A 57671-nucleotide genomic window follows, 5' to 3' on the forward strand; every position below is an offset into this window, starting at 1 on the left:
AAGCCAAAGTCTTGCCATCTGGACTAGATGCGACGCTATTGACCGAATTGCTATGGCCTTCTAAACGGTGTTCGTTCACTCCATAAACTGCTTGTCGCAAAGCAGTCAAAACTTGCATTGAAGGTTGAGCTTTTGTGCGCTTAATTGGTATGGCTGCTCCTAAACTTGCTATAAGTGCATCGAACTTGTGATTTTTATTAAAAAGTTCGTTTGAATACTGACTGAGAGCATCACTTTGACCTAACTGAACTCTTTGTACTTGCCACCGCTGCCAATTAGCAAAAATAGCCAAACTAGAAACAACGATAAAAGCACCAGACACTCCAAAAGTAGTAAATTGCCGCCTACGTTTTTGCTTCCGAACGCTAACCTGAATAAAATCTCGTTCCTCCTGCGTCATTTCACCGGCGCGTTTACGCAACCACTCTGCTGCCACATTTAACGGTACACCTCGCAACAACGCCCCAGAGTCATGGTTGTTATTTTTCCACTCCCGCAGGGCCACTTTCAGCCGTTCTTGCCAAGTCCGAAAATCACGGTTAGCATTTATCCACTCGCGCAAAGTTCCCCATTCCCGAATCAGTGCTTCATGCACCACTTCTACTGTATCTTCCGGTTCTTGCCGTCCCGTCACTACCAAACGCGCTTGATATCCTGCTAAATAACTGACTAAATTCCAATTATCTTCCCCCACTTCTGCACGAGTCGCAATGCGCCTGGTATCCTCCGTTCCTTCCCCCGGACGCACTAATTGCACAAATATCCGCTGTGCCTGCTTTTTATCTATTTCACTCAGTTGTTGATAAACCTGTTCTGCATGATTGGCAATGGCTTTTTTTACCCCGCCAATCTCTTCATAAGCTTGGTGAGTTAACTCTTGGTTGATTTGCTTTTCCCACAAACGAGTCAGGGCAAATTCTAATAAGGGCAAATTCCCCGGTTCTTGCCCCACATCATCAAGAATGCGTTGGGTTAATTGCGGTTCTAACTGTACTTCCGATTTTTGAGCAGGTAATTCAATTGCTGCCTGTAATTCCTCCCGCTTCATGGAACTGAGTAACTGTGGCGTATACTCTTGCAACGCATCCCGCAACGGACGATAGGAAAGCACATAACCGTAAAAATCAGCCCGTAAAGTAAAAACTAAGGTGATATTTTCTTGAGCAATCGCCGTTAGTAATCCATCAGCAAACCTTTCCTGTTCTTCCTTCACCTGACAAAGCGTGTACAATTCCTCAAATTGGTCAACAACTAACAACAACCGTTTACCTGGGTTGTTTGCCAAAATGCGAGACAATACCTGCTGCAAAGTGATTCTACCTTGTAGCATATCACTTTCCAGCCCTAGTTTTTGAATTTCGTTAGCTGATGGTTCTAATTGCTGTATTAAGGCAAAAACTAACTTTTTAAACGGTTCGTTGCCTGGACGGAAAATTTCAATTAACCAGTTTCCCTCTTTTCGCAATTTAGGAATTAATCCCGCAAATACCACAGAAGATTTACCGCTGCCGCTTGGGCCAACCACTGCTACCAACGGTTGTTTGTGCGTTACTTCTACTAAATTACTGACAAATTTTTCCTGCCCAAAAAAGAAGTCTGCATCTTCTTCTCTAAATGCAGACAATCCTTGGTAAGGGTTAGGAATCACATCTTCAAAAGCAATTATACCGTCATCAATCGGAGCATCTATTAAGTTCTTTTTCTTGAAAACCGGAGTTTCATGCTCTCCGAAACTCATCATCTGCGAACGCCCTAAATCGTAGGCTTCTTCCACTTCATACCCAGCCGCAATCCCATCATAAAATGCCACCGCAAAGGCGACGGCTGCTTTATCACCCACGGCTCTCTTCATGCCAACTACATAATTAACGTATTGGTGAATTGCATCAGCTTGTACTTCCGAATAACAAGCATTGAGAATTACGCACTCTACCCCTTTTTTGGCAAATATTTTAAACATAGTGGCGAGGGCATTTGTCTGCACTAGCGCCATTTTTCCAGTATCATCTTCTAGGACAATTCCATCTTCTCCCGCACCATGTCCGCAAAAGTGAACAATATTCGGTTGATAATCTAAGATAGCCCGGTAAAAGTCACGGGAACGCACGGCCCATTTTTGTTCTAATTTATACAGTTCTCGTTTGTTTGCCCGTCGTAATCCTTCGTCAATTTCCCGTATTTCTTGATCCAATCGCAAGGGAGCCGTATTTTTGGGATTAGCTGCAAGAATCAGAATTGTTTTGACGCGGGCGTTGTTACTCATAAGACAAAGGAATGATAGGAGAATTTTTCAACAAGCTAGACGGCTATCCTGAGTTTTAGGTGATAATAAAAATAAAACTTCCCGTGGTACAGCCCGGAAAGCCTGCGTGAGCGAGACTACCGTTTCCACTACAAATCCAGAATAGCTCTTTATCCAAATTAAATGTATACTTATCAGGATTTTTTACCTACCAGAGAAACTTTTCATTGGGAATGAAAAGAACTTGCTGCCCGCAACTCCCGCGCCGTAGTTCCAGACAACTTATTGAATCAGATAAAAAGGCACTTTGTCCCAAAGCAGGTAGGAAATCCCAATTGCTTTTGCCCGATCGCGAATTGACAAATAATACCATTTTTCTAAAATCGTGCAACACTCTTCGACCCCCCCTAGCCCCCCCTTGTAAAGGGGGGGAACAAGAATACTTTTGCATTATTTTTTAAAAGTGGTATAACCTAAATTCAGCCAAAACGCTCCTCGATCGATCGTTACCCGGTAAACCTCCGCTATCCACTGCTCGCACCAGTTTAAATACTCATCTAACCCAAGGATTTTTCGTACTCTTTGCCGATATTATAAGGCGGGCTAGTAACGGTTAAATCTACAAATTGATCGGGCAGCAGCTTCAATGCTTCCAAACAATCCATGTTATAAATTAGGCAATTAGGAGCTTGGAAGTACGGTTTACCTAAAATATTCGCGATCTCCGTCAAGCTCATGAAATATTGGGGAGAGATTTTGTTGACAAGATGCAATAATTATAGTAAGTGACTTTAGAAATATTGTCAAACTCATCTGGATTGGCCGATCGCCCTGTGGGAAACAAAAGGTTACAATCACAAATACATTCTATTTCCATAACATTACTGTTTATAGCTTGAACTTCTCTGTGCCCAATAACAACACCTCAACTCAATCCTTTCAATTTGACTCGATCGACAGCGCCCTCGCAGACCTCAAAGCAGGTCGCATCGTGGTAGTAGTCGATGACGAAAATCGCGAAAACGAAGGCGACGTGATTTGTGCCGCCCAATTCGCCACCCCCGACAACATCAATTTCATGGCCGTGAACGCGCGCGGTTTGATTTGTCTGGCCTTGAGCGGCGAAAGGCTCGATCGCCTGGAACTGCCCCTCATGGTCAGCAAAAACACTGACAACAACCAAACAGCCTTCACCGTCAGCATCGATGCAGTCAACGGCGTCAGTACCGGTATCTCCGCCGAAGACAGAGCCCGCACCATCCAAGTAGCCATCCACCCTGACACCAAACCTCAAGACTTGCGGCGTCCCGGTCACATTTTCCCCCTGCGGGCGATCGACGGTGGCGTCCTCAAACGCGCCGGCCACACCGAGGCCTCGGTTGACCTCGCCAGACTCGCTGGCCTGTATCCCAGTGGCGTCATCTGCGAAATTCAAAACCCCGACGGTTCGATGGCGAGGTTGCCGGAATTAATCGAGTACGCTAAACTCCACAACCTCAAAATAATCAGTATTGCCGACTTAATTAGCTACCGACTCAAGCACGATCGATTTGTCCGCCGCGAAACCGTCGCCAAATTGCCCACTCAATTCGGCGATTTTATGATTTACGCCTACCGCGACACCCAAGACAATTCAGAACACGTTGCTATTGTCAAGGGCGACCCGGCAGAATTTAAAGATAAACCCGTGATGGTGCGGGTGCATTCCGAATGCCTGACCGGCGATGCTTTGGGTTCCCTGCGCTGCGACTGCCGGATGCAACTGCAAGCGGCACTGAAAATGATCGAAAATGTCGGTTCTGGCGTCATAGTTTACTTGCGCCAAGAAGGTCGGGGTATTGGATTGGTAAATAAACTAAAAGCTTACTCGCTGCAAGATTTGGGATTGGATACGGTAGAAGCCAACGAACGGTTGGGATTTCCCGCCGACTTGCGGAACTACGGCGTCGGAGCACAAATGCTCAACGATTTGGGAGTAAAAAAAATTCGGTTGATTACCAACAACCCGCGCAAAATTGCGGGTTTGAAAGGTTACGGGATTGAAGTAGCCGATCGCGTCCCCTTACTAATTGAAGCCACAGATTACAACTCGATCTATTTGGCAACAAAAGCCGAAAAACTCGGTCATATGCTCCTGCAAACTTATTTAGTAACAGTGGCGATTCAGTGGAACGAAAAAGGAGAAGGAAAAGAGGAAGATTCTGCCATTCAAAATCGGTACGAACACCTCGAAAAACTGCGGCATTTGGCGGCTAGCCAGCACTTGCTGCTGCAAGAAGAAGCGCGACCGGTGGGAATAGCCCTTTTCGGAGAAGGCTCCCTCATCGTTCACCTGGGCTTCGATCAAGCCGGACTCGCAGCCCCCGACTGGTACTCGGATCTAAACCATCCTTACGTCAGGGCGATCGGTCAAATTCTCGGCGAAATCAGCATTGAGCCGAATTTGCAAACATTAGAATTCATGGTTTCCTCCGGTGGAGATCCGCTCAAAACCCTGCAAGTCCAGCTCGATCGCCAGACATTCCTGTTGTCGGAATTAACCGGAATTTGCGATCGGCTCGAACCTCAGAAAATCTACAGTTTTGCTCCTCTTGCCTGAAGGCAGAAGGTAGAACCCTTCCCCCCTACCCCAGCAGGGGGGAAGGCAGAAGCCAAGAAAAACTGTGAATTTCAGAATAATACTTGTTGATACCGGCATCTTCCTTTCGTCAGAAAGCAGCCACCCATAAAAACAGTGAATAACAATGTTGATTGCAGTCTAATATTATGTCGGGTCGATTACCCGAAATCAGGTAGGGGCGGGTAAACCTGCCAATATCTGCCAATAATGGACAATCTCAAAAACCCGCCGGACCGACATATTGTGGTCAATTGATCGGACATGATATAACAAGCCGATGTAGCGAACAATTGAGAGAGCATCGTCGATGCACATTGATATTATTAAGCAGTATTAATAGTCATTAAATCATTCAAGAGGCTTTTTAGTTAATGTTAATTTTTTTAGACATTGATGGTGTACTTATTCCTGACAGAAGACATGAAACATCGCGCTTGCCAACCGATATAATGAAATTTAATTCAGGTTGCCTTAATCACTTTGAAAATGTCCTTCGTTCCTCTCCTAATGCGCGAGTAGTAATTTCATCTTCCTGGCGTGAAATATTCCCCTTCGAGGTAATACCGCCATTATTTTCACCAGATATCGCTATCCGTATTATCGGATTCACCCCTTTTCTAAGCCCCAAAAATATTCATCAACACAAATATTTACGACACCAGGAAGTTCTTGAGTATCTTCGACAAAATCAAGCAGAAAACTCACCTTGGGTAGCCATTGACGATATTCCAGAACACTATCCGCCAGATGCGCCAGTTGTGGCTATTGATGATTACAATGGTTTTGACCAGAACTCAGCAAAGATACTTTCAGAATATCTAACTTGATTTCAAAGGTTAGGAAAAAAGTATCCGAATAGAGAGGGTAAATTTGACATGGAAATGAACGTTGGTGACTTTCTGCACCGACTCGATCTCAGGGGACAAGCACTTAAAGGCACCAACCTTGGCGGTGCGGAACTCCGGGGAGCCAACCTCCGAGGCACGGATCTCCGAGAAACTAACCTCAGCGGCGCTATGCTCAGGTATGCAGACCTGATTGAAGCCGACCTCACCGGCGCCAATCTCAGCGGGGCGGATTTAGCTGAATCATTTCTTAATTTAGCTAACCTCACTAGAGCTAATTTGACTGGTGCTGTCCTCCGAGAAGCTAATCTCGTAGGAGCCGAATTCACGGGCGCCAACCTCAAACAAGCAAGTTTGATCAAGGCTAATTTAGTAGGAGCAAATCTCCACGAAGCCAACTTAACCAGAGCCAACCTTAGCGGGGCGGATTTACGCGGTTCTCAGTTGAGCGGCGCCATTTTAGACAAGGCCGTATACAACAACCGGACTATCTTTCCCGAAGATATTGATCCGGGTGCAATGGGAGCATTTTTGCTAGCTCCCAATGCTTCTCTCCCTGGCTTAAATCTGGCTATGGTAGATTTGACCGAAGCGGATTTAAAAGGAGCCGATTTGCGGCGGACAAACTTATACCAAGCTATTTTATTTGGCGCAAAACTCGATCGGGCAAACTTAGCAGGAGCCAACCTCAGCGGAGCGGACTTGAGGGAAGCCAGTTTGAACGCCACGATTTTAGAAAAAGCTGTTTACAGCAACAAGACTTTGTTTTCCGAAGGCATTGACCCCGCTCTGGGGGGAGCTTATTTAATTGCTCCCAATGTATCGCTGCAAGGGGTAAATTTAACCGGAGCCGACTTAAACGGGTCAGATTTAAGCGGAGCTAATTTGAGCGCTTCTAACTTAACTTCGGTCAATCTCAAAAATGTAGACCTCAGCAGAGCTAGCTTAAAAAAAGCTTACCTCAAAGGTGCAAACTTGGAGGGAACTGATTTAAGAGGAGCCGATTTAAGCGGCGCAATTTTACACCAAGTAAACTTGAGTTCTGCTGACCTCCGGGGTGTAGACTTAACAAGGGCTGACCTCAGCGGCGCTAATTTAAGGGATGCCGATTTGAGGGAGACAGATTTCACCGGAGCTACTTTGCTGTTCGCTAACTTGAGCGGGGCTGACTTGAGAGGTGTAGACTTGACAAAAGCTGACCTCAGTGGCGCTAAGTTAAACGAAGCTGATCTCCGAAAAGCAGATTTGATGAGAGTAAATTTGGAGGGAGCAGATTTAACTGAGGCCGACTTGAGCGATGCTCATTTATTCCGAGTTAATCTCAGAGGTGCTAACCTGAAAGGTACTAACCTCAAAGGCGCAAGTTTAAAAGGGGTATTTTTGACTGACGCTTATTTGAGCGAAACGGATTTGACAGATCTAGATCTGAGTCCAAGTTTTTTTGAATTGCCGCTAGAATCGGAATGGTAATTAGTTGACTGTTAACAATCAAAAATCTACAATCAAAACTCGCCCCGCGAAAATTGCTCGATTATTAACAATCGAAAATCTAAAATCTAAAATCTAAAATGGATCGACCGTTAGGCTCTGTTATTCAAGGTTCCCTGAGCAAGGGATTAGAAGTGCGACTGCACGCCGATGTTTCGGTGGAAGATATGAGGGTGGGGAAATTTCTAGTAGTGCGGGGGGTGCGATCGCACTTTTTCTGTATGCTCACCGACGTGTCTCTCGGAACTTCTAGCGCTCGCATTTTATCGAATCCTCCCAATCCCGACGACGATTTTCTGCTCGCAGTGCTAGCCGGTAGCAGCACCTACGGTACGATCGAACTGTCGCCGATGTTGATGTTGACTGCTGAAAGAGAAAAACAGCAGGCAATTTTCGACCCGACGAAAAACGGCGGAGTTCGCGAGAATAAGTTGGCGTTAGGAAATTTGGCTTCTTTTGAGTCACAAACGGGCGCGGATATTGAGTTGCTGCCGGTCAAAACTATTCCCAGCCACTTTTCCCAGGTGTTTGATGCCAAAGAAACGGATTTTCGGGCAGTTTTTGGCTGGGAAGATGACCCGTATCGCCGCAATTTTGCGATCGGCAAACCGATTGACATGGACGTTGCTGTGTGCTTGGATTTAGACCGATTTGTGGAACGCAGCAACGGAGTTTTTGGCAAGTCGGGAACGGGAAAATCTTTCCTGACGCGCTTGCTTCTATCGGGAATTATTCGCAAGCAAGCTGCTGTCAACCTAATTTTTGATATGCACTCGGAGTACGGGTGGGAAGCTGTTTCGGAAGGGAAACAGTTCAGCACCGTTAAAGGTTTGCGGCAGTTGTTTCCCGATAAAATGCAGATTTATACCCTCGATCCAGAATCGACCAAACGCCGGGGAGTCCGCGACGCTCAAGAGTTGTTTTTAAGTTTCGATCAAATTGAAGTGGAAGATATCGCGCTGGTGCAGCGCGAGTTAAATTTGTCGGAAGCTAGTATCGAAAATGCAATTATTTTGCGAAATGAGTTGGGCAGTGGTTGGATCAACAAGTTGCTGGAAATGACCAACGAAGATATCCAAATGTTTTGCGAAGAAAAACGGGGAAATAAGTCTTCAATTATGGCTTTGCAGCGAAAGTTAGAGCGATTAAACGATTTGAAATACATTCGGAAACGCTGTCCAAAAAATTATGTAACTGAAGTTTTGCAGTGTTTAGATGGTGGAAAAAATGTAGTAATTGAGTTCGGTTCCCACTCGGATTTGCTGTCCTATATGTTGGCGGCAAATGTGATTACTCGCCGCATTCACCAAGCTTACGTGCGGAAAGCGGAGAAGTTTTTGCAGAGCAAAAATCCGTGCGATCGCCCGCAGCCATTGGTGATTACCATAGAGGAAGCTCACCGCTTTCTCGATCCGGCGATCGTGCGATCGACTATTTTCGGTACGATCGCCAGAGAAATGCGAAAATACTTTGTCACCCTGCTGATTGTAGACCAGCGTCCTTCTGGCATCGACGCCGAAGTCATGTCGCAAGTCGGAACACGCATCACAGCCTTGCTAAACGATGATAAAGACATCGATGCTATTTTTACCGGCGTTTCGGGAGGGCAGAGTTTGCGTTCAGTTTTGGCAAAACTCGACTCCAAACAGCAAGCATTAGTTTTGGGGCACGCTGTACCGATGCCCGTAGTCGTGCAAACTCGCCCCTATGACGAGCAATTCTACAGAGAAATTGGGGATATTGACTGGCAAGAAATGCCCGATGAACAAGTATTTGCCGAGGCAGAAGCTGCTAAAATGGATTTGGGATTTTAGATGGACAACTGCTAGATTCATTACAGAACTTAGGCAAATGTTACTGTAAATTAATCCTTGCAAAAAATTGGCGATCGCTGGCAATGACAGAAATATCAGATTTTTGCCTCAGTTATAAACGAAAAAGTGCGATCGAACGTCCAAAAAATTAGGCCCCAGCTTTGAGTCAGAAGCTCTTCCCCTTTCACCCCCTCACCCCTCATCCCTAACTGCCCAAAATTTGCATAAGGTTAAACATGATGGAGATCATGGAGCCTCGCAGCACAATGAAAGTCAAACAGGGCAACAGCCAGCCTTTATACACCTTGTCGTTACTCGTAGCAGAATTTGCTTAGCATATTTAAAGGAAAATGTCAATAAATATTTTAAACAGTTACTCACATCTAATAGGGCGATCGAGTTCGGTTATCTCGCATCCCACCATCTAGGCAGCGAGAAAATTTCAAGCGATGATGGAACAGAGAGCAAAACAAAGCCCTCGAATTGCATGAGTCTGTTTGCATGAGTATTGTGAAGTTGAGTGGCAGTTAAAACTAACAGGGAATTCAAAACCTTAAGGAAAAATGTAGAATCTTGACCTTAAGACAGAGGTTTTTACTCTTTACGATCCTCAAAATTGGGAATAATATTGAGAAAACTAAACTCTTGCTTCACTTCGCCTTGAACTAGCCGTTAAAGCTAGCGAGCTACCGAAAATCGAGGGGGATTACTGGAAAATCCAGCACAAAAGTAATCCCAAACAAAAAGCTTCTACCGATCGTCACCGATAAACAAGAGGGGAAATATCCCCCTTGTCGCAGTCTTTATCCCACTTGTAAAAGTGGGACAGGGTATCACCAACTTTTTATCTGTTGTTACAAGGAGTGCAATACTCACCCATGTCCACCACAACCCCCAAAAACAAAACAGTGAAAGCCGATCGCATGGGCAGCCGGCCATACTCCTCAACGGATACGGTTCGTACCTATCTGCACGAGATCGGTCGCGTACCCCTGCTAACCCGAGAAGAAGAAATTGTTTTCGGGAAGCAGGTGCAGCAAATGATGAAATTAATCGAAGCAAAACAAGCACTTGCTAAAGAATGGCAGCGGGATCTGACGAATCAAGAGTGGGCTGCCGAAATGGAGTTGACCGAACCTGAACTTAGCCGCATCTTACAAATAGGGCGGCGGGCCAAGCAAAAGATGATTGAAGCCAATTTGCGGCTAGTAGTGGCGATCGCCAAAAAATACCAGAAACGCAATATGGAATTCTTGGATTTAATTCAAGAAGGCACCCTCGGTTTAGAACGAGGAGTCGAAAAATTTGACCCGATGCGGGGATACAAATTTTCTACCTATGCCTACTGGTGGATTCGCCAAGCAATTACCCGGGCGATCGCCCAACACGCCCGCACCATTCGATTGCCAATTCACATCACCGAAAAACTCAACAAAATCAAAAAAGTGCAGCGGGAACTCACGCAGCAGTTGGGCCGGTCTCCCTCCCCTGCCGAAATTGCTGCCGCTTTGGAACTGCACCCTTCCCAAATTCGGGAATACCTGCTGATGGCAAGACATCCAGTTTCTTTGGACTTGCGCGTAGGAGACAACCAAGATACCGAACTGCAAGAACTCTTAGAAGACGAAACGGCATCTCCAGACAACTACATTACCTCGGAATTACTGCGGCAAGACCTCAATACTTTGATATCAGAACTTACCCCCCAGCAGCGAGATGTAATAATTTTGCGCTTCGGTTTGGAAGACGGCACAGAAATGTCTCTGGCGAAAGTCGGAGAACGATTAAATCTCAGCCGGGAACGGGTGCGGCAGCTAGAACATCAAGCCCTTGCCCACCTGCGGCGCCGCCAATCTCAAGTCCGAGAATACTTGGCTAGTTAGTCACTAAAAAAGTTGAGATTTCCCAAAATCTCAACTTTTTTTTCGTGTTGGCGCTGCTGGGAAGGCTACTTTTATAGCAGTTAAAAAAAAGAATGCAACGGTAGGCCTGTTCTCCAAACCCTTATGGAATAGGTCACGCCAAATTATTCAATTCTTTAATCTAAAATTTAAAATCAAAAATGGTATTATTTGAGGGGTCGATCGCCCGATGGGGGCGGACGCAAAATTTATCAAAACTAATCTTAGATTTAACTTCAGGAACCGGGCGGGCGATCGTTCCTTTAAGTTTATAGTCAACATTAAGCCAAATACCCGGTTTCTCTACAATCTTTGTGAAACTGGTACAAGAGGCGCTTGGAACCAGCTATTTTAAATTTTGGGGTCTGGAGTGGTTTTGACTTATTTCATATTGACAGGAAGTTTAGAAGCGATCGCGATCGTGCTGGCTCTCTCGCCCGGTAACTTCAGCATCGCATTCCCCGCACGCCGGGCACACAACTCGGACATCAAATCCGGCGTTTTAAGCTCGCAATCTCCGCCAAATCCTGGGGCAGATACAGCTAGCACAGGTTTAGCAGATGGCATTTACCTCTACGGCCAGTCGAGCCAGCCAGAGGAAATTAAACAAGAATATTTTGTATTTGAAATGCGGCAGAGTAAGGTAGTCGGCGCTTTTTACCTGCCTCGGTCTGCTTTTTACTGTTTTTACGGCACGGGCGATCGAACTCAGTTAAATTTAACAGTAGTGGATAGTTACGACGGCAGTCGCTCTCCCTACTCGGTAAACCTGCAACAGTATTACCCAATTTCTACCATCAGCGAGAACGATCGGCGCATCTTGGGAATTTGCAAAGAATCTCACAAACAGCAGGTGTGGGAAAAGTAGGAAACACGCGCTGCGCCACCAGTCAATCGATTTTAGATTTTAGATTTTAGATTTTAGATTTTAGAATTGAAGAAAGCAACCCCACTGATACATCGGGTGCCCCCGGACTAAATTGCTTTCGGTCAGGATTCAGGAAACAGTAGTAAAATTGCTCCTGAGTTTGAGAATTTCGGACGGACACCACACACATGGCAAAATGAAACTGCGTCGGAAAACACTATCGATAATTGGCATTACCATCGCTGGATTGACTGGCATTCTCTATGTCGCCTCCTCAAGCATCCTCTTGGGCAGCCTGATCAAAGCAGAGGAACAAGAAGCCACACAGGTTGTCAAGGGAGTGCTCAATGTGTTCGGGCAAACCGCCGATGACTTTAACTCGCGCTTTGCCGACTGGTCGTCCTGGGACGACACCTACACTTTCATCCAAAACCGCAACTCAGAATACATTGCCTCCAATTTAATTCCAGAAGGGCTGGCTAATATAAGAGTTAATATAGCCATTTTTGTCAATACTTCTGGCAAAATAGTTTACAGTACGGGTTTAGACAGCCAAAAGCTGAAACTAACGCCTGTTCCAGAAGCATTAAAACGGCGCATTTCTCTCAGCGACCCGCTGTTGCAGCACCCCAACGCCAAAAGCAGCCTCGCTGGTATCCTGCTGCTACCGTCAGGGCCAATACTGATTACTTCCCGCCCAATTCTCACGACTAAAAGCACCGGCCCGATCCGAGGTACGCTGATATTCGGGCGCAATTTGGATGCTACGGGCATTGCGAAGGTTTCTAAAATTACTCGCTTGCCGCTAATCGTACACAGCGTGCAGGAGGCTCGGTTGCCTGCAGACTTTCAGAATGCGCGAGAGAAACTGTCGGAAAAAAAACCGATTTTGGTGCGTCCTTTAAGCGAAGAGTCGATCGCGGGTTACGCTTTGATCCGGGATATTTACAACCAACCTGCGCTGCTATTGCGGGTGGATATCCCCAGAGAAATATATCGGCAAGGTCAAATTAGTTTATTGTACCTGCTGGGGTCTGTAGCGCTAGCGGGAGTTGGGTTGGTCGGCTGCACTCTGCTGCTGCTAGAGCATCTGGTGCTGTCTCGGTTGAGCGGTTTGGCGAAAGCAGTCAACCACGTCAGCAGCAGCCAAGACCTCTCGGTGCGACTACCTGTGACGGGCGAAGATGAGTTGTCCGACCTTGCCCATACTATCAACGGAATGTTGAGTGCGATCGCCCAAGCCGAAAGCGAACAACTTGAGGAAAAAGCCCGCTACCGAGCTGTCGTGGAGCAAGCTACAGATTGCATTTTCCTGTGGGACGCTCAAACCAAACGTCTTTTGGAAGCCAATACAGCGTTTACAGACTTGCTCGATTACAGTCTTGATGCGATTTCGCAACTGACTATTTACGATATCATCGCTTACTCTAAAGACCTAATTGACAACAATATCGAGTTGCTTCTGACGGACAAACAATTCAGAATTGGCGAAGTTCTCTACCGCCGCCGAGACGGTTCCTGCGTGGATGTAGAAGTGAGCGGGAGCGTGATTTCCTACGGAGGCCGCGAGATTATTTGCACTGTTGTCCGCGACATTACCGAGCGCAAGCAAGCAGAAGCCGAACTGCGAGCCTCGGAAGAACGCTACAGACTTTTGTTTAAAAATAACCCCCATCCGATGTGGGTTTACGATTTAGAAACTCAGGAATTTATAGCCGTCAATCAGGCTGCTATCGAACACTACGGCTACACTCGCGACGAATTTCTCAACATGACCGTTGCGGACATTCGTCCCGCCCAAGAGCTGCCGAAATTGCTAGAAAATATATCCCAAGTAGATGCCGATATTGAGTTTGCAGGTGTGTGGCAGCACCAGAAAAAAGACGGAACAATTATTGATGTAGAAATTACTTCTTATGGTCTGGTATTTGATAGCAGGAATGCTGAATTAGTTCTGGCTCACGACGTGACCGACCGCTTGCAAGCCGAGGCCGAACTCTACAAAGCAAAGGAAGCTGCAGAAGCAGCTAGTTTGGCTAAAAGTCAGTTTTTGGCTAACATGAGCCACGAACTACGAACTCCTCTGAATGCGATTATCGGTTACAGCGAGATTCTACAAGAAGAGGCTTTAGATTTGGGCGAAGAAAATTTTGTGTCTGATTTAGAGAGAATTCACAATTCAGGCCAGCTTTTACTAACCTTAATTAATGATATTCTGGACTTGTCGAAGATTGAAGCCGGTCACGCGGAAGTGGAATTAGAAACTTTTGACGTGTCGGAGGTCGTTCAAGATGTAGCTAGAACTGTTGAACCGCTATTTTTGCGAAACACAAATCGCCTGAATGTGGAGTGTCCTAATAATATTGGCGAATTGTATTCCGATCAAATTAAGCTTACTCAAATTTTGTTTAATTTGCTCAGCAATGCAGCTAAGTTCACTTATAAAGGAACAATTCTACTCAGCGTTGAAAGAATTAAAAATGACGATAATAGTTGGGATTCTGAACAGTTAATTTTTAATTGTAGTGATACTGGGATTGGGATGACTCCTGAACAGCTACAAAAGTTATTTCAACCTTTTACGCAAGCTGATGCTTCGACTACCCGCAAGTACGGAGGTACGGGTTTGGGTTTGGCAATAGCGCAGAAATACTCTCAGATGTTGGGGGGAGAAATTACTGTGGCTAGCGAGTTTGGCAAGGGTTCAACTTTTACCTTAACGTTACCAGCATAGCTCTCTTTTAAATTTTAAATCGGGTAAAAACTTTTGACAAACAACATTAATACTCAATACCTGGTTGAGCTTTAATGCCTTGTTCTCGGAATGGATGCTTAACTAAAGTCATTTCTGTCACCAAGTCTGCCCGTTCGATTAGCGCTGGCGGGGCGCCTCTGCCTGTTAAAATAATGTGGGTTTCTTCTGGCTTTTGGTCTAACCCGGAAAGCACTTGCTCGACTTGCAAATAACCTAGTTTTAATGCTATATTGACTTCATCTAGAAGAACTAATTGAAATTCGGGATTGTGGATAAAAGTTAGGGATTTTTCCCAGGCTTTTTGAGCTGTGGCGATATCTTGATCGCGGTCTTGCGTGTCCCAGGTAAAGCCTTCTCCCATTGCGTGGAATTCTAGCTGTTTTTCCCAGAGTTGAAAAACGGCTTTCTCTGCGGGTTCCCAAGCTCCTTTGATAAATTGTACTATAGCGACGCGGTATCCGTGGCCGAGCGATCGCACAACCATTCCCAAAGCGGCTGTAGTTTTGCCTTTGCCGTTACCGGTATTGACTATAATTAAACCTTTTTCTTTTGAGGAGTTAGCGATTCGCTGCGCCTGTACTTCTTGGCGGCGCTGCATTTTCTGTTTGTGTTGTTCCGCTGTTAAGCCAGTGGTTGCAGTAGTTTCTGTATTGGTTTCCATTAGATTTTTTTAACCGCAGATGAACGCAAATAAACGCTGATAGATGCTAGATGTCTAGTTATTGCCACAGTGTTTTCAAGTTTAGCACGAAACCGGGCAAAACATCTTCTCCTGAAAGTTCTGTTGGACATTCCAAAACTTCTATTTCTTGTCCTTGGCGATAGATTTCGACTCGGCGGGTTTTGCGGTTGATTAACCAGCCTAGTTTTACTTGGTTATTCATGTATTCTTGCATTTTGTCTTGAGTATCTTTGAGGCTGTCTGTGGGCGACATTAACTCTAAGACAAAATCCGGGGCAATGGGAGGAAATTTTTGTTTTTGTTCGGGAGTGAGTGCATCCCATCTTGATTTTTCAATCCAAGAGACATCGGGAGAACGGTTTGCACCGCTTGGCAGTTTGAAGCAAGTTGAAGAATCGAAACAAATTCCCAGTTGAGTTTGTCGGTTCCAAATCACAAAATCCGCATTAATTTCTGAATTGTAATTTCCGGTTTCTCCTCCTGTGGGTGGCATGACGATTATTTCTCCTTTGGCGTTGCGTTCAAATTTGACATCGGGGTTTTCGCGACACAGTTGATAAAATTGGTCGTCGGTTATTTTGGCGATCGAGTTGAAGTTGATGGTAACTGCTATCATGGTATTTTATCAGGATGCGTGGGGATTTTTAAGCCACCTAATGTATATGAAGGCGGATAAATGCCGAGCGATGCAGATGTTGTAAATATTATTAAGGGTTAAGAGGATTTCAGGGATATGTTTTTATGCAGTTTCGCTCATTATATCACATCCTTATAACTAGCTATTAATAGTTTTATCAAACGATTTTTGGAGGAAACACTTACAGACATACCAATAATAAAATGCAATGTTAATTTCGCTAAAAAGTTTAGGTACTCCCTCTAGTAAACTGGATAATATTTTGTTTTTTAAATGCAGGGCATCTACGCCGATCGCAAAAAACAACAAGCCCAAACCCGCTAACAATATTTGGTAGGGAGTTAACTGTAGTTCTCGCCTAAAAAACCATCCGTAGGATGACAAAATAACGGCGTATAAAAGACTTACTCCTAGCTTAGGAATTCCTATGGCTATCATATATATATGAATTCGGTAAGTTTGATTCAGTAGAAATCCACCTGTTAAAAGAGCGGAAAATAAAATAAATCTATTTTCATTAGGACATGGTTGAATAGTTTTAGCTAATCCATAGGTGAAAGTACAAACAACGACTGGTACAGAACATAAAATTTGGAAAGTACGAGTTAACAAGGCGACATTAGGATGGGGAGAAAAATAAGGCTGAAAGAATAAGTCGCTGACTTTTAATCCTGAAAGTTGAGTAAAAAATATCAGTAGCGCCACCAATAATAAAGATAAACAATTTAGTCTGACAACAAAGCGCGAAAGAGTCATAAGCAATTAATACCAAAAATTAGGTCTACTGCCCAAATCCAAAAAAATTATATCACCAATATCTCTGGATATTTTGCTAAACTTAATCATGAGTGTTATCAAAACAAGGAGACTGTCATGCTGTCAGTGAAAGAAGCAGAATCGATCATTCTAAATTTGGCGCAACCCCTCGACAGTCAGGGGGATGTAGAAACTGTAGACTTACTGGCAGCATCGGGGCGCATTTTGGCTGCTGCCGTCACTGGTTCCCTGGATTTTCCTTATTGGGATAATTCAGCAATGGATGGGTACGCGGTGCGGTTTGCGGATGTGGAAAACTGTAGCGCCGAAAAACCAGTGGTACTCGAAGTAGTAGAAGAGATTCCAGCCGGATATCAGCCTCAAAATACCGTCCAATCGGGGCAAGCGGCGCGAATTTTTACGGGTGGGGTGGTGCCTGCCGGTGCTGATACGGTGGTAATGCAGGAAGAAACAAGGCGTGAGGGCGATCGTATTTTTATCTTAGTTTCTCCTGAAAAACCGCAAGTATTTGTCAGGCACAAAGGCGCTTTTTATCAAGCAGGAAAAACTTTGCTAACTCCCGGTACAGTTATCAATGCCCCAGAAATGGCGGTGTTAGCAACTGCCCAGTGCATTCAAGTTCCCGTTTATCGGCGGCTGCGGGTGGCAATTTTTTCTACTGGTGACGAATTGGTATCGCCAGACGAACCTTTGGCACCGGGGAAACTGGTAGACTCGAATCAGTATGCTTTGACAGTTTTGTTGGCGCAAATGGGATTTGAACCGATTCGATTGGGCATTGTTCCTGATAATGAAGATGCGTTAAATAAGGCGATATCCCGGGCTGTTGCGACGGCGGATGTGGTACTTTCTACGGGGGGCGTCTCGGTAGGAGACTACGATTATATTGAGAAAATATTGGGGGATTTGGGAGGAAAAATTCACATTAGTTCTGTGGCGATTAAGCCGGGAAAACCTTTAACGGTTGCTGCGTTTAAACGAGGTGAAAAGAATGATGATTCGCCGAGTTTGAGTTCGGATTGTCTCTATTTTGGTTTGCCAGGAAATCCGGTTTCGGCTTTAGTCTGCTGTTGGCGCTTTGTTGTGCCTGCTTTGAAAAAGATGTCTGGGCTTGCCCTGGATGCTTGGGGGCCGGAGTTTCTCAAAGCTAGGTGTAATGCTGAATTGCGATCGCCTGGGCAGCGCGAAACTTATGTTTGGGGTAAACTACATTTAGTTGCCGGAGTCTGGGAATTTGAACCTGCTAGCGGCAGCCAAAATTCAGCGAATTTAATTAACCTCGCCAATACGAGTGGTTTAGCAGTTTTGCCACCAGGGGACACCTGGATTGTACCGGGCGAATTCGTGGAGGTTTTAAAAGTTAGTCATTAGTCAGTTGACAGTAGTCAGTTGGCAGTAGTTAGTTGGCAGTCAACAGTCAACAGTCAGCCGGAAAAATTACCAATTGCCAATTAATTATGAGAATTTTAATTGTTGAAGATGACCCGATGATGCAACTGGGATTAGAGCAAGTTTTAGCCGATTCCCCAGAAATAGAAATAGTAGGACAAGCAGAAGACGGCTATTTAGGCGTAGCAGCCGCACTGAAACTCAAACCTGATATTATTGTAATGGATATCGGTTTGCCGCGGCTCGACGGCATAGCAGCGACGCAGCAAATTAAAGCACAACTGCCCGAAGTTCGAGTCGTAATGTTAACTTCTCACACGGCAGAAACTGAAATTATTGCTGCCCTTTCTAGTGGTGCTGATGCTTATTGTATTAAAGGTGCTTCTGTAGACAGGCTGTTAGCAGCGATCGCAGCCGCAGCAGAGGGCGCTACATATCTTGATCCTCAAATTGCCCGGACTGTCATCGAACACCTCAAACCCCCGATACCTGCCTCTACAACTACTTTTGGTCAGTTGTCGCAGCGGGAATTGGAGGTGTTAAGATTAATGGTGGAAGGTAACAGCAATCCCGAAATTGCAGCGGCGCTTTACTTGAGTCCAAATACTATTAAAACTCATGTTCGCGGTATTATGAATAAGTTGGCAGTGGATGACCGCGTGCAAGCAGCAGTTGTAGCGCTGAGAACTGGATTGGTGTAAAGAAGTCAGTCGTCATTAGTCATTAGTCAGTAGTCATTAGTCAGTAGTTATTTGTTGTTTGCTACCAAGGCTTTTCTGCGAAGATGCTTTTTTGCCCAATGCCCAATTGCCAATTGTCAATTGTCAATTGCCAATTCCTAATTCCCAATTCCTAATTCCCAAAAAGTTTATGTCTGAATGGATAGAAATCGGTAAAATTGTAGCAGCTCAAGGTTTGGACGGGGAAGTGCGAGTCTATCCCGATTCGGATTTCCCGGAAAGGTTTATCGAACCGGGGAAGCGGTGGATTTTGCGCCCTAACAAAAGTGAACCGGAACCGATCGAGTTTTTGGGCGGTCGCTACATTCCGGGCAAAGGGCTGTATGCTGTAGAGGTAGAGGGTGTGGAAGACCGCGATAGTGCTGAGGCGCTGCGGGGCTGTAAGTTGTTTGTTGAAAAGACCGATCGACCTTACCTCGAATCTGATGAGTTTTACGTCCAAGATTTGATCGGTATGGAAGTTTTTAACCAGTTAACCGGGGAAATCTTAGGCAAGGTAAGTGATATTATTCCCGCAGGTAACGACCTTTTAGAAGTAGAAACGAATCTAACCGCGCCGGAAACTGTCGCCGCAGAATTAGAAAAGCCAAAACAGCGTGAAACTCCCCAAGCCAACGCTGACCCCCGAAATACCCGCAAACCACGGAAAATTCGCGTTAAAGAGCCTAAATCCACAAAAATATTGATTCCTTTTGTGGAAGAGATTGTGCCAGTTGTTGACTTAGAACAAGGCCGAATTGAAATTGTGCCTCCTCCTGGCTTATTGGAATAATATCATGTCCGGTCGCTCGACCGGATCTGATATTAGTTATTAACAATTCCCACTTCTCAATTCCCGATATTAATCTTTTCCTTTATTTGTAGAGCGCACTATCAAGTAGCTGATGGAAAGCGCGAAAATTGCAGTCGCCAAACCAATCAAGTCGGCTGCGGTTTTCTTTTCCAGGTCAAGAATGATGATTTTTCGAGATACTGCTATCAAAGAAGTTACAATAACTAGCTCTACTTGAATTACGTGCTTTTTCAGATAAGCTGTAATATTTTCCAAGATTTCCAGAGCAATTAAAACATTTAAAAATAACCCAAATATGACAAACAACGTGTCTTTTAACAAATTATCAGTGTGGTTTACCAATTCTTTTGCTAAAAAAATCAGCAAATCGCAAACGCTGAGGAGAATTACCCAAATCATCGCCAGTGATAAAATTTTCGATATTACTACTTCTACACTTTCTGTAAAATGCAGAAAATTTTCATCACTGCTTGACTTGGAAATTTGCCTAAATATTTTTTTCAGCATAAAAGTGATTTAGTCTTCATTCTTAATTAATGATTTTGTCATTGTTCGGTACACTTTGCAAGCGCAAAACTCTGTGATTGCCTGGTTTTACGGCATCACCCGGGTACTTGGGAAAAGGCGGCTCTCTTTGCCTGTTATATCTTATAGTTTTTCGTGTCAGCTAGGAATCGATCGCACGCGATGAACTCCTCATTAATAATTTTTGCCATAAAAAAGCCTCAAACTATTGTCTAGCAATAGTTTGAGGCTTTTAAGGCGCGGTACGACCACTGAACTAACTATCTATTCTCAACAGAGAATGATTGTTGACTCCCAGGTTGCTCCGACGCAATATAGAAGATAGCTAAAAATTTAGCTCGGGTGGTTTAGTAGCGACGAGAATTGCCACCGCGATCGTTGTTACCCCAGTTACCGCTGTTAGAAGAACCACGTTCTTCGCGGGGTTTTGCCTTATTGACCTTGAGGTCGCGACCCATCCACTCAGCACCGTCAAGAGCCTCAATGGCTGCGGCTTCTTCGGCTTCGGTAGACATTTCTACAAAAGCGAAACCCCGCATCCGACCTGTTTCCCGGTCAGCAGGCAACTGAACGCGCTTTACTGTTCCGTACTCTCCAAAAGTTTGGTTGAGGTGCTCCTGCGTTACTTCGTAGGATAAATTGCCGACATAGATTGACATTGAACATTCTCCAGAATCAGAGGGTGTAGAGATTTAAATCCGGAGGAACGCCGATCGAACGAACTGCACTGCCGAAAATAAAGCCTTGTAAAACAATTATAGCACCTTGAGGTGCAAACGGCAATTGTCTGACTCGATTAATTAAAAAGAAAGCATAAGCCTTTGGCCATAAGGCATTCAGCCGAAGCAAAAACTCCCAATCAAGAAGGAAAAACTCAGAATAAATAAATTTAATTTTCCTTATCCCCGGGCTCGGCCGGGGAAACGCAGTTTTTAGGCTGCGTAATGGCATAAGGATTTTAGGTTTTAGATCGGGGATTTGAGATTTAAGATTTATGTGTAGGGTATGTCCGAGTTCAAAATTGCTCGATCGAGAGAGGTTGTTACCCCAAAAAACGGATACAGGCCCCGGACTCCTGTCGGGAAGAGTGCAAAATTTTCGACTCTTGTTCAAGAGCCCAGATTCATCTGTGGAGTAAATCTTCAATCGTTCGACTGAGGGTGATTGACTGAGCGGTCGCCGAACGTCAACCAAGTTCCTCTCGTTTCCCTGTCGATCGCCCGCGGCTTCCCGCTCGTTCTTCGGTCATTTGTAACATCCTTAGTTGGACGGCAGCTCAAGAAGTGACGGCGAGGGTGGATTTTGCCCAATTAAATTCCTCAACTTCTGCGGCAGTATCTGCCCCAACCAGCACCAACTGCACCGCACAAGCTTTTAACTCAGGCTGTTTGGAATCTGGACAGCTTGCAGAATGAGTCATGGCATTGGCTTCAGCCGCTTCGGCCCACAGAGAACCCCAGTGCATGGGTACAAATAGCGTACCTGGGGCGATCGCCTTTGTAACTTTGGCCGGAAACTGCGCCTTGCCGCGGCGCGATCGAACTTCCAGCAAATCCCCCTCCTTAATCTGCAATTGGGCAGCATCGCGGGGGTGAATTTCCAAAAACGGATCGGGGTGCAATTGATTAATTTTCTCTGTTCTACCCGTCCGCGTCATCGTGTGCCAGTGTCCGTAAAGTCTCCCTGTCGTCAACACAAACGGATAATTGGGATCGGGAGGTTCTGCCAGTCCCCGCGAGTGATAGGCCGAAAATCTTGCCCGCGCGTCAGGAGTGTGAAAACGCCTGTCAGTATACAGCCGTTTCGCTTCGTTCGCTGGATGCACAGGCTCGTTTTCCCGGCAAGGCCACTGCTGTGGCCCTTCTTGGCGGATGTATTCGTGGCTGAGACCGGTCATGTCGCAAGGCTGACCCCGCGTCAACTGCGCGTACTCTTTAAAAACCTCCGCACTATTCTCGAAAGCAAAGTGTTGGGCAAAACCCAACCGACGGCCGACTTCAGCGAAAATGCTCCAGTCGTCGCGGGCTTCCCCGGAGGGAGTGTCGAAACCGGGACAAAAGGTAACGCGGCGTTCGGAATTCGTCATTACTCCGGTTTTTTCGCTCCACTGCGTTGCCGGCAGCAGAATGTGAGCGTAGGCTGAGGTTTCAGTGGGATAGTAAGCTTCTTGATAAATAGTAAAGGGCGATCGCAGCAAAGCGGCTTTAGTGCGTTCCAAATCCGGCATACTCACCACCGGATTAGTCGCTGCAATCCACAGCAACTCGACTTCGCCAGTTTCCAAACCGGTAATCATCTCCCAAGCTGTGCGGCCTGGATTCGGGGAAATGCTTCCCGGTGCGATTCCCCAAAACTCCTCGACTTGGGTTCTGTGTTCAGCATTTTTCACAAATCGGTAGCCTGGGAGCAAGTGAGACAGTCCTCCGGCTTCCCGCCCTCCCATCGCGTTTGGCTGGCCGGTGAGGGAAAACGGGCCGCATCCCGGTTTGCCGATTTGACCGGTCATTAAGTGCAAATTAATCAGTGATCGCACCTTTGCCGTGCCTTCCGACGACTGATTCATTCCCATCGACCACAGCGACAAAACCCGCTGCGACTGTTCCCAGTAGTTTGCCGCCGTTTCTAACTCGCTGACAGTAATGCCGCAGCGCGAGGCTACAAACTCCGGCGTGTAGCTGCTAATAACCTCAGCAAAAGCTGAAAAATTCGCCGTGCATTCTTCAATAAACTCAGCATCTATTGCTTGCCTGCGTAACAGCAAATATGCAATTCCATTAAGCAAATCTATATCCGTACCCGGTTTAATTGCTAAGTGCAAATCCGCCGCTTCCGCAGTCGGAGTCCGCCTTGGATCTACCACAATCATTTTGACATGGGGATGCTTTTTGTGGTATTTTGCTAATCGATTAAATACGATGGGATGGCATTCCGCTGTATTGCTACCAATAATAAAAGCGCAATCTGTTAATTCTAAATCGTCGTAACAGCAAGGCGGCCCGTCCGAGCCAAAGCTTTGAACGTATCCAGAGACTGCTGAAGACATACACAAGCGAGAATTAGCATCAAAATTATTAGTACCCAGACAACCTTTCATTAGTTTCTGGGCAATATAATAATCTTCTGTTGCGAATTGACCCGAACCGTAAACGCACAAAGCATCGGGGCCGCTGGTGCTGCGAATTGTTTGGATGCGATTAACAATTGCATCGAGAGCTTCGTCCCAGCTAGCGCGACGGAACGGTTGGTCGAGAGTATCTCGCATCATCGGATACAGTAGCCGATCGCTCCGAATGGACTCTGCTACGGTTGCTCCCTTAATACAAACCATGCCTTGACTCGATGGGTGATTGCGATCGCCCCGCACTTTCCAACTTTGTTTTTTGTCGGGAACAACTTCTAGACCGCAACCTACACCGCAGTATGGGCAAAGAGTTTTTATAGTTTCCATCTGGTGATTTTAGATGCTAATTTTTGAAAGCTAATGGGTAATTGGTAATTCATCATTATAGTCGGAACTGAGGGCTCCTGCAAATAACGTGTCAATCATTACTAACTTACCGCATATATGCTTCACAGAAACGGACAATACCCTGATTTAAAATTACCCGCTATCTTAGTAAAAATCTGGCTCGCTCTCGCTTTTAGTCAGCTTCTGGCTGCTACTCAATCTTCCTCACACATAGGAAATTTATACCTAACTCTTGTCACCCCCAGGATGGGGCTAGGAAGAATTGTTGCCGAGTTAAAACAGCGCGCAGGTACTACTTTTGACCTGGTTGTTAATACCAATTCGAGATTTTGTGCGGAAGTATTATGCCGCCTACTTCTGTGTTTTAACTTCTAATACGCCACCGTTGGTGGGGCTAAAAGTTACTTGGAACTCAGCAGTTTTTTCAGAGCCTGCTGCGGCATCTGCAGGAGTTTGCAAAACCGGCAGAGGAGTTTCTTTGACGAAATCTTTAGCTGCTTTATTTGTGGGATCGAACTGTAGGATCTCCCCGTTTTGTTTTACTTTGACCCGATAAGTCAAGCTTTCGGTAAATGTCGGAGTTGTTCTCCATTTTTGGTCGATTTGTGCATACAACTGCTTTCCGATCGCATCGAGTTCGGCTTGGTCAGAAATCACTGATGCGGCAGCAGCAGGGATGGATGCAGGACTTGCAGCAGCAGCGATGGGTGCAGGGCTAGGATTCGGTGCGATCGAACTTGCTGCGATTTGCGGGCTGGGGGGAGAACTCACAATCACCCCGGCAGTCGGCGCCGGAGGTGCAGTTTCTGCTAGTTTCGCTTGCTTTAGCTGGCTGGAAACAACAGACATATTGACTGCAGCTAAAGTAAACATTGCTACGAACCACGAGGCTGCCAGGATGCCGCGTTTGATCGACGAGGCTTCTGAGGGTTCGGCAGCGTGAGACACAAAAGGTGCAGGTGCAAGAGGCCTGTCAGCAACCGCAGGCTTTTTGCTAGCAGGTAATGGCATCGGTAGCGCGACGGCTTCTGTCTCCGAGTCCGTTTCTTCACCTTCTTCGTGGTGGGCGTAGCGAGAAAACAGAAACTCCAAAGCAAAGTTACGCAGTTCGTAATATTTCGGGTCTTCCATAATCCGCGCCCGGTTGCGGGGACGGCTGAACGGAACGTGCATATCTTCGCCGATGGAAGCTGCTGGCCCGTTGGTCATCATCACGATGCGATCGGCCAAAAACAAAGCCTCATCAATATCGTGAGTAATCATAATGACGGTAATTTTTTCCTTCCGCCAAATTTTCAGCAATTCTTCCTGCAACTCTTCCCGGGTAATCGGGTCTAGAGCTCCGAAAGGTTCGTCCAAAATCAACAGTTTGGGACGAGTTGCCAGAGCTCTGGCGATCGCCACCCGCTGTTTCATCCCCCCGGACAATTGGCCCGGTCTTTTGTTACAAGCTTCGGTCAGCCCCACTAACTCCAAGTGTTCCTTGACGATCGTATTGTGTTCGTCTGCGGACTTTTCCGGGTAAACATTTTCAACGCCGAGGTGAATATTTTCTGTAGCAGTCAGCCACGGTAGCAGCGAGTAGTTTTGAAACACCACCATGCGATCGGGGCCTGGTTCAGTAATCTGCGAACCTTCCAGGGCTACTTCTCCGTTTGTCGGCCCGTTGAATCCTGCAATCATATTCAGCAAAGTTGATTTGCCGCAGCCAGAGTGACCGATCAAACAAATAAATTCGCCTTCATTAATAGTCAGGTTTACACCGTCGAGAACCACGTAAGGGCCTTTAGGAGTTTCGTAGACTTTCGATACGTCTTTAATCGTAAGAAAGTCTTGCTTGGGCGTTTGAATTTTGGTTTTTTGGGGAGTTTTTAGAGTTTGCATATTTTCAGGATTTGGATTTTGGGTTGAGGAATTAGACATGACAACTTTGGATTGAGAATTTGAAATTAGGGACTTAGGAAGCGGGAAATGTGGAGTCTTGTTTCCTGATTTCTTGCTCCTCATTCCCTCTTCCTATTTGCTGGTTATGCTGGCAGTTTGATGGAACACTGACTGCCTATTTGTTCAATTAAGATTTCTTCAATGCGGACGGCACGTTTGATTTTGACATTGTGAAGATAGTCGATCGGGTCGTCGAGATTAAACACAGTGCCGTCAAATAGCTCGATCGTCCGGCGATCTCTGGCAATATCCGGCAAGCCCAATTCACGCACTGCTTGACCGAAAACATCAGGCCGCAAAACTCGATCGACCACTTCCACCCAGTTTTTCGGGAACGGGATCAGTCCCCAGCGAGCCATCTGCGCCATCACCCACACCATTTCTAGGCGGTCTGGAAAATTGGTTTTGTCAACAGAGAACTGGTTGAAATTGTAGAGCATTTCTGGTTCTGCCTCCGTACCAGAGTTGTACGGATCGATGAACCCTGGACGGATGTCTTTCGGATCGGCGCCAATGTATTGTTCTTGGCTAATCAATGCTAGGACTTCTTCGCGGTTGCGCCGGTCATCGCAGTATTCGCAGGCTTCCAAAAGCGCTTTGACGAGGGCGAGGTGGGTTTGAGGATATTTCTGAGCCCAATCTTCACTAACACCGAGAACTTTTTCGATGTGTCCGGGCAGAATATCGAGGGAACGGGCCATAACAAAACCCGTACCACTGTTGACTGCGTGGGAGTTCCAGGGGTCGCCTGAGCAGTAACCGTCAATGTTGCCTGCTTTTAAATTCGATACCATCTGCGGGGGCGGAATCACGGTCAAGCCCACGTCGAGATCCGGGTCGATGCCACCGGCGGCCAGCCAGTAGCGGAACAGCAGATTGTGCATGGAGGCAGAGTGTACCATGCCCAAGGTGTGAACTTTATCGGGAGTCTTGGCGATCGCAGCTTTGAAATCCTCTAATGTCCGAATGCCTTGTCTGTAGAGGTCTTTGTTGAAAACAATCGAATTGCCGTTGCGAGAGAGCGTCATAGCGCTACAGACGGGTACAGGGGCTTCACCGTCGAGGCCCAACAGCATCCCGATCGGCATTCCTGCGACCATTTGCGCCGCGTCCAGCCGTCCTTCGGCGACTCCTTTGGCGATCGCTTTCCAGCTAGGTTCGCGGCTGAGAGTAACTTCTTCCAAGCCGTGGGCTTTGAAAAATCCTTTTTCTTTAGCTACTACTAAGGGGGCGCAGTCGGTGAGGGGAATAAAGCCGATGTCCAGGTTGATTTTTTCCAGGCCGTTGCGGGCGATCACAGGCGGTTGTTGTTTGGCCCGGCGCTGTTTGACCCGCTTTTGCTGGTTGAGGAAGTAAACCATTTCGTTACGCAGCGCGTAGTAACTCGGATGGTTGACAACTTCCATGCGCTTGCGGGGGCGGGGAATGTTCACTTCGAGGATTTGCCCGATTTGCGCTTCCGGGCCGTTGGTGAGCATCACAATGCGATCGCTCAGTAATAAAGCCTCATCCACGTCGTGAGTTACCATCACGCTGGTGACTTTGCTTTCCTCGCAAATTTTCATCAACTGGTCTTGCAAACCGCCGCGAGTTAAAGCGTCGAGAGCTCCGAAGGGTTCGTCTAGCAGCAGCAATTTCGGGCGAATCGCCAGGGCGCGGGCGATCGCAACTCTTTGTTTCATCCCCCCAGAAATTTCGCCTGGGCGTTTGTCGGCGGCGTGTCCGAGTCCCACTAATTTAATGTGGTGTTCGATCACCAACTCGCGATCTTCTGGAGAGTTGCCGCTGTAAATTTCATTTACTGCTAGGGCAATATTTTCGCGCACCGTCAGCCAAGGTAGCAGCGAGTAATTTTGAAACACCACCATTCTATCCGGGCCTGGATCGCGGACTTCGCGCCCTTCTAAAGTAATCCCGCCCTGACTTGCTTTGTCGAGGCCGGCGATGATATTTAGCAGCGTAGATTTGCCACAGCCCGAGTGGCCAATTAAGGTGATGAATTCTCCCTTTTTAATTTTCAGTTCGATATTTTTAAGAGCGATGTATTGCTCTCCATTGGGCAAATTAAATACACGGTCAACGTGGTCTACTTCAACAAATACTGACATGGTAATTTTAGGTTAGTTTGTAATTTGTATGATGCTGATTATTAATTGGGCATTGGGCATTGGGCATTGGGCATTAATTTACAACTCATTTCTACCAGTTTGTAGTTGGCAACCATTCCCCATTCCCCATTCGCCATGCCCGATGCCCGATGCCCGATGCCCGATGCCCGATGCCCAAATTCTATTTCTGTTCTTCGGGAACAACTTTGGACGCGATGAAACCAACGATTCTGTCTAAAATCAAACCGACGATTCCTACATAAAGCACTGCTAGAATCACTGCACTGAGTCGAGAACTGTTGTAAGCGTCCCAGATGAAGAAGCCGATGCCGACGCCGCCGACTAACATTTCCGCAGCTACGATCGCCAGCCAAGACAAACCGATGCCAATTCTCAAGCCAGTGAAGATGTAAGGAACAGAAGAGGGAAGCAGGATTTTCCAGAAGTATTTTTGGTTAGGGAGGCGCAAGACGCGGGCGACGTTTCTGTAGTCTTGGGGTATTTGTTGAACCCCTACTGTGGTGTTAATTAGAATCGGCCAAATTGCTGTAATTAAGATTACGAAAAGTGCTGAAACTTCGTTAGCTTTCATCCCCAGACCTTCAAAGGGATTGAACTGTTGAAATACAGCCAGGGCGATCGGCAGCCAAGCCAGGGGCGGGATAGTTCTGAATACTTGAAACAGCGGGTCTAAAGCATCGAACATTAGGGAGTTTGTACCGATCAGGATGCCTAAACTGATGCCGAGAACTGCTGCCAAAGTAAAGCCGATCGCCACCCGCTGCAAGCTAGCAAAAATTTGCCAGAACAAGCCTTTGTCTGTACCGCCGTTGTCGAAGAACGGATTGATAATCAGATTCCAGGTTTCTTGGACAGCTTTGATTGGCCCTGGCAAGCTGGAGTCGGGACTATTGCAGAGGATTTGCCAGATTATCAGCAGAACTGTAATTGCTACCAGCGGGCGGATGATTTTTCGGCGGTTTTTTTGAACATGATCCAGAACGAAATTTACTGGATTTTTGCTTTTAGTAACAGCGAGGTTTGTTGCCATTTTTCTTTTTGCAGTATTGTGAATAATCGATTATTTTTAGATACTTTGAACAGAGTTCAACTGGTTTAGTTGGTGGAACGCACCCTGCGTTTCACTCTGTTCAACACCGTCACTTTTAGGTATTTGTCAAGTGTCAACAGTCAACAGTCAACACTCAACCAACTAATTATGCTTTTTTGATTGCCAGACTCTTCAGATATTCTTCTGGTTTTTCTGGGTCAAACTTCACGCCGTCAAAGAAGGTTTCGACACCGCGAGAAGTAGTAGTAGGAATTTGGGCGGCGGGGACGCCAAGTGTTGTCGCTGCTGCTTTCCAAATATCTTCCCGGTTAACTTTATCAACGGTTGCTTTGATGTCGGTAGTTGCTGGGATATAACCCCAGCGAATATTTTCAGCTAAGAACCAAGCATCGTGACTCTTGTAGGGATACGAAGCATTATCGGCCCAGAATTTCATCGCCACAGGGCTGGCAGCTTCAATGCGGCCGGTACCGTAGTCAATTTGACCTTTAGAGCGACCGATAATATCTGCTACTGGAACTTTTAACCACTTATCTTGAGAGATAATTTGGCACATCTCATCGTGATTTTCTGCCTTGTCGCACCACTGCTGGGCTTCCAGTACGGCCATTGTAATTGCTTTTGCAGCTTTGGGGTTTTTGTCAACCCAATCTCCTCTTAAACCTAAAGCTTTTTCAGGATGATCTTTCCACATTTCTCCAGTTATTAAGGCGGTGTATCCTACCTTTTGAGTAACGAGCTGAGCATTCCAAGGTTCGCCTACGCAAAAGGCTTCCATGCTGCCAGATTTCATGTTCGCTACCATTTGGGGCGGCGGTATGGGAATCACGGAAACATCTGTATCTGGATTAATACCGCCGGCTGCTAGCCAGTAGCGTATCCACAAGTCGTGGGTGCCGCCGGGAAAGGTCATAGCAATAGGAACGTTTTGATTTGCAAAAGCTGCTTTCAGAGGTGCGCTGTCTGTACCTACTTTTAAATCTAGGTATTTTTTGCTGAGGGAAATTGCCTGACCGTTAGTATTTAACCGGGCGACAATGTACATCGGCACTGGCTGATTGCCTTTGGTAATAGTGCCTAATGTCATGTGGTAAGGCATCGGAGATAAGATGTGGGCTCCGTCAATGCCACCTTTGTCGGAACCGAGTTCTAAGTTGTCGCGAGTAACTGGCCAAGATGCTTGTTTGGTAACTTGTACGTCTTTCATGCCGTACTTGGCAAATAACCCTTTTTCTTGGGCGATGATTAAGGGTGCTGCGTCGGTGAGGGCGATGAATCCGAGTTTGGCTGCGGTAACTTCTGGGGCGTCGGCAGGGTTGATGTTGACTGCTGGGGCAGCGCTGGGTGATGCGCCACCGGCTGCGGGGGTTGCACCTCCGTTAGATGTGGTCGAACCGGAACTGCAACCGTGGGCTAGGAGGGTGCCGGCTGCTGTTGCTCCGGCGGTGATGATGAATTTTCTTCTAGAAAGGTTGCTCATTTGTCTTGAATTGTTGTTGTACTTTGAGATGGTGGAAATGTGAGATGTGAGATTGATTCGCGACCTTTGCATCGCACCTCACTTTATTAGATTAGGCGTCGATCGACACTTTGCCGATCGCCCGCGCGCTGCAAGTTAAAATGAACCCTGGTTCTAAATCTGCCGCCGCGTCTGGTTTGCTGTCGTAGACTGTTTCGCCTTCTAGGAGTTTCTGCTGGCAAGTGCCACAGCTTCCCGACCGGCAATTGCTGTCAAGTTCGACTCCGGCCCGTTCGGCAACATCGAGAATGAACTCATCTTCGCTGCAAGCAACTTCTTTGCCCGATCGAGCGAAAATGACAGTAGATGTCTGAGCTTTGGCTGCCGGGACTGCCGTTTCGCCCTCCTCAACCGTCAATTGCAGTTGCCGGTTCAGCACAGCTACATCCCCTGTAATCTGTTTGGGAACTGCGCCAAACTGCTCGACTAACAGTTGATGCAGCAGCGGTTTGAGGTCTTCGCAAGGAATGCCTTTTTGGACGCAAGCACCCAAATGAGCGTCTTTGCCAACTGTGCCTCCCATGTAAATGTCTACACCTTCGAGGGTTTTGCCGTTCTTGCGAACTTTTGTTCCCATCAAACCAATGTCTGCTACCTGGGGTTGACCGCAGGAATTGGGGCAACCCGTCCAGTGAATTCTGACAGGTTTGGGAACTGACAGTTCGGCTTCGAGTTCCTCAATCATTGCCACGGAGCGGCTTTTGGTTTCGATGAGGGCGAAGTTGCAAAACTTGGCGCCGGTACAGGAAACCAAGGCTCGCGTCAGCGGTGCGGGGTCGATGGAAAAACGCTGCAACAGCGGTTCTTTGACCAGCGATTCAATCCGCGAGTCGGGAACGTTGGGAATAATCACGTTTTCTTCCACAGTCAGCCTGAGCTCGCCGCTGCCGTAAACCTCGGCGATTCTGGCCAAATCGAACAAATCCGATGCCTGCAGCCGTCCGACGGGAACGTGCAGCCCTACATAGTTGAGCCCTGATTGTTTTTGGGGGTAGATGCCGATGTGGTCGCGTTTCTCCCAGATGATTTCATCTTTCGGCGCGGCGGCGGGCAAAGTGCGACCTAATTCTTGTTCGACTTCGGCTCGGAATTGTTCGATTCCGAGTTCGTCAATCAGCCACATCAGTCGCGATTTTTGGCGGTTTGCTCTCGGGCCTTGATCGCGAAACACAGTTAAAATTGCTTTGCACAAATCTACAACGTCGCTAGGACTTGCCCATGCGTTGAGAGGAATTGCAGCTTCGCAGCGTTTGGCGGAGAAGAAACCGCCGACTAAAACGTTAAAGCCGATGTTGCCGTCTTTGTAAGCGGGTACGAAGGCGATGTCGTTGATTTCTGCGTGGACTGAGTTGTCGCGGCAGCCTGCGATCGCAATATTAAACTTTCTCGGCAAATTTGAAAACGCGGGGTTGCCTTCGCCGCTGTTCGTAATCATGTCTTGGACTTGGTTCGCCAGTTCCCGCGTATCTATCAGTTCGTCGGCGTCCAAGCCCGCGACTGGGGAACCCGTGATGTTGCGTACATTGTCCATGCCAGACTGGATGCTGGTCATGCCCGCTTCTTTGAGGCGGCGGAAGATGTCGGGTACGTCTTCGATGCGAATTCCGCGCAATTGCAGGTTTTGTCTGGTGGTGATGTCGGCGCTGCCGTCGTCGCCGTAGCGTTGGACGATTTCTGCTAGGGTTCTGGTTTGATTGCTAGTAATGATGCCGTTGGGCAAGCGCAGCCGCATCATGAATTTGCCGGGAGTTACGGGCCGAAAGAAGATGCCGAGCCATTTGAGGCGGTGCTCGCGATCGATTTCGTCCATTGCTTCCCAGCCGATGGCGGCGAAGTGGTCGAGTTCGGCTGTTAATGCTAAGCCATCTTTTTCGGCTTTGAGTTTTTCAAACTTGTTCAGGCTCGCTTGGGCTTTGGGTTCTACTGTTTGGGTCATCGGTTTACCCTCGCTGCTGACTTGTGTGGGGAGGTATTGACTTGGAGCATAAAGTGTGTGTTTCCTGCTAACCTTAGTGACTGTATGGATTTAAAACTGTATATTTAGTTACTAGATGGAATTTCTTTTAAGCATGGTTGGTCTTCTGTAAACTTGAGTTTGACTGGGTACTGGCTCGAACGTCGCCAAACTATTTATGGTTATAGTTGCTACCTACCGATGATTCGGTCGATCGCTGCGTTTCGATGCACCTTTGTTATGAGCTAATGTAAAGCCCACGATTGTAAATATTCGTAGCTATTTTTACAAAATATTGAGTTTTATGAATATTTCGCATAGGGCCGATGCGTTTTATACATGGGAAATGGGTAAAGACACCCCCAAAACCGAAAAATCTCTCTAAATCTTTAGATTTAGGACGGAAGAGGGGGAAATTGGAATATCTAAAATTAATGTTGTGAGTGCGATCGCAGACTTAGAACGAGATCGTCACAACATTAGAGGGGTCGCTGTCACACAGTTTGCCTCAAAACATCACATTGTGTGCTATGCCAGCGTCACTATTAATTTTCGGAGAACGAGAGATGATATAAGCATCGAATTCAGGGAATGTCTCATGTTTTTAGTTCAACTTCTCCCCGGCGCTATTTCCGAAATGCTTGCTTCTGTTACGGATACGGGTTGTTTGACTTTAGCCGATCGCTACGGCTTGATGGCTGCTGTTTTGGATGACTCTCTCGACGATGAACACCGACATTCGATCAACCGCCTGCTGCGTTCTGTGATCAAGGGAAGAGTCAAGATAGTCAACGAACTGTCGGCGATATATTAACAGCATTTAAAAATTTGATTGATTTATACAGCGCATAAGAGTGCAGAAACCACCCACCGAGTTAGAAGGAACCCACGATGCCTGCAGCAGATGTATTGCAGGAAGTGGCTTGGGTGTTGTAAAAACGTGCGATCGTTCTTGCCGTATGATTTTTTTTGATTATCCAATTCTCGCTTTGGGCGGCACTTACAGAAAAATTGCTGATTCATGAGAGCCTGTTGGGTGGAACGCTGATGGTAAAATTAGTAAAATTGTTGTGCGCGATCGGCATTTGAGGAGTTTGAGGAATGAAGTCATCCCAAGCAACGTAATTATAATTATTAGACATATCCAGCAAAGCCTGTATTGAACAAGCAGGATGCCTGTTCCAGAATAATTATTGGAGAGGTCTATTGAACAGCGCTGGAAATGAAAGACAATTGATGAAAATTATTAATCTAATAATCGGAATATTAACAGAATCTGGCATCGGCATCTACAACATCACGCCCCCTTTTGTCAAAAATCATTGGTAATTGATAAAAAATCAATTCAGTCGATCGGCAGGAAAAAACAATAATATTTTGTAGGGGCGGGTCAAGCCTGGATCTTGACTCGCAGGCAGTTTATTACTGCACTCAACGGCTTAAACCTGGTAGTCGGTTTATTTTCACCTATACAGGACTGACCCAGGCACACTATATACTCTGCATACGTCATATATTTAGTTACTGGCATTGGTTGGGTGTTTTAAGCAATCTATTTAACAGGATGCAATTGCCCGACCAAACTTTAGCAAAATTTTAATATATTCAGCCGCAATATATGATTTACTCAAAATTAATAATAGTCGATCGATCAGACTGGAAAATTTAACAATGATTCCCAGGGAGCATTTTATGAAATCCATTGCTAAAAACAGCATCCACTGGACTTACTCAGTGGCTATTTTCTGTGCCATTTTCGCACTACAGCAACAAAAAGCTACAGCAGCAACGCTATCTAACGGATGGAATTATGCGATCGATTCCTTCAACGACGGCGTGACAGGGCCCCAAATCGGCGGCGGGGAATTTGAATTTTATGGCATCGCCATCAAAGAAACATCAGATACAGCTTTTATCGCCATCAATTCTAATCTAAGTTTAGCAGGATATGCCGACCCACTAGCTCAAAGAGGCAACATCAACTACGGCGATTTATTCTTTAATTTTTCCGGTCAAAACTTTAATACAGCTAACGCAAACGGCAGCTTGTTTGGTATCCGCTTTGCCGAAGGAAATGACTCCAGCGTGGCGACAACAGGCGTTTACAGTAACGTTACAGCGAAAAACGTCAGTCAAACTAACTCTGGTTTTAGTAATTTAAATCAATTCAATACGGTAGTTGCATCTCAAGGCGGAACCCGATCTATGGGCGATTTAGCTGCCACCGAACCCTATTTTCAACAAACAGGAAACTGGACTGTTCTCAACTCAATAGCTACGGGTACAAAAGTAGGAGAAATCTATCTTTTAACGCCAGCAACTTTGAGTGTCCTCGGTCTTAATTTCGCTCAGTTTAATGCAGTAGGTTCTCAAACAATTGGATTCAGTTTCAATAAATCATCAATGCCTTCGGGGAACTATATTGCTAACTTTTTTGCCGAGTGCGCTAATGATGCGATCGCCATTAAAGGCTCTTTTGAAAAAGGCTCTGCTGAACCAGTACCAGAACCTGCTACTATCTTCGGTACTTTAGCCGGATTTAGTATTTTAAGTATTGGTGCAGCGAAACGCAAAATTCAGCACAAGATTAGCTGAAATGGATTTTAGATCGATCCCCGTAGGGACACGGCATTGCCGTGTCCTGCACTTCATAAACTGCAATCTGCTGTATCTACTACTCCTTTAAGCTAGATTGAAATTGGCATCATTAATCAGGCTGGCAGACACCCCATTCAGAGAGACTAAAATTTCACCTGTTGCTGACAAACGGATGAAAGTTGAACTGTTTTCTTGAGTAATTGACAGTTGGGAGAAAGTGAGATTGTTGGCGAGTATTAGCAAATCTTTGCCATCCTCAAAATCCAAGATAGTATCGATGCCAGAATTAGCAGATAGCAAGAATTTATCATTACCATCACCTCCCGTCAAAACATCACTTCCCAAACCGCCAGTCAGCAAATCATCACCCTTACCTCCCAGCAGAATATCATTACCATCGCCACCATTCAAAACGTCAGCACCGCGGCTGCCAAACAAGGCATCATCACCGCTACCTCCCAGCATAATATCATTACCTTTGCCACCGAAAAGAGAGTCTTTTCCGAGAGTACCATCGAGGTAATCATTGCCCCTCATGCCCATCAAAGCATCATTTCCGCTGCCGCCAGTCAGGATATCGTCGCCGTTTGTACCGAGAATGCGATCGGGCGAATTGCTGCCCAAATCAGCGTCGCCGGTGACAACAGGAACCGCAAGCCCAGGCGAAGTTGTGTCTTGAATTTTGCTATCTAAAGCAGCACCAGTATTCTCAGCAACTAACTGGGAAATTGGCTTGCTTCCCGCACCAACTGCTTTAAAGTCTTGAGTAGTTGCGCCCAAAGCTACTTTTTGGACGCGGGCGACTGCTTCGGGAATTGATGTTGTTGTGCTGGAGACAGCGGCATCAATGAGTTGATTTGCTGTTGCCATTACAGTCGCAGCTTGCGAGGCAAGTTGGGTGAAGTTTTGACTGTTAAAACTGGAGTCAACTTGCTTGATTCTACTGACAGATTGCTGAATTATTGGTTCTAAATCTGCTGCATTGCTGAGGTTTAAAACTGTACTGGATTGAATTCGACTCGTAATTGAACTGACAACAGCCTTGACAATATCCTTAGTTAATGCACTAGAAGCACCGTCAATCAAAGCGCTAGTTTGAGTGATGAAGTTTTGGACTTTCACCATTGCGGATAAGACTTGGACGCCGCCCGGTTGGTTGTTGTTGGTTGCCTTGATGGGATCTAAGCTAATCAGGTCAACATTAGCGGGGATGGCCAGGGAATTTTTGACGGAAGATTGTGCTTCTTCTGATGTAACTCCTTTGTCGATTAAGTCAGCTACTAAACTGGTTAAAAGGGTGACAACAGTAGCATCTGGTGGTGCGGTAACTGGTGTTTCTAGCGGTAAACCCGTGGCGGTATCGGTGCCACCTATGGCAACTAAATTGCCTTCTTCTGGGTCAATTTCCCCGTTTTGATTTTTGTCAAAAATGTTGGAGGCGAGATTCAGATCGAATTCACCATTAGGGCTAGTTGTGGCAGACGGTTCATCGGGATCGAGTACGCCGTTTTTGTTGGCATCAAAGAAAATAGTAGCACCAGCAATGTAATTGTCAATCACAAAACCGCCGAAATAGTAACTCTTGAACCGAACGAGTTCGCTAACACTGGCACCAGACGCATCCGTTCCCGTTACCTTCAGCCAATAGTTGAAAGATTTTGGGCGACTCGCATCTAAATTGATAGTACGGGTTTCGGGATTGAAAGTTAACCACGAGGGGAGAGGAATTTGAGGAAAACTTAACCCATCTACCGGCTGGCGATAGGAATTGCCGTTGAGAGCTCTCTCCCAAGTGAATGCAGACGAATTCACAGCATTGTAATCTGCCAGAGAGATCGTATAGTTAATGCGATCGCCCGGATCGGGGTCAGTATCGGTGTTTGCAGCGAAGGTCAACTCATTGGTTTTATAGCCTCCTTGCGACAAGACAGGACGATTTACAACTGGCGGGCGATTATCCGTTGGTGTCGGTGTTGGTGTCGGTGTTCGTATCGGTGTCGGAGTCGGTGGCGTCGGCGGTGTCGGCGTCGGGGGGGCCGGCGGTGTCGGCGTCGGGGGGGCCGGCGGTGTCGGAGTCGGGGGGGCCGGCGGTGTCGGCGTCGGGGGGGCCGGCGGTGTCGGCGTCGGGGGGGCCGGCGGTGTCGGAGTCGGCGGTGTTGGTGGTTCTGGTGTCGGCGTTGGTGTCGGTGTTGGTGGTTCTGGCGTCGGCGTTGGCGTCGGTGTTGGTGGTTCTGGCGTCGGCGTTGGCGTCGGTGCAGTGTAGTTAATAATAGTTGTGGTAGCGGTATCAGCGGTAATTATTGGTGTTACCGCTGCGATGCCTGTGGGATCGGACAGGGTGACGGTAATAGTTTCATCGGGTTCAACCGTGGTGTCGCCCAACACATCCAGAGTGATGGTTTTTGATATTTCACCAGTCACAAAATTAATCGTGCCAGTAGCAGTTTTTGCCCCAGAAGTGCCGCCGATATTGTTATAATCGCTGCTGTTGGTAGCTGTTCCTGCTATTGCATATTTGACGCTACTTGCCCCGTTAGTGACGTTGCTGCGAGTCACAGTGAAACTTAGAGGTTTTTTGCCGCTATTGCCTTCGTCAATGCTGGCAGTATCGGTGGCAATGGCATAAGCAACAGAAACTTGATCTGAAATAGTTAGTGTGGTTGTTTTTGTGGGGCCGGCAATCGCACCTGTAATTGTCCCCAAGTTGAAAATTGCGGTTTCGGGGTTTTCAGAGATACTGTCAGACTTGATAGTAACTTCAATATTCTTGGTGAGTGCCGCACCTGTTGAACCTGCGGGGAAGGTAATCGAAGTAGGGGAAAAGGTGTAGTCTGAATTTTGGGTGGCTGTGCTAGTGGGGTCGAGGAGAATTGGGACAACTACATCGTTTAAGGGAATGCCACCGGTGATCTTGACGGGAATATTAACTACTGTGTCTGTTGTTCCTTCCACGCTGCTGTAAGTGGCGGCACCGAAATTAACTGTATTCGATGTATTCAGCAGAACCGAGACATCATTAGAAATGAGGTTCGTCGTAGCTAAATCCAACTTGGTGTCAGCATTAAAATCTGCCGCAGCTATACGATTTCCCCCCAAAGTCTCCAGGTTAGTAAAGTTGCTGAGATTAGCAAAATTACCCGTACCATCTCCTAACAAGACTGAAACCTTGTTCCCGCCGGTAGGCATGGCTAAATCGAGTTTGCCGTCGCCGTTCAAGTCGCCTGCAACCAGAGAAAAGACACGACTTGCGACAGCAAAGTTGGTAGCATTACCAAAATTACCCGTACCATCTCCCAAGAAGACTGAGACATTCTCAGAAATGTCGTTACTTGCGGCGAGATCGAGTTTGCCATCGCCATTAAAGTCCCCTGTGACGACAAAGTGATTCTGTCTCCCAACAAGATTACCCGCGCTAAGGTTAACGGGGGAGTTAAAGCTGCCATTACCATCTCCTAAGAAAACGGAGATGTTGTCAGTTACTTCATTGTTCGACGTGACTAAATCGAGTTTGCCGTCGCCGTTAAAGTCGGCTGTGGCAACAGTAAACTTTGGTTTGTTTGTATTAAGTGGAACGGGAGGGCCAAAGCTACCAGTACCGTCTCCGAAAAGTATTGAAATTCTTGAATCGTTGTTGCCAAACCTCGGGGCTGTGGCTAAATCTAACTTGCCATCTCCGTTGAAGTCGCCGGCTGCGATCGAGCTATGATGCATATTTAAAGCGAAGTTGGTAGGATTACCAAAACTGCCAGTACCTGTGCCCAGCCGGATGGAAACGTAACCGGGGTCAGCACCACCAGGATTACTCGCTACAGCTAAATCGAGTTTGCCGTCTCCATTAAAGTCGCGCACTGCAACGCCAAAGGGATTCTCGTTACCTGGGTCAAATAAGGTGGTAGCAGTACCAAAGCTGCCCGTAGTACCCGTCCCCAACAATATGGAAATATTCTTGGAGCCCTGGTTGACCACGGCTAAGTCTAGGAAACCGTCGCCGTTCAAGTCGCCCGTACCCATGTCAACAGGATTGTCGCCGACATTATAGTTCCTAGCTTCACTTAAGGTGGAGAGGACGTGGCTGTATGCTGCTAGAACTTCAGGCCGGAATGCTAAAGAGGCTGCTATTTTCCCGGTTGTGACTTCTAGTTCCCAGTCGCCGCCTTTTGCTGCACTTCCGGTGAGGTTTTTGGAGGCGGCAACATTGGTATTTGTGAGTTGGGCGATGCGCTGGATGAAGGTGAAGGATGTCAATGCGACATTGCAACCGTAAATCAGAATGTCCGCACCCAGATTTAAAGCGTTTCCCCACTGCTGAAATTGCTTGGAATAAGTTTCCAGATTTTCAGAACACAATTTAGTTTTGCCCAGTTGCAAGCTGCCCGGAGCCCCGTGAGAAATGATGTGAATGCTGTCAATATTGGTACGAAGAGCTAAAATTTCAGTAATTTGGTCGATCGCATCCCGATTCTCATCCAAAATTACTACTTCCGTATCCGGTGTTACCCCGGCAATCAAACTTTGATAATCTTCAACTTGAGAATCGATAAAGGCGATCGCACTTCCTGAAACTTGAAAATTAAAATTTGGCATCACACCACCTATTGCTGGTTTAAAAAACAGTGAAAATTTGTATGCAATCATAACCGTTGATTGCATACAAATCTGTAAATTTTTGATAAAGATGTATTGATAAATAGTCCCTCGATCGACCTTGGGAGTGCCAAGAGTGCCTCCCCTCCGCCCACGAGGGCAACTGCGGGGGGATTGCCCCTACAAAAAATGGGGGGATATGCAAATCGGGTCGATCGCACTTTCTACCGTATTTTTATTAAATCAGGTGGCTATTTGAGAACTTGAGTGAGTTCTCATCCACTTTTGATTAGACCTCTCCCATAATTAGGTTTTTGTGCAGATGGGACAAGGCGTAACGCAATGAAAATAGTTAAAATTATTAAGTAATCTTGCGGGCGATCGAGACTGCGATACAAACGATATATCTAATAGAGGTAGGGACACGGCAATGCCGTGTCCCTACGGGGATATTGATAGTACCTATAAACCTGCAATCTGCTGTAAATTGACACAAATGCACTGCCAACCCTAGCCGGATCGACTGTCGCAATCTCGATCGCACCTAAAAAGCTTATGGATAGATAAAATGCGCCCAAACATTTCCATCTGGCCCAGCAACTTGATTGACATAACTGTAGGGATACATCAACTTTCTCCCCTCAGTATCGCTGTAACCAGTGAGTGCATCTCCCCAAGGATCTTGCACGATATAACCCTGAGAATTGTAGCCAATTACAGTAAGAATGTGACCGGCCGCAGTAAAATCTCCGGCTAAAACTACTGGCCGCCGATTCAGCAATTCCGATCGCACCTGGGCCCACGTGCGAGTCGTGCTAAAACTCGTCTTAAACCCGTAGGCCTGAATCAGCGCCGAAAGCACACTGTGATCCGTTTGAGAACCCTGGCCGGCATAGTCGAAACACCACTGCAACAACTCATCCTCCAACTGTCCGCCCCACTGAGAACGAAGGCCATAATAATAAAGCACCATGGCGATCGAAGTTACGTTGCAAGTAGACCAATCAAAACGCGGATTGTCCCGCTGCGAAAAATACGGCACGTTCAATTCCACATTGTTCGGAACCGGATCGAAAATTTTATCTCCCCGCTTGAACTGAACAAAACTAGGAAAAACATAACCTGTATTGCCAAAATTCGGCAGTTCTTCAGTCAGGGAAACTTTCAGGTGAGATCCTTCCGCACCGTAGCTGTTCACGCCGTAAACTCGACCTAAAGGCAGCGGAGTTTTCTCGGTACTGCTCAGGCTAGAAGAATCTACCGGCCGTTTTTTAAAGACAGTTGCTTGCAGGATTGTCATCGTCAAAGCATCGGGGTCAAAGGGAACTTCTTTGCCGTCTTTTTTAATTTTAACGTCCTGCCAATAAATAAATCCGATATTGCCAAAACCGGGAATAGATTCGGCAAGAGTTACTCGGAAATGCCCCAAAATGCAGGCATAACCAGTAATGGCATAGGTAGTGCCTAAAAGTAGGTCAGCCATTTGATCGGCAGGCAGTTTCGATGAATCTTCGGGTTTAGCTTTAATCTGAGTTGTTTGAGTTACCAACAGTTGAGCGCTGACGTTGCTATTGGGTACGTCAGCCAGGTTAAATCTTAGGATTTGAGTACCTTTTGCCAACTGAACGTCGGGTTCATAAAAATAGCCAAAAGTGCCGACAGGCCAAATTGCTGAATCCAGAACCACCTTGAGATGCCCGTCAATAAATCCGTATTTGCTAACGGCCAAAGTCTGGCCTGCTTTGACAAAAACTTTTTGCTGATTGTTGAGCCGGGAAGAATCAAGGGGAGCTACTTTAAACAAAGTGTCAGAAACTATTTTTAAGGTCAAACCTTTTCCGACAGTTAGCGGATCGGAAGTTACGGTAATGTAAATTATTTGGCTGCCAGTAACGTTACCTTTGCTGTCAGTTGCCCGCAACCTGAGCCACCGAGCTCCCGCTACGCTAAATCCTTTAGACAAATTAACTTCCCAAGTGCTGGCAGTTTGGTTTAGCGTGACGCTTAGGGGCAATGTATCCTCAGCTATCACCTCAATTTTTGCTGCTTGTTGCCGATCATAAGTACCCCGAAGGACGATCGGCTGATTTACTAAAACTTCTGACGGCCCTTGATAAGTTAAATTCACAGCGGGATTAAAAGATTTGCCACCGCGACTGAATTGCACAAAATCGGGATAAATGAAACCTGTATTGCCAAATTGCGGCAAATTCTCGGTCAGCGAGACTTTAATGTGGCTTTGTTCGATCAAGAATCCGGCAATTCCGTAAATCATTCCCGCCGGCAAGGTAATTTTTTCTTGGGGTGGCAGGCTAGCAGCATTTATCGGCCGCTTTTTAAACACAGTCGTTTTGATGATTGTCATCGTAACTGCATTTCTATCATACTCAATTCCCCTCCCGTCTCGCAAAATTTGGACGTGCAGCCAGTACAGAAATCCCGAAGTTCCTAAGTTAGGAACTGCCCGATCAAAAGCGACTCGAAAATGGTTTTCCACGCAAGCGTAGCCGAGAAGATTGAAAGTTTCTCCTGGGTTAAATAGTAATTTCTGAGTTGGGCCTAAAGTTCCAGAATCTGCGGGGGTGAACTTTAACCAGGTCTTTTTGATCACCCACAGTAACTGCATTCCCGGCGGCGGGGTCGGCAACTCGGCGCGATCGAATATGAGAATTTTTGCGCCTTTGGTTATGAGTACGTGTTTTTCGTAGAAAAAGCCGGACTTTCCCACCGGATAAATTGGATTATTTAGTTGAACATTCAGATGTCCGTCTTCTAACTCGTAGTCGCTAACTTGATAAATTTTTCCTGCTGGTATGTCCGCTTTTTGCAGCTCGTTGAGATTGCTGGCGGGCAGTGTTCCGGCTTTGAATTTGGTATCTGTGAGAGTAATTAACGTGAAAAGTTGAGCAGGTGACCCAGAAGCAGGATTAACTTTGATGTTAATTGTTTGTTGGCCGATAACTTTGCCGGTCTTATCAGTTGCCCTCACCTGCACTGTGCGAGTTTCTGTGGTATCGAATCCTTTTTCTAAACTGATGTTCCAAATGCCTCTAGAGAGATTTATCCCGACATTCAGGGCATTTGAGCCTTCTAATGCTGAAATCGCTGCCACTAGATTTTTGTCAAAAGTGCCAACTAAGACAGCGGCTCTATTGACCTCAATTTCTCGCGGGCCTAAGTAACTTAAAATAATGTTGCTGTTTGTCATTATCTATCCCCCTACCTACTTAATTATTCAGCTAAAGCAAGGATAACTTCTGATTTTATTAAACACAATGACCTGAACCAGGACAAAATCGCCCCTAGATTTAGCCTACGGGCGGTTAATGCCTTTTCCAGCATAAGTTTTTAATTATTGGCGGGAGTTGCCCCACAAATCTCACTTTAGGCGTAGAATAAGCACCTTAACCGAATATATGCCTGTTTAAGCGGATTTGTGGTGTAAGTTTTGAGGGAAAGAATTTAGTTTGAGTAAGTTGCTTCCCCCTGTACCTTTGACCCCTCATATCAAATCCGTTAGCATCGGAATAGTAAATTCGAGTTGACTGTTGACTGTTGACGGTTGACTGTTGACGCCGTGAACAGTCAACCGTCAACAGTCAACATCATGTATGAGTGTAACCGGAAATGATATCACTGGCTGAGTCAGGATTTACAAAAAAAACCCGGTTCCTAGGAGAAGATTGCCTATAGCAACGAGGCATCTTAGGAAGGAACCGGGTTTTTAGCCGTTTGGTGCGTGCAGGAGTGTTAGTGCGATCGGCTAAACTTCGACTAAACTATGGTGACGAGAATATCTTGAGCATGAGTGTCAACTTTCATGGTGTCGCCCTCATAAACTTGAATGATTTTGCCGGTGCCGTCGATGACGAAAGTAACGCGCTTGGCATAATCGCCTTTCTCGACATCGTAAGCTTTGGTAATCGTGCCATCAACATCTGCTAATAGCTGGAAAGGCAAACCGTATTTCTCTGTGAACTTTTGGTGCGATTCCTCGTTGTCGCGGCTGACACCGAGAACTACTATATCTTTGCCTTTGTATTCTTCATGGGCTGCTTTGAAGCTTTGGGCTTGTCTTGTGCAGCCGGGGGTGTCATCTTTCGGGTAGAAATACAGGATTACGGTTTTACCGGCAAATTCGGAGAGGGATACTGTTTTGCCGTTCGTGTCTTTGGCGGTAAATTGAGGCGCCGCGCACCCAACTGGTAATGTCATAGTTTGGTTTCCCTTGTTTGGTTTTTATTGCACTTCCTCAAGTTATTTTACTTGGTTCTGTGCCTTTTCAAGAGACCATTGCTAAAAATCGCGATCGCCCCTTACTTAATGACGTTAAGCTTGACTGCATTTAATTTGCACCTAGGACGCGACCTAAAATGGTTCACCTCAGCCATAGTTTCAATAGACATTTCTAAAAAAAGCAAATTAAGGGCAGGCCGGATGCCTACCCACAAGAATTATTCGATATGTCTAATTGAATATTCGCGGGTTCTAGACACCAACCGATTAAGCAGCAGCGGGTATCATAGACGGATCGATCGCAATTCCTAAACCTTCTGCGACTTGGCGGCCGTAATTCGGATCGGCGCGGAAAAAATGGCACAGTTGGCGCATCTGAATCTCCGGTTTTGCTGCACTCAAACTTTCCACAATGTTAGCTATAAGCCGCTGCTGTGCGTCGGGTTTCATCAAGCGATAAAGGTCTCCTGCTTGGGTGTAATCGTCATTGCCCTTACGGTGATCGTAGCGATCGACTTTGACATTTCCTAAGTCCCAAGCTGGGTCAGCATAAACACAGTTTTGCTTCGGCGCATCCTCGTGGCTGTTGGGTTCGTAGTTCGGCCCGCTACCACCGTTGTTACCCGGTGCCATTGCGCCATCCCGTTGATAGTGCATCACCGGACACTTTGGTTGATTGACAGGCAATTGCTGATAGTTTGCACCGAGACGGTAGCGTTGAGCATCTGGATAAGACATGATGCGAGATTGCAGCACTTTATCTGGAGAGAAACTAATACCTGGAACGACATTAGAAGGAGAAAATGCCGCCTGTTCTACCTCAGCAAAAAAGTTTTGTGGATTGCGATTGAGTTCAAGAATTCCCACGTCAATTAACGGAAACTCTGAGTGCTTCCACACTTTTGTCAAGTCAAAAGGGCTTTCGCCATACTCTGCGGCTTGGGCTTCTGTCATTACTTGAATGCAAAACCGCCACTTGGGATAATTACCTTGCTCGATCGCCTCAAACAAATCGCGAGTCGCATGATCGGGGTCTTCGCCTTTGATCCGCGTCGCTTCTTCGGCGGTGAAATTCTCAATACCTTGCATGGTTTTGAAGTGGAATTTGCACCAAACCCGTTCTCCTCGAGCATCGATCAGGCTGAAGGTATGGCTGCCAAAACCGTCCATGTGGCGGTGGTTTTTCGGCGTACCGCGATCGGAAAACAGAATAGTTATCTGATGCAAAGCTTCTGGACTCAGGGACCAGAAATCCCACTTGGCGTCAGGATCTTTGAGATGCGTTTGGGGATGGCGCTTTTGGGTGTGGATCAAATCAGGGAATTTGAGGGGATCGCGAATGAAGAAAACAGGCGTGTTGTTGCCTACTAAATCCCAGTTTCCTTCTTCGGTGTAGAACTTGATCGAAAAACCTCTGGGGTCACGTTCGGCATCTGCTGAACCTTGTTCGCCGCCTACGGTAGAGAAACGGAGGAGAACCTGAGTTTCTTTGCCAACTTCTGAGAATAGCTGAGCTTTGGTGTAGCGAGTAATGTCATGGGTGACGGTAAACGTGCCAAATGCAGCGGCTCCTTTTGCATGGACAACGCGTTCAGGAATGCGTTCCCGGTTGAAGTGAGCCAGTTTTTCCATCAGGTAAAAATCCTGCATGAGGATAGGCCCGCGTTCACCTGCTGTCAAGGAATTCTGGTTATCTGCAACCGGAATTCCGCTAGCGGTTGTCAATGTTTTGTCTTCTGTCATAGTAGGTAAATTGATTGCTGCATCCTAACTATTGTATAGCTTGCTGGGAAGGAGGTCTATCTGCGGAGGTAATTCTCTGATGGTCAATTTTTTGTTAAATTATTAGTGTGTTTGCAAAATTTGCTGATTCAATTAATACTAATTTACCAATATAATATAATTATTTCCTACACGAAAATTACCACAAAAAGTGCTGATTAGTGGGTTTATTTGTGTTTCAAAAATGGCTTGGTGGGACCAGGCAATACTCCAGAAAAATATATTGACAAACTCAAAGAAGCTATTGAGTCATTTTCCGAAGTCTATGAATTAGAGTCTGATGTTTGTCTCAGGATTCTTTCTATTAATGAATTACACGAAGTTCTGAATTTAGAAGATGCCGAAGCCTCAGACACTTATGAATCCAGGAAAGTTTATGCCTAAAAACCTTCCATTTTTAAAACCTAAAGCATTACAGCAATTGCCTAATCAATACCCCAATCTTTCAGTTGTTGTGTAACTGATTGGATCGGCAAAGCAGCAGCAGTACCAGTACCAGATATAACCAGCTCTTGATTCTGTGTTCGACTGATGGTGTAACTACCTTTCCACACAACGCCAACAACGCGATTTTGCTGGTCTAATACGGGACTACCAGAATTACCGCGAGCTATAATTGCAGACATTTCTAACTCTCGGTCAGTCTTGGTGATGACTTCTCCTGTTGCAACTGTCAAATCCTCGGTCGTGTAGGGATATCCAATAATGCGGATAGGTGCGTTGAGGGCAACAGAGGCCGAGGATCGGGGCAAAGGCTGAATATCTTTCGGAATGTCGGTGACTTCTAGTAAAGCTAAATCTAGGTTGTCAGAGGCAGCAGTAATTTTAACACTCTTAGCGGGTTTCCGCTTGCGGAATTCGCTTGAGAGCGGTTTACTGTAAAATTCAACTTCAATTTTTTTATCGCCCTGGGGTGTATTTTTGCCAGCCGTTGCCACATGGCGATTGGTAACAACCCAACCTTTGTTTCCTTGCCGTTTTACCACCCAGCCAGTACCATAATTTAACTCGGAAGAACTTTTAACAATAACTCGGACAACCGACCGCTTTAATGAAACAAAAGGTTCATCTTTTAAACTGGGCAATCGCTCTGGACTAGCCAACAATTGCGGATTTTTTCGCAGAGCTAAGAGCCGTTCCGTCTCTTTGAGAAATAATTTAACAGTCAGAGAGTTGGGGTCTAACGCAATTGCCCTCTTACAGGCTTCAATTACTCGATCGAACTTCCCTTGGTGCTGTAAAGTAAAAATTAAATTGATGTGAGCTTGGGTATTTTTAGGGTTGAGTTGAATCGCTTTTTGATAGGTGGCGATCGCTTCATCTTGTTTCCCCTGCTCGTTCAGGAACACGCCCAGGCTGTTGTAGGCACTGTCATTTTTAGGGTGGAATTGAATCGCTTTTTGAGAGGTCGCTATCGCCTCTTCCAGTTTCCCCTGTTTCTGAAAAATCGCACCTAAATAGTAGTAATCTTCAGCATCATTGGGATCTATTTGGATGGCTTGGCGGTAAGCTGCGATCGCCTCATCTAATCTCCCCTGTTGCTTTAGGGCCCAACCTAAACGGCTGTAAGCTTCGGCATCATTGGGATTTATTTGGATGGCTTGGCGGTAAGCTGCGATCGCTTCATCTGGTTTGCCTTGGAAAAAAAACAGCAGATGGCCCAGACTTTTATAAGCTTTGGTATCGTTTGGATCTATTTGGACGGCTTGGCGGTAAGCTGCTATTGCTTCATTAAATTTCCACTTGTCAGAAAGCGCATTGCCGAGTAAGTTGTAAGCCCAAGCAAACTGAGGGTCAACTTTAATGGCTTGGCGGTAAGCTGCGATCTCTTCATCTTCTGCATTTTGACTACGCTGCACAATCGCTTGAACAATATAAGCAAAGGAGGTGAGGCGATTGGTAAACCACGGCAGTGTCGCTGCCACGTATAACAATAAGAAAACTGAGGTTAACTTGGGCAAGAATTTTTTAGGAACTTTTGGTAAAGGCATAATCTTTCTTTATTTCTAAGTTCGATAAGCCTAGTCTACTTCCTCTGAACTTGGTATGCTTTTCACAACTCCAGTTTGACTATAAATCTGTAACAATTAAAAATATAGTAGCTGTTCAGAAATTCTCTCAATGACTTTTATCCCATCCGAAGCGTTTAAATCTATTAGTTATCCCGATCGCACTGTCAAAAGAGCCGATCGCGCCGTTCGCTGTTCCCCTTTTCAATTACACTTCTTCCAGACCATCCGCGATAACAGCGTTTTCCTAACTGCGATCGCCTCAAATTCCGGTGTCGAAAGCGGCTACACCCGATCGCCCGTATCCGAACTCGTAGCCGAAAACTCCCTACTGTGGCTGATCCAAGTCGGCGTGTTGCGGCGGGAAGTAGATGGACAAGGGATTACCGACAGTTTTCGCCTCACGCCCCTAGGCCGCCAACTCGTGGAAAAATGGGAACAGGAAGGACAGGGAGTGCCAGCCGCGTCATTGTGCGATCGCATGGGAAATGCCGTTAGCCGCGGGTTGGGACTATTTCTATGACCTTTTCTCGCTTGACGGCGAGTTCAACCGCGATCGCACCATAGCAGTTTTTGAAGAACCGGGCGATCGCATCCCCGTTCCAACCTTTGCCGAATCCTTTAATCTCACCGTCGGTGAAATGTTCAGTTGGCTGACTGAGTAGTGCCACCTAGGTTTATGAATGATTAACCGCAGAGGGCGCAGAGGGGGGGGAGGAGGGAGAAGAGAGATCGCCCTACGGATTTGGTTCGATCAAATGTGCGGTCGATCGCTTATACTAAAATATCTGGTTGTCAGCTCTTCAATGACGAGAGATGACTAAAGTTGTCACTACAAACTTAATTATGATTATTTAACCGGACTTGATATCATCTTTCAAATAACCGCTAACTACTAACAACTAACTACATAAAACGTTTCTCAAAAATGGAAGCTAAATCTTACAAAGACACCGTAAATCTGCCCAAAACCAAGTTTGATATGCGCGCCAACGCCGTCAAACGGGAACCAGAATTGCAACAATTTTGGGCCGATCAAGAAATCTACGATCGCCTTTCGGAAAATAACCCAGGCGACTTGTTCATCCTCCACGACGGGCCCCCCTACGCCAACGGACAACTTCACATCGGCCACGCCCTCAACAAAATCCTCAAAGATTTTATCAACCGCTACCAAATGCTGCGCGGCAAAAAAGTCCGCTACGTGCCCGGTTGGGATTGTCACGGATTGCCGATCGAACTTAAAGTATTGCAGAACATGAAATCGGAGGAGCGACTCAATCTTACGCCGATCGAACTCCGCCGCAAAGCCTCCGCCTTCGCGCAGCAAACAATGGAACAGCAGCGCGAATCCTTCCAGCGCTACGGCGTTTGGGGCGACTGGGAACACCCCTATTTAACCCTGAAACCCGAATACGAAGCCGCTCAAATCGGCGTTTTCGGTCAAATGGTGCTCAAAGGCTACATCTACCGCGGCTTCAAACCTGTTCACTGGAGTCCGAGCTCGAAAACAGCCCTCGCCGAAGCGGAATTGGAATATCCCGAAGGCCACACGTCGCGCAGCATCTACGTCGGCTTTCATGTGAGAAAATTGTCAAAATCTTTGCAAACGAAGCTCAAACGCTATATGCCGAGCCTCTGGGCGGCGATTTGGACGACTACCCCCTGGACGATTCCGGCAAACTTGGCGATCGCAGTTAATCCCGAATTGACTTATGCGGTGGTGGAACCGCCGGCAAATTCCCACATCGCACAACAATTTATGTTAGTAGCTGTCGATGCGGTCGATCGGCTGTCGGCAACTTTTAACACTCAATTAAAAATACTTGCCACCTTCAAAGGCAAAGAATTAGAAGGCTGCATCTACAAACACCCGCTGTTCGATCGCGAAAGTCCGATCGTTGCCGGCGGCGACTACATTACCGCTGATTCCGGGACGGGATTAGTGCACACCGCACCGGGACACGGACAAGAAGACTTTATAGTAGGAAAACGCTGCGGTTTACCAGTTTTAACACCCGTAGATGAGAACGGAAATTTCACCGCAGAAGCCGGACAGTTTGTAGGTTTAAATGTCCTCGGAAACGGCAATGCCGCAGTGATTGATGCCCTTGCAGAAGTAAATTGTTTGATTAAAGAGGAAAGTTACGCTCACTCTTATCCTTACGATTGGCGCACGAAAAAGCCGACTATTTTTCGGGCGACAGAACAGTGGTTTGCCTCCGTTGAAGGGTTCCGAGATGAAGCATTAAAAGCGATCGCCGAGGTGAATTGGATTCCCGCCCAAGGGGAAAATCGGATTACTGCAATGGTGGGCGATCGATCGGATTGGTGTATTTCTCGCCAGCGGACTTGGGGCGTTCCGATTCCCGTATTCTACGACGAAGAAACCAACGAACCGCTGTTAAATGAAGAAACGATCGCCCATGTGCAAGCCATCTTTGCCGAACGCGGTTCCGATGCTTGGTGGGAATTGTCGATCGCCGAATTACTGCCGGAATCTTACCGCAATAACGGCCGCACTTACCGCAAGGGTACAGACACGATGGATGTATGGTTTGACTCCGGTTCTTCTTGGGCCGCAGTTGCCAAAGGTCGATCGGAATTAAACTATCCTGCTGATATCTATTTGGAAGGTTCAGACCAACATCGCGGCTGGTTTCAATCCAGCTTGCTAACCAGTGTAGCAACTAACGGCGTTGCTCCTTACAAAACAGTTTTGACTCACGGTTTTGTGCTAGATGAAAAAGGCCGCAAGATGAGCAAATCTGAAGGCAATGTCGTCGATCCGGCAGCCGTAATTAAGGAATATGGAGCCGATGTTTTGCGCTTGTGGGTGTCTTCGGTAGACTACTCAGCAGACGTGCCTTTGGGCAAAAACATTCTAAAACAGCAGTCGGATGTTTACCGCAAAATTCGCAATACAGCTAAGTTTTTACTGGGTAATTTGCACGACTTTGACCCAGCAAAAGATGCCGTTGCTTACGAGGAATTGCCGGAACTCGATCGCTATATGCTGCACAGAATGGGCGAGGTTTTTGCGGAAGTTCAAGATGCTTTTGAAAGCTTCCAATTTTCCCGATTTTTCCAAACTGTGCAGAATTTCTGCACGGTGGATTTATCGAATTTTTACTTGGATATTGCCAAAGACAGACTGTACATCAGCGCGACAGATACCCTTCGCCGCCGCAGTTGTCAGACGGTGATTGCAATTGCTGTGGAGAATTTAGCAAGGGCGATCGCACCTGTGTTGTGTCACATGGCTGAGGATATTTGGCAGTACCTTCCCTATCCGACTCCGTACAAGTCAGTATTTGAAGCCGGCTGGGTGCAAATTGATGCTTCATGGCATAATCCAGAATTGGCTACTCGCTGGCAGTATTTGCGACAAGTGCGCGGCGAAGTTAATAAGGTTTTGGAAAAAGCCCGGATTGAAAAGGCGATCGGTTCTTCTTTGGAAGCTAAGGTTTTGCTGTACGTTCCCGATGTTGAGAAAAGACAGCAATTGCAAGCTTTGAATCCCAGCAGCGAAGAATTGGTCGATTATGTGCGATCGCAAAATTCAGTCATCGAGTTAGCAGCAGAGGAGAAGGCAAAAGCAGCACAAGATCGACAGGAAGAACAAGCAGCAAAAGTTGCCAAAGTCTTGACAGAAAACACAGTTTATGTTGAGGAGGAAACGAGAGAAAAGGGCGATCGACCTTCTCAGATAGTAGAGTATTCTGTCCCTGAACTGTCGGCTTCAGATTCGCAGCCAATCTTAGATCAAGCCGCCGAGTTTTTAGCTAATTTGCCTGAATACGCGGGCAACTTTTTTACAGAATACCAACAAGTTTTGGTAACACTTGGGCTGTTAGCCTCTGTGTTAGTAACGGGCAGAGTAACGCTGGCGATTTTGGATACGATGAATCAGATTCCGATGTTGGGAGGCCTCTTTGAAGTCATCGGCATCTTATTTACAATCTGGTTTGCTTTCCGTCACTTGCTGTTTGCCGCCAACCGTCAAAAAATTGCAGAACAAATTGATTTCCTGACAGCAGATGTGGTGGGCAGGAGTACAGCGCTTGTGCTTGCAGAAACAAAGGCGATCGTCCTCGCACCGGCATTAGATACAGCGCTTGTGCTTGTAGAAACAGAGGCGATCGCACTCGCAGCCCCAGCCGAACAAGTGTTTGCAGAAACACCCCAAATCCAGAAAGCAGAATTAGTTGCGATCGATCCCAAACCAGAAATTCCTGCGGAAATAGTTGCAGGGAACGATTCTACAATGACCGGCAAGGGTGTAGACGAACTGCGGTATTTGTTCATTACTTCGGAAGTGGAACTGGTAGAATCGAATGCAATCCTGCAAGAATTGCCGTACAGTTATCAGTCTCCTGAGTTGGCGATTGGTGTAGTGAAAGCAGACGGGGAAAAGTGCGATCGTTGCTGGAATTACTCGACTCACGTCAGCGAGTCGATCGAACATCCGCTAATTTGCGAACGCTGCGTATCAGCAGTAGACGGCAAATTCTAACGTAGGCTGCGCTTCGGGAAAAATTCTTGAGTTTGTGGTAGCCACATTCAGCCCGAAGCGCACCTTACAATAACTTCATTTGCTTATTTCTGATTAAAAAAACGGCAGACGATTTCGCCAGGGTTGTTTTGTCCAAACGCCAAAACTGTTCCATCTTTCTTAACTGTAGTGCGATCGCGGCAATTGTAGACTTCCAGAGGCTGTTTCACTCCATCCACACTCAGAATTACCCTGTATTCCCAATAGTTTTTCGCACTGCGTTTGATATCGACAATGCAAATCTCGCGGCCTCGATCGTTGTGGCATACAGATGCCTCAGCAGGAAGCGCCCAGAAAAAAGATATCAATAGCAACAAGTAGCAAACACATTTCCTCATCAGCCAAACTACTAAGTTTTATCTTACGTTTTTTGATAATCAAGTGACAGTATTTTGCAAGCGACTTAGCAATTGGGTGCGCCCTCAAGTGGCGACATCGTAAGATAGCTGAACCATACCCGAACTATATGTCTGACATCCAGTTAACTGCAAAGCTGTAGTATTTATGGGATTAACAAATAAAGGAATTCCCTCGCCCAAAATAAGCGGATGAACCGAGAGAATCACTTCGTTGACAAAGTTTTGATTCAGGAAATCGCGAATCAGCAGAGCACCTCCCACCAACCAAATATTTTTGCCGTCAAGCAAGCGTAAATCATTTACAAAATTCTCTAAATCTGTTACCACTTCGACATCAGAAGTGGCTTGAAAATCTAGATTTTTCGTAAAAACATAACTCTTTTTTTCCTGGTACGGATACTCGCCAAAAGTTAGAACTTGTTCGTAAGTCTTTCGACCCATGAGAACCGTATCGATGCTATCTAAGAATTTATTATAACCGTAATTTTGGTCTGTAAACAGCCAGTCAATATCGCCATTCGATCGCGCGATATAACCGTCCAAACTAGATGCAATGAATAGTACAATTTTACGCATGGCAACACCGAGGTTTTTGGACTGATTGGGGTGATCATCGCCCGAATCATTTTAATTTTAAATGATTTAGCGTCCTGAGGGTAGCTTGAGTTCGATACCCAGCTTTTGACCGACATCGATCGCCTTATCAGCAAAATCAGTGACGCCAGCGATGCCAACTCCGATCGCAGTACCCGCCGCTACAAGAGCTGTTAAGCTTTTCTTTAATCGAGTTTTATTCCATTGGTTTTCCGGTTTCTTGATTTCGGTTTCGACATCTTCGATATCAATAATTATCCCCTCGCGGATGTCTTCGGGAAACTGATCGGCGGTTTCACGCATCGAGGAAATCAGTTTTAAAAGTTCGGCGGTATTGGTGTTATTGTTTTGCAGGGATTGATTGCCAGCAACTTCGGCACTATTCGACGAACCGCCGATATTGCCGGAAAAGTTAGCACCTTGAAAAGCACCTTGAAAGTTGTTGGTGTCAGAAGAATTTTGAGTCATTTTTGCTTCGGCTTTATTAATAATTGGTCTACTAACAGCTAGTTTAGCGATATCTACAATGTCGTCATATTCTCTTCCGTATTTTTCCATTTCTCGATCGCCCATTTGGTTTCTGCGCCGAAGTTTGATCGACTCATACCCATCCAACAACGGCCGCAAATCCAGTTTAAGTTTAAGTTTCCCAACGCGCACCGTATTTTCGCCCATCTCCTCCAATCCTAGCAATTCCTCGTAATCCAGCGGATCGGCATCGGGATAACCCGGAACCGGCACCCATTGACTGATTTCCAGATTGGCAAAAGAATTGTGGATTTTGGTAAACGTATCGCGAATCATGCTGAGGAAAGAACGCCGCGTCGATTCCCGCCCGCTAACAGCAATAAAGATTTTCTTATCTTCCGGGTCAGATTTAATTCGGGCGATGTTGTACACCTCAGCGCCTTCGGTGTACTCCAGCATAACCCCCGTGCGCCAGTGGGTGCAGTTGTGGATTTTCTCGTGCATGAGGACGATGAAGCGCGAGAGGATGCTGTCGGGGAGGATGCGGTAGTGATATTGAAATTCCAGGGTTTCGCCTTGGAGTTTGGTGTTTTGCGGTTCCTCTTTGGGCAAGATGCCGGGGATGAGGAAAGTCGGCGGGTAATTGCTGACGGGGAAGCAGAGTTCAAATTCGCCCATCAACCCGGTGAGGCAGTGGTAGCGGTGGCTGGGATATTTATTTGAGTCGAGGATGCGGCTGAGGTCGGCGTAGGTGAGAATGCCTTTGGTTTTGACTTTGAGTTCCTCGTCGCTGAGGAGGGCATAGATGCCTTCAGTCACCCAGTGGGGATTGAGGATGTTGGTGGATTGCAGGATGGGGTGTTCGCGGAAGTTGAGGACAATGCCCAGGTTGTGCAGCAGTCCGATGAGTTGGGTTTGATCGGTTTCTTCAAGGATGTTTTCTTTGGCGCAGATGGTGGCGTATTCGCTGATGCTGATGATGTCTTTGTCGAGGTTTTCCAGGCGCTGCTTGACTTGGAACCAGCTTAGCGGCAAAAGATCGTAGACTTCTTTGAGTTCGGAGATTTCGGTGTGGATGGCGCTGCGGAGTTCGTCGATGCCGGTTCCGCTTTGGCAGGAGGTTTCGAGAATCGCTTTGATGTTGGGATATTTGTCGCGCAAGGCTTTGCGGTTGAGATCCAGGGGTTGTTCGTCGCACTTGTTGCCGACGAGGATGACGGGGGATGCGTCGCCGAAGCTTTCGATCAGTTTCAGCCAGTATTCGAGGCGGTTTTCGTCTTCGCTGGTGCGGCAGTTGCACACCAGCAGGTAAAGGCTGCGTTTGGTAAGGAAAAATTGGTGGGTGGCGTGGTAGATTTCTTGTCCGCCGAAGTCCCAGACGTTGAGTTTGACGGGTTTGGTGTTGACTGTAATTTTCCAGTCTGTGATGTTGAGTCCGTCGGTTTGGGGCTCGTTGGGGTTGTATTTGTTGTGGATGAGGCGGTTGATCAGGCAGGTTTTGCCGACGCTGCCTTGCCCGACGAGAAGGACTTTGGCTTCGTTGAGGGGGAGAACTTCGCCGCTGCGGAGTTTGCGGAGGTAGTTAAAGATGTCAGCGGGAGTGCCGGGGGCTTCGTTCAGGTTGGCGGGCCCTAGAACTTCTGGAGAAATGGGCAGGGGATTGCAGCGAAGGTCGAGTTTTTCAAGTTTTGGCAGTGTTTCTAAGCCTTCAGGAATCTTTTCAATCTGATTGTTACTGAGGGAAAGCCGTGTCAGATTCGACAGTTGGGCGATCGCTTCTGGGATTTGGGTAATTTGATTGTTACTGAGGTTAAGCCATGTCAGATTGGACAGTTGGGCGATCGCCTCTGAGATAGAGGTAATCTGATTGTCACCGAGGTAAAGCTCTGTCAGATTCGACAGTTTGCCTAGCGCATCTGGGATGGAGGTAATCTGATTGTTATCGAGGAGAAGCGCTGTCAGATTCGACAGTTGCCCGATCGCCTCTGGGATGGAGGTAATCTGATTGTTATCGAGGAAAAGCGCTGTCAGATTCGACAGTTGCCCGATCGCCTCTGGGATGGAGGTAATCTGATTGTTCCAGAGGACAAGTTCTGTCAGATTCGACAGTTGGGCGAGATCCTCTGGGATGGAGGTAATCTGATTCTTCCCGAGGTAAAGCTTTGTCAGATTCGACAGTTGGGCGAGATCCTCTGGGATGGAGGTAATCTGATTGGTATGCAGGTAAAGCTTTGTCAGATTCGACAGTTGGGCGAGATCCTCTGGGATGGAGGTAATCTGATTGATACTGAGGTTCAGGTCTCTCAGATTGGACAGTTGCCCGATCGCTTCTGGGATGGAGGTAATCTGATTTTCAACAAGCGAAAGTGTTTTTAAGTTAGTTAATTGAAGAACAGCATCAGGAAACTCAGTTAACTTATTCCCAACCCATCTTCTTTTCTCTTTATCGAACTTCCCCAACACCAGCATCTCAAGCTGCGTGCACTTGCCAATCTCCGGCGGCAATTCCTCCAAGTCGAGCCCCGACAAATCCAGTTCCGTCAATTTTTCCTCGGCTGCCCGGTGAATTCGCCGCACTGCTTCCTCTCGCGTCATGCCCTTTGTCTCTCGGTAGGATTCATTTTATTGTGACAGGATTTTTCGCTTGATGGGGAGTTGCCCGCGCGTCACAATCAAAGAAACCGGGTTTTTTTTTGTTTCTACACTGTCATGCGTCTTCTGGGCAAAAACCCGGTTTCTGAGCGAGGCATCACAACTATAATAAAATAAACCGTTAAAAGAGGAAAGCTAATGGTGACGAGCCTGAATGTGGATACGGCACTGCTGCAAGAGGCGATCGAACTTGAGGGAGAAATTGAGTTCGAGACTCTAGTTGAAATTGCCTTGCGCGAATACATTCAACGCCGCAAACAGCCACAGAATCTCGAACTTAGCTTTGGAGAATCTCTCAGTGCATTTCGTGAAAAATATCAACTGCACGAACTGGGTTTAAATCCTGATGAAATTTGGGGAGAAGTTCGCGATCGAACTTTTGCAGGACGCGAGGTCATCTTTGAATGACGTTGCGTTATTTACTCGATACCAACATTATCTCCGAACCTGTTCGTCCTGTTCCGAATGCGAATGTGATGACTAAACTAATTGAGGCAAAATCCACAGTTGCGATCGCCTCGATCGTTTGGCATGAAGTTCTGCTGGGCTGTTATCGAATGCCTGATTCTAAGCGTCGCAGTGCGATCGAAGCTTATCTTCAGGAAGAAGTGAAAGTAAAATTACCGATTTTGCCCTACACTCAAGAAGCGGCTGAGTGGTTTGCTAAAGAACGAGCAAGACTCATCCCGATCGGGCTTACACCGTCTTATGCTGATGGGCAAATTGCAGCGATCGTTAAAGTCAATAATCTGATTCTGGTGACACGAAATGTTGCTGATTATGCAAACTTTCAAGACTTGGCAATCGAAAACTGGTTTTCTTAAACTTAATCTATTTAATCATCGGTTTGATGAGAAACTATAATGCGATCGATTTCTTCCCGGTGGCGAGCGTATTTTTTTTGTTTATTGACGAGAAATACCCAGATAAACTGGGTTTCTCAGTTCTGCGTGTGCTACCTACTTACTTAAACTTTAGCTAATCTAAATATAAACACACAATCAACCTCAATGTGATGTTTTTTACCAACAGATGACAAAGGGTGATAAGCTGGGGATAGGAAGTTATTTGTTTATGAACCAAATTAAACGTGTTGCCATAGTGGGAGGAACCCACGGAAACGAACTCACAGGAATTTACCTCGTGAAAAAATTCGATCGCGCGCCCGAGTTAATTGGGCGATCGACTTTTGAAACTATCACCCTGCTAGCCAATCCCAAAGCTTGCGAAATCGGGACACGCTACATCGATATCGACCTCAACCGCTGCTTTAGAAAGCAAGATTTAGAAAATCCCCATCTCTCCAGCTATGAAGCGCAGCGGGCGAAAGAAATCTCCCGCCTTTTTAGCTCAAAAAACACTCATCTGCCCAACTTAATTATCGATTTGCACAGCACCACATCCAACATGGGGCTAACATTTATTCTCGCCAGCCAGCATCCATTTAACCTGCAACTAGCAGCTTATTTAACCTCTGTGTATCCCCACCTCAAGCTACTGGCTTCGGCAACCAAGAATCATGATAGTCCTTTGCTGCGATCGCTTTCCGAATTAGGCGGTACGCTGGAAGTTGGTGCAGTGCCACAAGGCGTCTTGGATGCGTCTTTATTTCAGCAAACTGAGCAAGTTGTCGGCACAATCTTAGACTGTGTAGAAGCCTACAATCAAGGCAAAATGCCTGCTGCAAAGAAT

Annotated in this window: 42 protein-coding genes and 1 pseudogene (1 of these 43 cut by a window edge); 18 read left to right on the plus strand and 25 right to left on the minus strand. The window is 46.5% G+C overall.

Annotated features, from left to right (window positions below; translation table 11 throughout):
- The 3 genes from QUA34_RS07515 to QUA34_RS07525 form a co-directional block, all read right to left on the minus strand.
- The coding region (locus QUA34_RS07515; protein ID WP_333385325.1) for an nSTAND1 domain-containing NTPase at positions 1-2263 on the minus strand (2263 nt) is incomplete at its 3' end.
- A 429-nt stretch (positions 2264-2692) separates the two neighbouring features.
- Positions 2693-2812 (minus strand): DNA methyltransferase, encoded by a 120-nt coding sequence (locus QUA34_RS07520; protein ID WP_333181722.1) that lies wholly within the window; start codon positions 2810-2812, stop codon positions 2693-2695.
- The gene (locus tag QUA34_RS07525) at positions 2800-2979 is read right to left on the minus strand and encodes a hypothetical protein (protein WP_333385328.1); all 180 of its coding nucleotides are present in this window, start codon (positions 2977-2979) and stop codon (positions 2800-2802) included. Before QUA34_RS07525 ends, QUA34_RS07520 begins: the two co-directional genes overlap by 13 nt.
- Positions 2980-3149: 170 nt before the next feature.
- On the opposite strand from QUA34_RS07525, the gene ribBA reads away from it, so the two are divergent.
- The 7 genes from ribBA to QUA34_RS07560 all read left to right on the plus strand — a co-directional run bounded on the left by ribBA (position 3150) and on the right by QUA34_RS07560 (position 14512).
- Positions 3150-4841, plus strand: coding sequence for a bifunctional 3,4-dihydroxy-2-butanone-4-phosphate synthase/GTP cyclohydrolase II (gene ribBA, locus QUA34_RS07530; protein ID WP_333328269.1), 1692 nt, complete (start codon positions 3150-3152; stop codon positions 4839-4841).
- A gap of 392 nt (positions 4842-5233) precedes the next feature.
- A complete protein-coding gene (locus QUA34_RS07535) occupies positions 5234-5689 on the plus strand; it encodes an HAD domain-containing protein (RefSeq protein ID WP_333328266.1) in 456 nt (151 codons plus the stop codon).
- A gap of 48 nt (positions 5690-5737) precedes the next feature.
- A complete protein-coding gene (locus QUA34_RS07540; RefSeq protein ID WP_333216421.1) occupies positions 5738-7177 on the plus strand; it encodes a pentapeptide repeat-containing protein in 1440 nt (479 codons plus the stop codon).
- A gap of 98 nt (positions 7178-7275) precedes the next feature.
- Positions 7276-9009 carry an ATP-binding protein gene (locus QUA34_RS07545; protein WP_333385331.1) on the plus strand — a complete coding sequence of 578 codons (1734 nt, stop codon included), beginning with the start codon at positions 7276-7278 and terminating at the stop codon, positions 9007-9009.
- Between the two features lie 878 nt (positions 9010-9887).
- Complete coding sequence (locus tag QUA34_RS07550) at positions 9888-10892, plus strand: RNA polymerase sigma factor, RpoD/SigA family (protein WP_333216423.1); 1005 nt, start codon at positions 9888-9890, stop codon at positions 10890-10892.
- Positions 10893-11280: 388 nt separating this feature from the next.
- Positions 11281-11778 (plus strand): hypothetical protein, encoded by a 498-nt coding sequence (locus QUA34_RS07555; protein ID WP_333328256.1) that lies wholly within the window; start codon positions 11281-11283, stop codon positions 11776-11778.
- A gap of 196 nt (positions 11779-11974) precedes the next feature.
- On the plus strand, positions 11975-14512 hold the full coding sequence (locus tag QUA34_RS07560; RefSeq protein WP_333385335.1) for a CHASE4 domain-containing protein: 2538 nt from the start codon (positions 11975-11977) through the stop codon (positions 14510-14512).
- A gap of 46 nt (positions 14513-14558) precedes the next feature.
- Here QUA34_RS07560 and cobO read toward each other — a convergent pair whose 3' ends face one another.
- From cobO to QUA34_RS07575, 3 genes are all read right to left on the minus strand, one after another.
- A complete protein-coding gene (gene cobO / locus QUA34_RS07565) occupies positions 14559-15194 on the minus strand; it encodes a cob(I)yrinic acid a,c-diamide adenosyltransferase (RefSeq protein WP_333385338.1) in 636 nt (211 codons plus the stop codon).
- A 58-nt stretch (positions 15195-15252) separates the two neighbouring features.
- Entirely contained in the window at positions 15253-15831 is a 579-nt protein-coding gene (locus tag QUA34_RS07570; protein WP_333062757.1) for a Uma2 family endonuclease, read from the minus strand.
- Positions 15832-15990: 159 nt separating this feature from the next.
- A complete protein-coding gene (locus QUA34_RS07575) occupies positions 15991-16608 on the minus strand; it encodes a hypothetical protein (RefSeq protein ID WP_333385341.1) in 618 nt (205 codons plus the stop codon).
- A gap of 117 nt (positions 16609-16725) precedes the next feature.
- On the opposite strand from QUA34_RS07575, the gene QUA34_RS07580 reads away from it, so the two are divergent.
- The 3 genes from QUA34_RS07580 (at position 16726) to rimM (ending at position 19530) form a co-directional block, all read left to right on the plus strand.
- A complete protein-coding gene (locus QUA34_RS07580) occupies positions 16726-18000 on the plus strand; it encodes a molybdopterin-binding protein (protein WP_333385343.1) in 1275 nt (424 codons plus the stop codon).
- 86 nt (positions 18001-18086) lie between these two features.
- Positions 18087-18719 carry a response regulator transcription factor gene (locus QUA34_RS07585; protein ID WP_332995821.1) on the plus strand — a complete coding sequence of 211 codons (633 nt, stop codon included), beginning with the start codon at positions 18087-18089 and terminating at the stop codon, positions 18717-18719.
- A gap of 169 nt (positions 18720-18888) precedes the next feature.
- The gene (gene rimM / locus QUA34_RS07590) at positions 18889-19530 is read left to right on the plus strand and encodes a ribosome maturation factor RimM (protein WP_333083877.1); all 642 of its coding nucleotides are present in this window, start codon (positions 18889-18891) and stop codon (positions 19528-19530) included.
- Between the two features lie 69 nt (positions 19531-19599).
- On the opposite strand, the gene QUA34_RS07595 is transcribed toward rimM, so the two are convergent.
- The 9 genes and pseudogenes from QUA34_RS07595 to QUA34_RS07635 form a co-directional block, all read right to left on the minus strand.
- Positions 19600-20058 (minus strand): phosphate-starvation-inducible PsiE family protein, encoded by a 459-nt coding sequence (locus tag QUA34_RS07595; protein WP_333083854.1) that lies wholly within the window; start codon positions 20056-20058, stop codon positions 19600-19602.
- Between the two features lie 365 nt (positions 20059-20423).
- Complete coding sequence (locus QUA34_RS07600; RefSeq protein ID WP_332948676.1) at positions 20424-20735, minus strand: RNA recognition motif domain-containing protein; 312 nt, start codon at positions 20733-20735, stop codon at positions 20424-20426.
- Positions 20736-21352: 617 nt separating this feature from the next.
- Positions 21353-23524, minus strand: coding sequence for a nitrate reductase (locus QUA34_RS07605; RefSeq protein ID WP_333385346.1), 2172 nt, complete (start codon positions 23522-23524; stop codon positions 21353-21355).
- A gap of 372 nt (positions 23525-23896) precedes the next feature.
- Positions 23897-25468: a nitrate ABC transporter ATP-binding protein gene (locus QUA34_RS07610; RefSeq protein ID WP_333385348.1), complete on the minus strand. Its 1572-nt coding sequence runs from the start codon at positions 25466-25468 to the stop codon at positions 23897-23899.
- A 104-nt stretch (positions 25469-25572) separates the two neighbouring features.
- Positions 25573-27597 (minus strand): nitrate ABC transporter ATP-binding protein, encoded by a 2025-nt coding sequence (locus QUA34_RS07615; protein ID WP_333385351.1) that lies wholly within the window; start codon positions 27595-27597, stop codon positions 25573-25575.
- 181 nt (positions 27598-27778) lie between these two features.
- The gene (gene ntrB, locus QUA34_RS07620) at positions 27779-28648 is read right to left on the minus strand and encodes a nitrate ABC transporter permease (RefSeq protein ID WP_333331683.1); all 870 of its coding nucleotides are present in this window, start codon (positions 28646-28648) and stop codon (positions 27779-27781) included.
- Positions 28649-28814: 166 nt separating this feature from the next.
- Positions 28815-30149 (minus strand): CmpA/NrtA family ABC transporter substrate-binding protein, encoded by a 1335-nt coding sequence (locus QUA34_RS07625; RefSeq protein WP_333083848.1) that lies wholly within the window; start codon positions 30147-30149, stop codon positions 28815-28817.
- A gap of 91 nt (positions 30150-30240) precedes the next feature.
- Entirely contained in the window at positions 30241-30567 is a 327-nt protein-coding gene (locus tag QUA34_RS07630; protein ID WP_333385415.1) for a 2Fe-2S iron-sulfur cluster-binding protein, read from the minus strand.
- 18 nt (positions 30568-30585) lie between these two features.
- Positions 30586-32124: pseudogene (locus QUA34_RS07635) on the minus strand (ferredoxin--nitrite reductase); the annotation flags it as partial.
- A 616-nt stretch (positions 32125-32740) separates the two neighbouring features.
- On the opposite strand from QUA34_RS07635, the gene QUA34_RS07640 reads away from it, so the two are divergent.
- Complete coding sequence (locus tag QUA34_RS07640) at positions 32741-32956, plus strand: hypothetical protein (protein ID WP_333385354.1); 216 nt, start codon at positions 32741-32743, stop codon at positions 32954-32956.
- A gap of 205 nt (positions 32957-33161) precedes the next feature.
- Here QUA34_RS07640 and QUA34_RS07645 read toward each other — a convergent pair whose 3' ends face one another.
- Positions 33162-33284: a hypothetical protein gene (locus tag QUA34_RS07645; RefSeq protein WP_333385357.1), complete on the minus strand. Its 123-nt coding sequence runs from the start codon at positions 33282-33284 to the stop codon at positions 33162-33164.
- Between the two features lie 550 nt (positions 33285-33834).
- On the opposite strand from QUA34_RS07645, the gene QUA34_RS07650 reads away from it, so the two are divergent.
- Positions 33835-34737, plus strand: coding sequence for an XDD3 family exosortase-dependent surface protein (locus QUA34_RS07650; RefSeq protein WP_333385360.1), 903 nt, complete (start codon positions 33835-33837; stop codon positions 34735-34737).
- An 87-nt stretch (positions 34738-34824) separates the two neighbouring features.
- On the opposite strand, the gene QUA34_RS07655 is transcribed toward QUA34_RS07650, so the two are convergent.
- The 4 genes from QUA34_RS07655 to QUA34_RS07670 all read right to left on the minus strand — a co-directional run bounded on the left by QUA34_RS07655 (position 34825) and on the right by QUA34_RS07670 (position 45303).
- The gene (locus QUA34_RS07655) at positions 34825-39324 is read right to left on the minus strand and encodes a DUF4347 domain-containing protein (protein ID WP_333385362.1); all 4500 of its coding nucleotides are present in this window, start codon (positions 39322-39324) and stop codon (positions 34825-34827) included.
- Between the two features lie 553 nt (positions 39325-39877).
- Positions 39878-42532 carry a C39 family peptidase gene (locus QUA34_RS07660; RefSeq protein WP_333385365.1) on the minus strand — a complete coding sequence of 885 codons (2655 nt, stop codon included), beginning with the start codon at positions 42530-42532 and terminating at the stop codon, positions 39878-39880.
- Positions 42533-43098: 566 nt separating this feature from the next.
- Positions 43099-43539, minus strand: a complete 441-nt coding sequence (locus tag QUA34_RS07665) for a peroxiredoxin (protein WP_333329306.1) — start codon at positions 43537-43539, stop codon at positions 43099-43101.
- Positions 43540-43827: 288 nt separating this feature from the next.
- Positions 43828-45303: a catalase gene (locus QUA34_RS07670; RefSeq protein ID WP_333385369.1), complete on the minus strand. Its 1476-nt coding sequence runs from the start codon at positions 45301-45303 to the stop codon at positions 43828-43830.
- A 231-nt stretch (positions 45304-45534) separates the two neighbouring features.
- Between QUA34_RS07670 and QUA34_RS07675 the strand changes: the two genes are divergently transcribed.
- Positions 45535-45726, plus strand: a complete 192-nt coding sequence (locus tag QUA34_RS07675) for a hypothetical protein (protein ID WP_333385372.1) — start codon at positions 45535-45537, stop codon at positions 45724-45726.
- A gap of 41 nt (positions 45727-45767) precedes the next feature.
- On the opposite strand, the gene QUA34_RS07680 is transcribed toward QUA34_RS07675, so the two are convergent.
- On the minus strand, positions 45768-47333 hold the full coding sequence (locus QUA34_RS07680) for a tetratricopeptide repeat protein (RefSeq protein WP_333385375.1): 1566 nt from the start codon (positions 47331-47333) through the stop codon (positions 45768-45770).
- Positions 47334-47463: 130 nt separating this feature from the next.
- Here QUA34_RS07680 and QUA34_RS07685 point away from each other — a divergent pair, with 130 nt between their 5' ends.
- Complete coding sequence (locus tag QUA34_RS07685) at positions 47464-47874, plus strand: Npun_F0494 family protein (protein ID WP_333143934.1); 411 nt, start codon at positions 47464-47466, stop codon at positions 47872-47874.
- On the opposite strand, the gene QUA34_RS07690 is transcribed toward QUA34_RS07685, so the two are convergent.
- On the minus strand, positions 47846-48022 hold the full coding sequence (locus QUA34_RS07690; protein WP_333385378.1) for a hypothetical protein: 177 nt from the start codon (positions 48020-48022) through the stop codon (positions 47846-47848). The genes QUA34_RS07685 and QUA34_RS07690 overlap by 29 nt on opposite strands.
- 257 nt (positions 48023-48279) lie before the next feature.
- Here QUA34_RS07690 and ileS point away from each other — a divergent pair, with 257 nt between their 5' ends.
- Complete coding sequence (gene ileS / locus QUA34_RS07695; RefSeq protein WP_333385382.1) at positions 48280-51867, plus strand: isoleucine--tRNA ligase; 3588 nt, start codon at positions 48280-48282, stop codon at positions 51865-51867.
- Between the two features lie 83 nt (positions 51868-51950).
- Here ileS and QUA34_RS07700 read toward each other — a convergent pair whose 3' ends face one another.
- The 3 genes from QUA34_RS07700 to QUA34_RS07710 form a co-directional block, all read right to left on the minus strand.
- Positions 51951-52214 (minus strand): hypothetical protein, encoded by a 264-nt coding sequence (locus QUA34_RS07700; RefSeq protein WP_333385385.1) that lies wholly within the window; start codon positions 52212-52214, stop codon positions 51951-51953.
- A 114-nt stretch (positions 52215-52328) separates the two neighbouring features.
- Positions 52329-52841, minus strand: a complete 513-nt coding sequence (locus tag QUA34_RS07705; RefSeq protein ID WP_333385388.1) for a dihydrofolate reductase family protein — start codon at positions 52839-52841, stop codon at positions 52329-52331.
- Positions 52842-52907: 66 nt separating this feature from the next.
- Positions 52908-55922 carry a leucine-rich repeat domain-containing protein gene (locus QUA34_RS07710; protein ID WP_333385390.1) on the minus strand — a complete coding sequence of 1005 codons (3015 nt, stop codon included), beginning with the start codon at positions 55920-55922 and terminating at the stop codon, positions 52908-52910.
- 195 nt (positions 55923-56117) lie between these two features.
- Between QUA34_RS07710 and QUA34_RS07715 the strand changes: the two genes are divergently transcribed.
- The 3 genes from QUA34_RS07715 to QUA34_RS07725 form a co-directional block, all read left to right on the plus strand.
- Positions 56118-56387: a type II toxin-antitoxin system VapB family antitoxin gene (locus QUA34_RS07715; protein WP_242723481.1), complete on the plus strand. Its 270-nt coding sequence runs from the start codon at positions 56118-56120 to the stop codon at positions 56385-56387.
- On the plus strand, positions 56384-56803 hold the full coding sequence (locus QUA34_RS07720; protein ID WP_333329271.1) for a type II toxin-antitoxin system VapC family toxin: 420 nt from the start codon (positions 56384-56386) through the stop codon (positions 56801-56803). The genes QUA34_RS07715 and QUA34_RS07720 overlap by 4 nt, the downstream gene beginning before the upstream one ends.
- Before the next feature lie 250 nt (positions 56804-57053).
- Positions 57054-57671: the 5' portion of an aspartoacylase gene (locus tag QUA34_RS07725; RefSeq protein ID WP_333385393.1), read on the plus strand. 267 nt of this gene lie beyond the right edge of the window; 618 of the gene's 885 nt are visible here — the first part of the coding sequence; its start codon is at positions 57054-57056; its stop codon lies off the right edge, out of view.

Origin of the sequence: Microcoleus sp. POL10_C6 (assembly GCF_036701585.1) — a bacterium.
Taxonomy (GTDB): domain Bacteria; phylum Cyanobacteriota; class Cyanobacteriia; order Cyanobacteriales; family Microcoleaceae; genus Microcoleus.

What these genes read in the sequence shown, in the direction of transcription:
- QUA34_RS07650 (WP_333385360.1), top strand. Translation starts at nt 33,835, where the DNA reads ATGAAATCCATTGCTAAAAACAGCATCCACTGGACTTACTCAGTGGCT.
- QUA34_RS07575 (WP_333385341.1), bottom strand. Translation starts at nt 16,608, where the DNA reads ATGACTCTTTCGCGCTTTGTTGTCAGACTAAATTGTTTATCTTTATTA.
- QUA34_RS07605 (WP_333385346.1), bottom strand. Translation starts at nt 23,524, where the DNA reads ATGGAAACTATAAAAACTCTTTGCCCATACTGCGGTGTAGGTTGCGGT.
- QUA34_RS07545 (WP_333385331.1), top strand. Translation starts at nt 7,276, where the DNA reads ATGGATCGACCGTTAGGCTCTGTTATTCAAGGTTCCCTGAGCAAGGGA.
- QUA34_RS07615 (WP_333385351.1), bottom strand. Translation starts at nt 27,597, where the DNA reads ATGTCAGTATTTGTTGAAGTAGACCACGTTGACCGTGTATTTAATTTG.
- rimM (WP_333083877.1), top strand. Translation starts at nt 18,889, where the DNA reads ATGTCTGAATGGATAGAAATCGGTAAAATTGTAGCAGCTCAAGGTTTG.
- cobO (WP_333385338.1), bottom strand. Translation starts at nt 15,194, where the DNA reads ATGGAAACCAATACAGAAACTACTGCAACCACTGGCTTAACAGCGGAA.
- QUA34_RS07540 (WP_333216421.1), top strand. Translation starts at nt 5,738, where the DNA reads ATGGAAATGAACGTTGGTGACTTTCTGCACCGACTCGATCTCAGGGGA.
- QUA34_RS07660 (WP_333385365.1), bottom strand. Translation starts at nt 42,532, where the DNA reads ATGACAAACAGCAACATTATTTTAAGTTACTTAGGCCCGCGAGAAATT.
- QUA34_RS07680 (WP_333385375.1), bottom strand. Translation starts at nt 47,333, where the DNA reads ATGCCTTTACCAAAAGTTCCTAAAAAATTCTTGCCCAAGTTAACCTCA.
- QUA34_RS07535 (WP_333328266.1), top strand. Translation starts at nt 5,234, where the DNA reads ATGTTAATTTTTTTAGACATTGATGGTGTACTTATTCCTGACAGAAGA.
- QUA34_RS07710 (WP_333385390.1), bottom strand. Translation starts at nt 55,922, where the DNA reads ATGACGCGAGAGGAAGCAGTGCGGCGAATTCACCGGGCAGCCGAGGAA.
- QUA34_RS07625 (WP_333083848.1), bottom strand. Translation starts at nt 30,149, where the DNA reads ATGAGCAACCTTTCTAGAAGAAAATTCATCATCACCGCCGGAGCAACA.
- QUA34_RS07585 (WP_332995821.1), top strand. Translation starts at nt 18,087, where the DNA reads ATGAGAATTTTAATTGTTGAAGATGACCCGATGATGCAACTGGGATTA.
- QUA34_RS07655 (WP_333385362.1), bottom strand. Translation starts at nt 39,324, where the DNA reads ATGCCAAATTTTAATTTTCAAGTTTCAGGAAGTGCGATCGCCTTTATC.
- QUA34_RS07595 (WP_333083854.1), bottom strand. Translation starts at nt 20,058, where the DNA reads ATGCTGAAAAAAATATTTAGGCAAATTTCCAAGTCAAGCAGTGATGAA.
- QUA34_RS07670 (WP_333385369.1), bottom strand. Translation starts at nt 45,303, where the DNA reads ATGACAGAAGACAAAACATTGACAACCGCTAGCGGAATTCCGGTTGCA.
- ntrB (WP_333331683.1), bottom strand. Translation starts at nt 28,648, where the DNA reads ATGGCAACAAACCTCGCTGTTACTAAAAGCAAAAATCCAGTAAATTTC.
- QUA34_RS07640 (WP_333385354.1), top strand. Translation starts at nt 32,741, where the DNA reads ATGTTTTTAGTTCAACTTCTCCCCGGCGCTATTTCCGAAATGCTTGCT.
- QUA34_RS07610 (WP_333385348.1), bottom strand. Translation starts at nt 25,468, where the DNA reads ATGTCTAATTCCTCAACCCAAAATCCAAATCCTGAAAATATGCAAACT.
- QUA34_RS07720 (WP_333329271.1), top strand. Translation starts at nt 56,384, where the DNA reads ATGACGTTGCGTTATTTACTCGATACCAACATTATCTCCGAACCTGTT.
- QUA34_RS07600 (WP_332948676.1), bottom strand. Translation starts at nt 20,735, where the DNA reads ATGTCAATCTATGTCGGCAATTTATCCTACGAAGTAACGCAGGAGCAC.
- QUA34_RS07560 (WP_333385335.1), top strand. Translation starts at nt 11,975, where the DNA reads ATGAAACTGCGTCGGAAAACACTATCGATAATTGGCATTACCATCGCT.
- QUA34_RS07665 (WP_333329306.1), bottom strand. Translation starts at nt 43,539, where the DNA reads ATGACATTACCAGTTGGGTGCGCGGCGCCTCAATTTACCGCCAAAGAC.
- QUA34_RS07570 (WP_333062757.1), bottom strand. Translation starts at nt 15,831, where the DNA reads ATGATAGCAGTTACCATCAACTTCAACTCGATCGCCAAAATAACCGAC.
- QUA34_RS07550 (WP_333216423.1), top strand. Translation starts at nt 9,888, where the DNA reads ATGTCCACCACAACCCCCAAAAACAAAACAGTGAAAGCCGATCGCATG.
- ileS (WP_333385382.1), top strand. Translation starts at nt 48,280, where the DNA reads ATGGAAGCTAAATCTTACAAAGACACCGTAAATCTGCCCAAAACCAAG.
- QUA34_RS07525 (WP_333385328.1), bottom strand. Translation starts at nt 2,979, where the DNA reads ATGAGCTTGACGGAGATCGCGAATATTTTAGGTAAACCGTACTTCCAA.
- QUA34_RS07645 (WP_333385357.1), bottom strand. Translation starts at nt 33,284, where the DNA reads ATGTCTAATAATTATAATTACGTTGCTTGGGATGACTTCATTCCTCAA.
- QUA34_RS07580 (WP_333385343.1), top strand. Translation starts at nt 16,726, where the DNA reads ATGCTGTCAGTGAAAGAAGCAGAATCGATCATTCTAAATTTGGCGCAA.
- QUA34_RS07685 (WP_333143934.1), top strand. Translation starts at nt 47,464, where the DNA reads ATGACTTTTATCCCATCCGAAGCGTTTAAATCTATTAGTTATCCCGAT.
- QUA34_RS07705 (WP_333385388.1), bottom strand. Translation starts at nt 52,841, where the DNA reads ATGCGTAAAATTGTACTATTCATTGCATCTAGTTTGGACGGTTATATC.
- QUA34_RS07715 (WP_242723481.1), top strand. Translation starts at nt 56,118, where the DNA reads ATGGTGACGAGCCTGAATGTGGATACGGCACTGCTGCAAGAGGCGATC.